Annotated in this window: 51 protein-coding genes, 1 tRNA gene and 1 pseudogene (2 of these 53 running past the window's edge); 25 read left to right on the top strand and 28 right to left on the bottom strand. The window is 63.0% G+C overall.

Annotated elements, in window-relative coordinates; translation table 11 throughout:
• Positions 1–781: the 5' portion of a LysR substrate-binding domain-containing protein gene (locus ACIP1G_RS17085; RefSeq protein ID WP_400739014.1), read on the bottom strand. The gene continues 95 nt to the left of window position 1, outside the view; the window shows 781 of its 876 coding nt (coding positions 1–781); the start codon lies at positions 779–781; the stop codon falls past the left edge of the window.
• 114 nt (positions 782–895) lie between these two features.
• Here ACIP1G_RS17085 and ACIP1G_RS17080 point away from each other — a divergent pair, with 114 nt between their 5' ends.
• The gene (locus ACIP1G_RS17080; RefSeq protein ID WP_400739011.1) at positions 896–2533 is read left to right on the top strand and encodes a 5-guanidino-2-oxopentanoate decarboxylase; all 1638 of its coding nucleotides are present in this window, start codon (positions 896–898) and stop codon (positions 2531–2533) included.
• Between the two features lie 150 nt (positions 2534–2683).
• Here the strand turns inward: ACIP1G_RS17080 and ACIP1G_RS17075 are convergent, their stop codons facing one another.
• Positions 2684–3604, bottom strand: coding sequence for an AraC family transcriptional regulator N-terminal domain-containing protein (locus ACIP1G_RS17075; protein WP_400739008.1), 921 nt, complete (start codon positions 3602–3604; stop codon positions 2684–2686).
• 202 nt (positions 3605–3806) lie between these two features.
• Here ACIP1G_RS17075 and ACIP1G_RS17070 point away from each other — a divergent pair, with 202 nt between their 5' ends.
• Positions 3807–4100: a putative quinol monooxygenase gene (locus ACIP1G_RS17070; RefSeq protein WP_400739005.1), complete on the top strand. Its 294-nt coding sequence runs from the start codon at positions 3807–3809 to the stop codon at positions 4098–4100.
• A 159-nt stretch (positions 4101–4259) separates the two neighbouring features.
• On the top strand, positions 4260–4493 hold the full coding sequence (locus ACIP1G_RS17065) for a hypothetical protein (protein ID WP_400739003.1): 234 nt from the start codon (positions 4260–4262) through the stop codon (positions 4491–4493).
• Here ACIP1G_RS17065 and ACIP1G_RS17060 read toward each other — a convergent pair whose 3' ends face one another.
• Positions 4494–5099 (bottom strand): flavin reductase family protein, encoded by a 606-nt coding sequence (locus ACIP1G_RS17060; RefSeq protein WP_400739000.1) that lies wholly within the window; start codon positions 5097–5099, stop codon positions 4494–4496.
• A gap of 119 nt (positions 5100–5218) precedes the next feature.
• The gene (locus tag ACIP1G_RS17055) at positions 5219–5545 is read right to left on the bottom strand and encodes a hypothetical protein (protein ID WP_400738998.1); all 327 of its coding nucleotides are present in this window, start codon (positions 5543–5545) and stop codon (positions 5219–5221) included.
• 338 nt (positions 5546–5883) lie between these two features.
• Here ACIP1G_RS17055 and ACIP1G_RS17050 point away from each other — a divergent pair, with 338 nt between their 5' ends.
• Positions 5884–6636: a hypothetical protein gene (locus ACIP1G_RS17050; RefSeq protein WP_400738995.1), complete on the top strand. Its 753-nt coding sequence runs from the start codon at positions 5884–5886 to the stop codon at positions 6634–6636.
• Positions 6637–7132: 496 nt separating this feature from the next.
• Here the strand turns inward: ACIP1G_RS17050 and ACIP1G_RS17045 are convergent, their stop codons facing one another.
• The 4 genes from ACIP1G_RS17045 to bglX all read right to left on the bottom strand — a co-directional run bounded on the left by ACIP1G_RS17045 (position 7133) and on the right by bglX (position 14257).
• Positions 7133–8452: an MFS transporter gene (locus ACIP1G_RS17045; RefSeq protein ID WP_400738992.1), complete on the bottom strand. Its 1320-nt coding sequence runs from the start codon at positions 8450–8452 to the stop codon at positions 7133–7135.
• Between the two features lie 279 nt (positions 8453–8731).
• Entirely contained in the window at positions 8732–10066 is a 1335-nt protein-coding gene (locus tag ACIP1G_RS17040; RefSeq protein ID WP_400738990.1) for a sigma-54-dependent transcriptional regulator, read from the bottom strand.
• A complete protein-coding gene (locus ACIP1G_RS17035) occupies positions 10060–11817 on the bottom strand; it encodes an ATP-binding protein (RefSeq protein WP_400738988.1) in 1758 nt (585 codons plus the stop codon). Before ACIP1G_RS17035 ends, ACIP1G_RS17040 begins: the two co-directional genes overlap by 7 nt.
• Before the next feature lie 148 nt (positions 11818–11965).
• On the bottom strand, positions 11966–14257 hold the full coding sequence (gene bglX / locus ACIP1G_RS17030; protein WP_400738986.1) for a beta-glucosidase BglX: 2292 nt from the start codon (positions 14255–14257) through the stop codon (positions 11966–11968).
• A gap of 184 nt (positions 14258–14441) precedes the next feature.
• Here bglX and ACIP1G_RS17025 point away from each other — a divergent pair, with 184 nt between their 5' ends.
• The 3 genes and pseudogenes from ACIP1G_RS17025 (at position 14442) to ACIP1G_RS17015 (ending at position 17329) form a co-directional block, all read left to right on the top strand.
• The gene (locus ACIP1G_RS17025) at positions 14442–15059 is read left to right on the top strand and encodes a TPM domain-containing protein (RefSeq protein ID WP_400738983.1); all 618 of its coding nucleotides are present in this window, start codon (positions 14442–14444) and stop codon (positions 15057–15059) included.
• Between the two features lie 245 nt (positions 15060–15304).
• A complete protein-coding gene (locus ACIP1G_RS17020) occupies positions 15305–16519 on the top strand; it encodes a class I SAM-dependent methyltransferase (RefSeq protein ID WP_400738980.1) in 1215 nt (404 codons plus the stop codon).
• Between the two features lie 310 nt (positions 16520–16829).
• A pseudogene (locus tag ACIP1G_RS17015) lies at positions 16830–17329 on the top strand (helix-turn-helix transcriptional regulator).
• Between the two features lie 20 nt (positions 17330–17349).
• On the opposite strand, the gene ACIP1G_RS17010 reads toward ACIP1G_RS17015, so the two are convergent.
• On the bottom strand, positions 17350–18360 hold the full coding sequence (locus ACIP1G_RS17010) for a DUF4917 family protein (protein ID WP_400738977.1): 1011 nt from the start codon (positions 18358–18360) through the stop codon (positions 17350–17352).
• Positions 18361–18612: 252 nt separating this feature from the next.
• Between ACIP1G_RS17010 and ACIP1G_RS17005 the strand changes: the two genes are divergently transcribed.
• Positions 18613–19680, top strand: coding sequence for a glycerophosphodiester phosphodiesterase family protein (locus tag ACIP1G_RS17005; protein WP_400738974.1), 1068 nt, complete (start codon positions 18613–18615; stop codon positions 19678–19680).
• A 424-nt stretch (positions 19681–20104) separates the two neighbouring features.
• On the opposite strand, the gene ACIP1G_RS17000 is transcribed toward ACIP1G_RS17005, so the two are convergent.
• From ACIP1G_RS17000 to ACIP1G_RS16975, 6 genes are all read right to left on the bottom strand, one after another.
• Positions 20105–21811, bottom strand: a complete 1707-nt coding sequence (locus ACIP1G_RS17000) for a SulP family inorganic anion transporter (protein ID WP_400738971.1) — start codon at positions 21809–21811, stop codon at positions 20105–20107.
• A gap of 212 nt (positions 21812–22023) precedes the next feature.
• Positions 22024–22097: transfer RNA gene (locus tag ACIP1G_RS16995), tRNA-Gly, on the bottom strand.
• A gap of 111 nt (positions 22098–22208) precedes the next feature.
• Entirely contained in the window at positions 22209–23096 is an 888-nt protein-coding gene (phaG, locus tag ACIP1G_RS16990) for a (R)-3-hydroxydecanoyl-ACP:CoA transacylase (protein WP_400738968.1), read from the bottom strand.
• A gap of 480 nt (positions 23097–23576) precedes the next feature.
• Positions 23577–24269, bottom strand: a complete 693-nt coding sequence (locus ACIP1G_RS16985) for a pseudouridine synthase (protein WP_400738965.1) — start codon at positions 24267–24269, stop codon at positions 23577–23579.
• Positions 24270–24278: 9 nt separating this feature from the next.
• Positions 24279–24491: a cysteine-rich CWC family protein gene (locus tag ACIP1G_RS16980; protein ID WP_400738962.1), complete on the bottom strand. Its 213-nt coding sequence runs from the start codon at positions 24489–24491 to the stop codon at positions 24279–24281.
• Positions 24484–25965, bottom strand: a complete 1482-nt coding sequence (locus tag ACIP1G_RS16975) for a diguanylate cyclase (protein WP_400738960.1) — start codon at positions 25963–25965, stop codon at positions 24484–24486. The genes ACIP1G_RS16980 and ACIP1G_RS16975 overlap by 8 nt, the downstream gene beginning before the upstream one ends.
• Before the next feature lie 212 nt (positions 25966–26177).
• Between ACIP1G_RS16975 and ACIP1G_RS16970 the strand changes: the two genes are divergently transcribed.
• Positions 26178–26627 carry a hypothetical protein gene (locus tag ACIP1G_RS16970; protein WP_400738958.1) on the top strand — a complete coding sequence of 150 codons (450 nt, stop codon included), beginning with the start codon at positions 26178–26180 and terminating at the stop codon, positions 26625–26627.
• A gap of 126 nt (positions 26628–26753) precedes the next feature.
• Here the strand turns inward: ACIP1G_RS16970 and ACIP1G_RS16965 are convergent, their stop codons facing one another.
• A complete protein-coding gene (locus ACIP1G_RS16965; protein ID WP_400738957.1) occupies positions 26754–27860 on the bottom strand; it encodes an enoyl-CoA hydratase/isomerase family protein in 1107 nt (368 codons plus the stop codon).
• A gap of 127 nt (positions 27861–27987) precedes the next feature.
• On the opposite strand from ACIP1G_RS16965, the gene ung reads away from it, so the two are divergent.
• Positions 27988–28680, top strand: a complete 693-nt coding sequence (gene ung / locus ACIP1G_RS16960; RefSeq protein ID WP_400738955.1) for a uracil-DNA glycosylase — start codon at positions 27988–27990, stop codon at positions 28678–28680.
• A 119-nt stretch (positions 28681–28799) separates the two neighbouring features.
• Here the strand turns inward: ung and ACIP1G_RS16955 are convergent, their stop codons facing one another.
• The 5 genes from ACIP1G_RS16955 to ACIP1G_RS16935 all read right to left on the bottom strand — a co-directional run bounded on the left by ACIP1G_RS16955 (position 28800) and on the right by ACIP1G_RS16935 (position 34297).
• Complete coding sequence (locus tag ACIP1G_RS16955) at positions 28800–29834, bottom strand: AbrB family transcriptional regulator (protein ID WP_400738953.1); 1035 nt, start codon at positions 29832–29834, stop codon at positions 28800–28802.
• Positions 29827–31341 carry a tripartite tricarboxylate transporter permease gene (locus tag ACIP1G_RS16950; RefSeq protein WP_400738951.1) on the bottom strand — a complete coding sequence of 505 codons (1515 nt, stop codon included), beginning with the start codon at positions 31339–31341 and terminating at the stop codon, positions 29827–29829. The genes ACIP1G_RS16955 and ACIP1G_RS16950 overlap by 8 nt, the downstream gene beginning before the upstream one ends.
• Positions 31342–31344: 3 nt before the next feature.
• Positions 31345–31803 (bottom strand): tripartite tricarboxylate transporter TctB family protein, encoded by a 459-nt coding sequence (locus ACIP1G_RS16945; RefSeq protein ID WP_400738949.1) that lies wholly within the window; start codon positions 31801–31803, stop codon positions 31345–31347.
• Between the two features lie 177 nt (positions 31804–31980).
• A complete protein-coding gene (locus tag ACIP1G_RS16940; protein WP_003252023.1) occupies positions 31981–32961 on the bottom strand; it encodes a tripartite tricarboxylate transporter substrate binding protein in 981 nt (326 codons plus the stop codon).
• 46 nt (positions 32962–33007) lie between these two features.
• Entirely contained in the window at positions 33008–34297 is a 1290-nt protein-coding gene (locus ACIP1G_RS16935) for an OprD family porin (protein WP_400738946.1), read from the bottom strand.
• Between the two features lie 199 nt (positions 34298–34496).
• Here ACIP1G_RS16935 and ACIP1G_RS16930 point away from each other — a divergent pair, with 199 nt between their 5' ends.
• Both ACIP1G_RS16930 and ACIP1G_RS16925 read left to right on the top strand, forming a co-directional pair.
• The gene (locus ACIP1G_RS16930) at positions 34497–35168 is read left to right on the top strand and encodes a response regulator (RefSeq protein ID WP_400614770.1); all 672 of its coding nucleotides are present in this window, start codon (positions 34497–34499) and stop codon (positions 35166–35168) included.
• The gene (locus tag ACIP1G_RS16925) at positions 35161–36540 is read left to right on the top strand and encodes a sensor histidine kinase (RefSeq protein WP_400738943.1); all 1380 of its coding nucleotides are present in this window, start codon (positions 35161–35163) and stop codon (positions 36538–36540) included. Before ACIP1G_RS16930 ends, ACIP1G_RS16925 begins: the two co-directional genes overlap by 8 nt.
• Positions 36541–36669: 129 nt before the next feature.
• On the opposite strand, the gene ACIP1G_RS16920 is transcribed toward ACIP1G_RS16925, so the two are convergent.
• Positions 36670–37476, bottom strand: coding sequence for an HDOD domain-containing protein (locus ACIP1G_RS16920; RefSeq protein ID WP_400738941.1), 807 nt, complete (start codon positions 37474–37476; stop codon positions 36670–36672).
• 55 nt (positions 37477–37531) lie between these two features.
• Positions 37532–38473 carry a YgfZ/GcvT domain-containing protein gene (locus ACIP1G_RS16915; RefSeq protein ID WP_400738938.1) on the bottom strand — a complete coding sequence of 314 codons (942 nt, stop codon included), beginning with the start codon at positions 38471–38473 and terminating at the stop codon, positions 37532–37534.
• A 133-nt stretch (positions 38474–38606) separates the two neighbouring features.
• Between ACIP1G_RS16915 and ACIP1G_RS16910 the strand changes: the two genes are divergently transcribed.
• Both ACIP1G_RS16910 and ACIP1G_RS16905 read left to right on the top strand, forming a co-directional pair.
• Entirely contained in the window at positions 38607–38861 is a 255-nt protein-coding gene (locus ACIP1G_RS16910; RefSeq protein ID WP_016498168.1) for a succinate dehydrogenase assembly factor 2, read from the top strand.
• Positions 38845–39309, top strand: a complete 465-nt coding sequence (locus ACIP1G_RS16905) for a protein YgfX (protein ID WP_400738935.1) — start codon at positions 38845–38847, stop codon at positions 39307–39309. Before ACIP1G_RS16910 ends, ACIP1G_RS16905 begins: the two co-directional genes overlap by 17 nt.
• A 273-nt stretch (positions 39310–39582) precedes the next feature.
• Here ACIP1G_RS16905 and nadB read toward each other — a convergent pair whose 3' ends face one another.
• On the bottom strand, positions 39583–41187 hold the full coding sequence (gene nadB / locus ACIP1G_RS16900) for an L-aspartate oxidase (protein ID WP_400738932.1): 1605 nt from the start codon (positions 41185–41187) through the stop codon (positions 39583–39585).
• 434 nt (positions 41188–41621) lie between these two features.
• Between nadB and rpoE the strand changes: the two genes are divergently transcribed.
• The 10 genes from rpoE to pdxJ all read left to right on the top strand — a co-directional run bounded on the left by rpoE (position 41622) and on the right by pdxJ (position 51598).
• On the top strand, positions 41622–42203 hold the full coding sequence (gene rpoE / locus ACIP1G_RS16895) for an RNA polymerase sigma factor RpoE (RefSeq protein WP_010220971.1): 582 nt from the start codon (positions 41622–41624) through the stop codon (positions 42201–42203).
• A gap of 31 nt (positions 42204–42234) precedes the next feature.
• Positions 42235–42825 carry an RseA family anti-sigma factor gene (locus tag ACIP1G_RS16890; protein WP_391132092.1) on the top strand — a complete coding sequence of 197 codons (591 nt, stop codon included), beginning with the start codon at positions 42235–42237 and terminating at the stop codon, positions 42823–42825.
• A 12-nt stretch (positions 42826–42837) separates the two neighbouring features.
• The gene (locus tag ACIP1G_RS16885; protein ID WP_400738928.1) at positions 42838–43803 is read left to right on the top strand and encodes a MucB/RseB C-terminal domain-containing protein; all 966 of its coding nucleotides are present in this window, start codon (positions 42838–42840) and stop codon (positions 43801–43803) included.
• 227 nt (positions 43804–44030) lie between these two features.
• Positions 44031–45419, top strand: coding sequence for a DegQ family serine endoprotease (locus tag ACIP1G_RS16880; RefSeq protein WP_400739036.1), 1389 nt, complete (start codon positions 44031–44033; stop codon positions 45417–45419).
• A 182-nt stretch (positions 45420–45601) separates the two neighbouring features.
• Entirely contained in the window at positions 45602–47401 is a 1800-nt protein-coding gene (gene lepA / locus ACIP1G_RS16875; RefSeq protein ID WP_400738925.1) for a translation elongation factor 4, read from the top strand.
• A gap of 5 nt (positions 47402–47406) precedes the next feature.
• Positions 47407–48261, top strand: coding sequence for a signal peptidase I (gene lepB, locus ACIP1G_RS16870; RefSeq protein WP_400738922.1), 855 nt, complete (start codon positions 47407–47409; stop codon positions 48259–48261).
• Between the two features lie 161 nt (positions 48262–48422).
• Positions 48423–49112 carry a ribonuclease III gene (rnc, locus tag ACIP1G_RS16865; protein ID WP_400738919.1) on the top strand — a complete coding sequence of 230 codons (690 nt, stop codon included), beginning with the start codon at positions 48423–48425 and terminating at the stop codon, positions 49110–49112.
• Positions 49105–50007: a GTPase Era gene (era, locus tag ACIP1G_RS16860; protein ID WP_016498176.1), complete on the top strand. Its 903-nt coding sequence runs from the start codon at positions 49105–49107 to the stop codon at positions 50005–50007. Before rnc ends, era begins: the two co-directional genes overlap by 8 nt.
• A gap of 123 nt (positions 50008–50130) precedes the next feature.
• Positions 50131–50814: a DNA repair protein RecO gene (recO, locus tag ACIP1G_RS16855; protein WP_400738916.1), complete on the top strand. Its 684-nt coding sequence runs from the start codon at positions 50131–50133 to the stop codon at positions 50812–50814.
• Positions 50815–50875: 61 nt separating this feature from the next.
• Complete coding sequence (pdxJ, locus tag ACIP1G_RS16850; RefSeq protein WP_261367851.1) at positions 50876–51598, top strand: pyridoxine 5'-phosphate synthase; 723 nt, start codon at positions 50876–50878, stop codon at positions 51596–51598.
• 122 nt (positions 51599–51720) lie between these two features.
• Here the strand turns inward: pdxJ and ACIP1G_RS16845 are convergent, their stop codons facing one another.
• A complete protein-coding gene (locus tag ACIP1G_RS16845; RefSeq protein WP_400738914.1) occupies positions 51721–53103 on the bottom strand; it encodes a heavy metal sensor histidine kinase in 1383 nt (460 codons plus the stop codon).
• Positions 53100–53774: a heavy metal response regulator transcription factor gene (locus ACIP1G_RS16840; RefSeq protein WP_400738911.1), complete on the bottom strand. Its 675-nt coding sequence runs from the start codon at positions 53772–53774 to the stop codon at positions 53100–53102. The genes ACIP1G_RS16845 and ACIP1G_RS16840 overlap by 4 nt, the downstream gene beginning before the upstream one ends.
• A 348-nt stretch (positions 53775–54122) precedes the next feature.
• Between ACIP1G_RS16840 and ACIP1G_RS16835 the strand changes: the two genes are divergently transcribed.
• Positions 54123–54329 carry a hypothetical protein gene (locus ACIP1G_RS16835; RefSeq protein ID WP_400738908.1) on the top strand — a complete coding sequence of 69 codons (207 nt, stop codon included), beginning with the start codon at positions 54123–54125 and terminating at the stop codon, positions 54327–54329.
• Positions 54330–54398: 69 nt separating this feature from the next.
• On the opposite strand, the gene cmoB is transcribed toward ACIP1G_RS16835, so the two are convergent.
• Both cmoB and cmoA read right to left on the bottom strand, forming a co-directional pair.
• Entirely contained in the window at positions 54399–55355 is a 957-nt protein-coding gene (gene cmoB, locus ACIP1G_RS16830; protein ID WP_400738905.1) for a tRNA 5-methoxyuridine(34)/uridine 5-oxyacetic acid(34) synthase CmoB, read from the bottom strand.
• Positions 55352–56031, bottom strand: partial view of a carboxy-S-adenosyl-L-methionine synthase CmoA gene (gene cmoA / locus ACIP1G_RS16825; RefSeq protein WP_400738902.1) — the 3' portion only. The gene runs 64 nt beyond the window's last position; only the last 680 of its 744 coding nucleotides appear in the window; its start codon lies off the right edge, out of view — the gene reads right to left on this strand; the stop codon is at positions 55352–55354. The genes cmoB and cmoA overlap by 4 nt, the downstream gene beginning before the upstream one ends.

Genomic DNA, 56031 nt, shown 5'->3' with positions numbered 1-56031 from the left:
TCATTACCTTCAGCGCAAACGGCATGCACAGCCGACCCCCGCGCAAGTCATCGCCAATCAGCGACCAGTCGCCAATGGCCACCCCCGTCCCCTGCGAAGCCATGGCCATCGCCATGTCCAGCGTCTCGAAATGCTGCTTCGGCCCTTGAGAGGCCAGCGTCACGCCAGCCGCCTGCAACCACAAACGCCAGTCATGCTCATCCCGCGACGGGTGCAGCAACATGTGCCGTGCCAGGTCCTCCACCTGCTGCAACGGTATCGGCCCCTCGCGCAGTGATGGCGCACATACCGGCGTCAGTTGCTCATCGAACAATTTGCGCACGTGCAGCCCGTGGTTCGGCGCATCGCCATAGACCACCGCCGCGTCGAAGCCCTCACGGCGAAAATCCACACCATGCTGCACCGTGGTGGTCAGCTCCACCGGCACATCCGGGCGTAGCGCCTGCCATTCCATCAGGCGTGGCAGCAGCCAGCGCATCACGCAGGTTGGCGCCTTGAGCTGCAGGGTAGCGCTGTGCTCACCCACCTCGCGTACCCCTTGTTCGATCAGTGCGAACACTTGCTGCACGCGGGGCAGCCAGTCCTGGCCTTCACGGGTCAGGCTCAGGCCGCGCGCCTGGCGCTGGAACAGGGCATAACCCAGGTGTTCTTCAAGGGCTGCAATCTGCCGGCTGACGGCGCCTTGGGTTATGTGCAACTGCTGCCCGGCGCGGGTGAAATTGCAGCACTGGGCAGTGACCAGAAAGGTGTGCAGGGCGGGTAGCGGCGGGAGGCGTTTCATTGCAGTAAGCCATGATCACAGGACATGGCTAGTATGTGTTTTTTTGCATTGTGGCGATAGCCGTGGCTTGGGTCCAATAAGGGCATAACCCAACAAGATTCATGGTGAAACCTGATGGCAACCTGCGGCGAAGTACTGGTCAAACTCCTTGAAGGCTATGGCGTGGACCATGTCTTCGGCATTCCTGGTGTACATACGGTGGAGCTTTACCGTGGCCTGGCGGGCTCGTCCATTCGCCACATCACCCCGCGCCATGAGCAAGGTGCCGGGTTCATGGCTGATGGCTATGCGCGCACCCGTGGCAAACCCGGGGTGTGCTTCATCATCACCGGCCCAGGCATGACCAACATCACCACTGCCATGGGCCAGGCCTACGCTGACTCGATCCCGATGCTGGTGATTTCCAGCGTACAGTCTCGCGACCAACTGGGGGGCGGCCGCGGCAAGCTGCATGAGCTGCCCAACCAGGCGGCGCTGGTGGCAGGGGTGGCGGCGTTTTCCCACACCTTGATGAGTGCTGCCGACCTGCCACAGGTGCTGGCCCGGGCTTTCGCCGTGTTCGACAGCGCCCGGCCGCGCCCGGTGCATATCGAAATCCCGCTCGACGTGCTGGTCGAACCGGCCGACCAACTGCTGCCGGGGCGCCCGGTACGTGGCAACCGGGCAGGGGCTGCACCGCAAGCCGTGGCGCAGATGGCCGAGCGCCTGGCCGGTGCACGGCGGCCACTGATCCTGGCAGGGGGCGGTGCCCTGGCTGCTGGGGCTTCGTTGGCACGCCTGGCGGAGCACCTTCAGGCCCCGGTAGCGCTGACCATCAATGCCAAGGGTTTGCTGCCATCCAGCCACCCGCTGCAGATTGGCTCGACCCAGTCTCTGCCGGCCACGCGGGCGCTGGTAGCTGAGGCTGACGTGGTGCTGGCGATCGGTACCGAGCTGGCCGAGACCGACTATGACGTGACCTTCAAGGGTGGTTTCGAGATCCCGGGCAGCCTGTTGCGCATCGACATCGACCCGGACCAGACCGTGCGTAATTACTTGCCGGAGCTGGCGCTGGTGGCCGATGCCGAGCAGGCCGTCGATGCATTGCTCGACGCCTTGCAGGCCCAGCCGCAGCCAGTGCGCGAAAGCACCTGGGGTGTGGCCCGCGTAGCCTGCCTGCGCCAGGCACTGGCGCAGGGCTGGGACCAGCCGACCCTTAGCCAGACGCGTTTGCTGAGCGCGATCCTTGAACGCCTGCCCAATGCCATCCTGGTGGGTGATTCGACCCAGCCGGTGTACACCGGCAACCTGACCCTGGACATGGACCAGCCACGGCGCTGGTTCAATGCCTCGACCGGTTACGGCACCCTGGGTTATGCGCTGCCGGCAGCCATGGGTGCCTGGTTGGGTAGTGCCGAGCAGGTTGGCCAGCGTGCGCCTGCGGTGTGCCTGATTGGTGATGGCGGCTTGCAGTTCACATTGCCGGAGCTGGCCAGCGCGGTGGAGGCGCAGGTGCCGCTGATCGTGCTGCTGTGGAATAACCAAGGCTACGAGGAGATCAAGAAGTACATGGTCAACCGGGCCATCGAGCCAGTCGGGGTGGATATTCATACCCCGGACTTTATCGGCGTGGCGCGGGCGTTGGGGGCGGCGGCGGAGCATGTGGTGGATGTGGCGCAGTTGCAGACGGCGCTGGGGCAGGCTGTGGAGCGCAAGGGGCCGACCCTGATTCAGGTGGACCAGAATCAGTGGCAGGAGACTGTGCTGGGCTGAGGTATTGCCGTTGCCTGGGCCGGCCTCTTCGCGGCGGTTCGACGCCTCGATGAACCCGCTCCCACAAGTACCGTGCAATCTTCAGGATTGTCGCTATCCCTGTGGGAGCGGGTTTACCCGCGAAAGGGCCGGCACAGGCGAATGCTGACCTCAGCCAGCATTGGCCCGCAACCTGGCCACATCCCGAATCGGCGGCGCACCATACAACCGGCTGTATTCACGGCTGAACTGCGAAGGGCTTTCGTACCCCACCCGATAGGCCGCAACGGCCGCCTCGAGCCCGTCGTTCAGCATCAACCGCCGCGCCTCCTGCAGGCGCAATTGCTTCTGGTACTGCAATGGGCTCATCGATGTCACGGCCTTGAAACGGTGGTGCAAGGTCGAGGTGCTGAGGTTGACCTCCCGGGCCAGGTCCTCGATACGCAGCGGTTGCTGATAGTTGTTGTTGAGCCAGGTAATAGCCTGGCAAACCCGGTGGGTCTGGCTGTTGGCCAAGGCGATTTCATATAACCGGTAACCCTGCGGCCCGCGCAACAGGCGGTAGAGAATCTCGCGGCGGAACAGCGGTGCCAGCATCGCGATGTCGCGTGGGGTATCCAGCAGGCGGATCAGCCGCAGCAGGGCGTCGAGCAACGCGGCATCGGTTCTTTCCACATACAGGCCACGGCCGGACGGCCGGTTGGGCACCAGCATCGGCCCGCTTTCGGCAATCAGCTGGCTGATCTCGGCCGGGTCAAGGTCCATGCGCAGGCCCAGGCTAGGGTTCTGCGGGCTGGCATCGAGTTTCACGGCGCTCAGCGGCAAGGTCACCGAGACCACCATGTAATGCAATGGGTCGTAGGCGTACTGCTCGTCACCGAGGAACAGGCTTTTGCTGCCCTGGGCCAGGATGCACAGGGCGGGTTGTGCCAGGGTTGGTACCGAGCGCACGTTCTCGGTGTAGCGCACCAGGTACAGGTTATCGATGGCCGAGGCCGGTCCGTGAGGCTCGCCGGCGTGGCGGGTGATCAGCTCGGCCAGTTCCAGGCGCTGCAGTTCCAGGGTCGGGTCGGTGGTCGTGGCGGTGGTCATGATGGCTTTCCTCTACTGACCGACGCAGCATAAGTTTGGGCAATGGCGGGCGCTAGTCGAAAGCTGCATGTCGATTGCCTGATCCTGCCGCGCTGCAGGATCAGGCAATCGGCGAGCAGTAATGGCCTAACGTGTCGCGCGGGTGGGGGCCTAACCTTGGCAGCCTGGTTTTTCCGTCCGCCTGCTTCAAGGAGATTGTGCAATGACCCTAAAACAACCGGTCACCCACCTTGCTTTCATCCGTGCCAGCAGCGGGCGCTCGGCAGAGCTGGGCGCGCGCCTGCGCGACCTGCTCGAGCCTTCGCTGCGTGCACCGGGTTGCCTGAGTTTCACCGTACAGCGGTCTCAAGCTGATGCCGACTTGTGGTTGCTCAGTGGTAGCTGGCGAGACCAGCAGGCGATGAGTGGTTACTTTGCTTCGCCTACGCTGGAGGTGTTTGGTGAGTTGGTGCAGGCACGAGTGGTCAGCAGCCTGGACTTGCATACCTTTGATTGATTGTCTGTACCGGCCCTATCGCCGGCAAGCCAGCTCCCACAGGTACTGCACCGCTCTCAGGCCTGTGGTGAACCTTTGGGAGCTGGCTTGCCGGCGATAGGGCCGGTACAGGCGAATAGGGTAAGATGCCGCCCCTTGATCAACCAGGCGGATAGTGAAATGGCACGTAGAGAATTCCCGCAGTTCGAAGCGGTTTCGGCGATGGTGCCGGTGGAAGGTGGCGGCTACAACGCGGCCATTGCGGTCAAGGCCCTGGGCATGGGTGGCGCACCGCGCTTTCACAAGGTCCTCGACGGGCAGGTGTTCAAGGGCGCCGTGGCCGCCGACGAAGCGGCCACGGCTGAGCTGCAACGCCTGCAGGGCGTCAGCGAAGACGGTGAGCTGATCTGGTGATCAGGCCGGCGGCCTGGCCATCTTGAACAGGTTGCCCAGCTCGAAATAGTCCGCCGGGCCACCGCCACGCAGGATCGGTTCGGCGGCAGCGGTATCGTAGATGCCGTTTTTCAGCAGGTGCTCGGCAATGTGCACCGCCACCACTTCACCGAGGATCAGCCAGCTGGGCACCAGTTCCTGGTCGGCCCGCTTGAGCTGGACGATCTGGCTGACCTTGCACTCGAAGGCTACCGGGGTTTCGCCCACGCGCGGCACGCTGACGATGCTCGACGGCGTGGCAGTGAGGCCGCTCAATTCGAATTCGCTTACCTCGGCAGGCACTGGCGCGCAGCTCTGGTTCATCTGCTCGGCCAGCGGGCGGGTGGCCAGGTTCCAGACAAACTCGCCGGTCTGCTCAATGTTGTTCAGGCTGTCTTTGCGCCCGACACTGCAGAAACCGATGATTGGCGGGATGTAGTTGAAGGCGTTGAAGAAGCTGTAGGGCGCCAGGTTCAGGCGGCCTTCGCGGTCCTGCGAAGAGATCCAGCCGATAGGGCGGGGGCCGACGATGGCGTTGAACGGGTCGTGGGGCAGACCGTGGCCTTTGGCGGGTTCGTAGTAATACATCTGTGTTGGGCTTGCTGGCCCTACCTCCTGGTGGACAAGGTGCCTAGTGTGCCAAGCCTGTGCGCGCCTGAAAATGATCAAGCCCGGCCGAAGCCGGGCTGGGGTGCTCGCATCAGGGATCAGCTGATGCGGTGGGCGTTGGTGCGGTCGAAGCCATCTTCGGCGAAGCGTTGGCCACCGGTACGGTCGAAGCCATCTTCGGCGAAGCGTTGGCCCCCAGTACGGTCGAAGCCGTCTTCGGTGAAGCGTTGGCCACCGGTGCGGTCGAAGCCGTCTTCGGTGAAGCGTTGGCCACCGGTGCGGTCAAAGCCGTCTTCAGCGTAGCTAGCGGATTGGGTCTGGCCTGCTGCGAAGGTGTGGGCGCTGGTACGGTCAAAGCCATCTTCGGCAAAGGCGCCAGCTGCGAAAACCGAGAGGGCCAGGGTGAGGATCAGTTTATTTTTCATGGTCGTTGCTCCGGGGTTCGTGAGTTGTTTGTTTCTATGGGTTTAATCCTACGCCGATTAATCTGATTAAAAAGCGCAAAAAATGGCACTTAAAGATCGTGTTAATCGATGTGTTTGGGTGCGCACGCCGTGATTCAGGCAGCGGCTCAGCTTATGGGCGTTCGCCCTGCACTGCTGTTTTCCCAGCCATTGCAGCTTGATGGAGTGGAATTAATGGGACATTAAGAATGAAAAAACACAAGCTGATGGCCGATGAACGTATTTTTCATATATCACCAACCGATTTTTCAGGCCCTGCTTAGCACCATCGCCGCACCTCAAACTGGAGCGGCACCACAATGAACAAACTCCCGCAAATCACCTTGGCCTTCTGGGTCATGAAGATCTGCGCTACCACCCTTGGCGAAACGGCGGGTGATTTGCTGTCGATGACTCTCAACATCGGCTATGCGCTCAGCTCGCTACTGCTGATCAGCGTGTTCCTGCTGACCTTGCTCGGCCAGTTGTACTCGCGCCGCTACCACCCGATGCTGTACTGGCTGGTGATCCTCTCCACCAGCACTGCTGGCACCACCATGTCCGACTTCATGGACCGCACGCTGGGCCTGGGTTATGCCACGGGTTCAGCCCTGCTCATCGGCATCCTGCTGCTGACCTTCCTGGTTTGGCGCCTGAGCGGCAACCCGCTGGATGTCACCCGCATCAAGAACCGTACAGGCGAGCTGTTCTACTGGGTGGCGATCCTGTTTTCCAACACCCTCGGCACCGCGCTGGGCGACTACCTGGCCGATGACTCGGGGCTGGGCTTTGCCGGCGGCGCGTTGTTTATTGGCAGCGCCATTGCGCTGGTGGTGCTGGCCCGCTACTGGACGCGCATCCCTGGCGTGGTGCTGTTCTGGGTGGCGTTCGTGCTGACTCGCCCGTTTGGCGCGACGTTGGGCGACTTCCTCACCAAGCCTCATGAAAAGGGTGGCTTGGACTTCGGCACGATCGGTTCTTCGGCGGTGCTGGGTGGGGTGCTGTTGGTGCTGGTGCTGATGGCGACTTGGTACCAGCGCCGTGAGCCGCGTCAGGCGTTGGAGATGTCCTGAGCCTGCGTTCAGGCGCAGGTGAGCCGATTAATTGGGCTATTCGGCTCACAATGTGAGCCGAATAGCGTTTCTAATCGGCTCATCAGGGGCTTTGGAAGTATGGCTTGATGTTTGCGGTGTTGCTGAAATCGAGCGCCGCCCGCGCGGCGCTTCGCAGCACAAGGCTGCTCCTACATCTTTTTCGGGCCAGTTATTCCTGTGCCAGGTGGGTTGCAGCCTTGGCGAATCGCTGAAGATCGATGAAGAGCAACGGCGTCCCCTTTGATATCGAAGGGAACAAACAAGGCGAACAGCGGTGACCTCACAGGCGTGACTGGCCCGAAACAAACGTAGGAGCGGCTTTAGCCGCGATGCGCCGCGCGGGCGGCGCTCGATCTCAAAGGCGATAAACATGTTGTGCCAAGCACCTGGCAGCCGAGATGCCTTATCAGTTCAGGCATAAAAAAGGGGCGCCCCATACGCTGGAGCCCCCCTTTTCAGCATTTCCTTACCTGTATTACTCAGTAGTAATCCGCGAGTGCTGCTTGGTGTCCTTCATGGTCGCGTAAACCAGCAGCGAGCAGGCGATGCAAGCGGTGACGTACCAGTAGAAGCCGCTTTCCATGCCGGCGCTCTTGAACCACAGGGCCACGTACTCGGCGGTGCCGCCGAAGATCGACACGGTGAGCGCGTACGGCAGGCCTACGCCCAGGGCGCGGATTTCGGTGGGGAACAGCTCGGCTTTGACCACAGCGTTGATCGAGGTGTAGCCGCTGACGATGATCAGCGCCGCCATGATCAGGAAGAACGCGCCCCACCAGGTCTGGATGGTGTGCAGGGTGCTGAGGATCGGTACGGTGAACAGGGTGCCGAGTACACCGAAGGCGATCAGGATCGGGCGCCGGCCGATCTTGTCGGACAGGCCGCCGATCACCGGCTGCAGGCACATGAACAGGAACAGCGTGGCGGCCGAGATGGTGGTCGAGTCGCTGATGCTCATGCCCACGGTGTTGACCAGGTACTTCTGCATGTAGGTGGTGTAGGTATAGAAGGCCAGGGTACCGCCCATGGTCAGGCCGACCACGGTCATCAGTTCCTTGGGGTGGCGCAGCAGGGTGCGCATCAGGCTTTCCTTGGCCTTTTCCTTCTTGGTGAACGAGGCGGTTTCTTCCATGCCGCGACGCAGGTACAGGGCCACCACGGCGCACAGCGCACCGATCACGAACGGTACACGCCAGCCCCAGGCATACAGCTGCTCGGTGGTCAGGGTCTGTTGCAAGACGATCAGGACTGCCAGGGCGATGAGCTGCCCGGAGATCAGGGTCACATACTGGAAGCTGGAGAAGAAGCCACGGCGCTCCTTGCTGGCCATCTCGCTCAGGTAGGTGGCCGAGGTGCCGTATTCGCCACCCACCGAAAGGCCCTGCAGCAGGCGCGCAACCACGAGCAGGATAGGCGCGGCGACGCCGATGGTTTCATAACCTGGGGTCAGGGCGATGACCAGCGAGCCTGCGCACATCAGCAGCACCGAGGCCATCAGCGCAGCCTTGCGGCCTTTGCGGTCGGCGTACAGGCCCATCAGCCAGCCACCGATCGGGCGCATGAGGAAGCCCACGGCAAAGATCGCGGCAGTATTGAGCAATTGTGCGGTGGAGTCGCCGGCCGGGAAGAAGGCCTTGGCGAAGTACAGCGAGAATGCGGCGTAGACGTACCAGTCGTACCATTCGACCATGTTGCCGATCGACCCGCTGAAGATCGACTTCAGGCGGCTGGCGGTGGTTTTTTCTGCGGCAGGCGCGGTGGCCGCCCCGGCGGGCAGGGAGGTGGCGTTATCCATCAGGGATACCTTCTCGTTGTTTTTGTGGAGCGCGCCGTGGCGCAGCTTGCACAGGTGATTGCAGAAGGTGTGCCAAATGGGTGCGTGATGATCCAAACGGGGGCGCTGTCCGCCCTTCGCGGGCACGCCCGCTCCCACAGGGACCGCGTCACGCCTGATGTTTCACATTCCGTTGCAGGAGCGGGCTTGCCCCGCGAAGGGCTGCAACGCAGCCCCCTTGAAACCCCATCCATGAGCGGATTTTCGCTTGCTTACTAAGCACGATAAGCGGAAATCCGCTCATTCCCGCGCAATAAAGTCCTCGCGCACCAACCCATGACGCTGCATCTTTTCGTTAAGCGTGCGCCGAGGCAGCTGCAACGCCTCCATCACTGCGTTAATTGCCCCCCCATGCTGGCGCAACGCCGCACGCAGGCACTGTGCTTCAAACGCTTCCATCTGCTCGCCCAGTGACTGCCCGGCAGGCGCCACCTCGATGTTCGGCGAACCCAGCCCCAGCGCATGCCGCTCCGCCGCGTTGGCCAGTTCACGCACGTTGCCCGGCCAGTCATGCGACAGCAGCTGCGCCAGTTGCGCACCCGACAGCGGCGGGGCAACACGACCCAGCTTTTCGCCAGCGGCGCGGGCAAAGTGTTCGAACAGCAGTGGAATGTCCTCACGCCGCTCGCGCAACGGCGCCAGGCGCAATTCGGCGACATTCAGGCGGTAGGCCAAGTCTTCGCGAAAGCGCCCGGCGCGCGCTTCTTCGAGCAGGTCTGGCTTGGTGGCGGCAATAATGCGCAAGTCGACGCTGATGCTCTGGTTGGCCCCCAGGCGCTCCAGCTTCTGTTCCTGGATTACCCGCAGCAGCTTGGCCTGCTGGGCCAGCGGCATACTCTCGATTTCGTCGAGGAACACCGTACCACCGTTGGCGTACTCCAGCTTGCCGATGCGCTTGCCTTGGGCACCGGTGAAAGCGCCGCTTTCATGGCCAAACAGCTCGGCCTCGAACAGCGCTTCGGGGATGGCCGCACAGTTGAGGGCGACGAAGGGTTTGCCGGCGCGTGGACCAAAATCGTGCAGGCAGCGGGCCACCCGTTCCTTGCCACTGCCGGTTTCGCCACGGATCAGCACGTTGACCGGCAGGCTGGCCAGGTCCAGCACTTGTCGGCGCAACTGTTGCAGGCCCTGGGACATGCCCAGCAGCGTGCCTTCCAGGCGTGACTTGAGGTCGGCCTGCTCGTGCAAACGGCGGTTTTCCAGCACCAGCTGGCGCTTTTCCAGGGCCCGGCGCAGGCTGCCCAGCAGATGCTGCGGGGTAAAGGGCTTTTCCAGGAAGTCATAGGCCCCACTGCGCATGGCTTCAACCGCCATCGGTACATCGCCATGGCCAGTCAGCAGTATTACCGGCAAATCAGGGTCGTCAGCCTGCAGGCGTTCGAGCAATTGCAGGCCATCCATGCCCGGCATGCGCACGTCGCTGATGATGACCCCGGGAAAGTGCCGCGGCAGGTGCGCCAGGCATTCTTCGGCGCGGGCGAACAGCTGTACGCTGAAGCCAGACAGGCTCAGCCATTGCTCGACCGCAGTGCGGATACTGGCTTCATCATCGACGACGATCACTGAATTCAACATACAGGCTCCAGGTCGCGGGGCAGGGTAAGGCTCAGGCGCGCGCCGCCCGGCAGGTTTTCGGCCTGCAGCTGGCCGCCGGCCTCGTGGACGATGCCGTAGGAAATGGCCAGGCCCAGCCCGAGGCCTTCGCCCACCGGCTTGGTGGTGAAGAACGGGTCGAAGACCTTGGCCAGGTCGTCCTCGGCAATACCGCCGCCCGAATCAAGCACACTCAAGCGCCACAACTCGCCGTCGGGCTCGATACGGATCTCCAGGCGTTTGTAGCGTTTGTCGGCCATGGCGTCGAGGGCATTGCGCAACAGGTTGATCAGTACCTGCTCCAGGCGAATGGCATCGCCACGCACCCAGGCCGGGCGTGCCAGGTACAGGGCCACTTCTACCTCGTCGCTGCGCATGCGCGCGTCCAGCAGGTGCAAGGCCTGGTCGACCACGGTGGCCAGGTCGAGGCGCTCACGCAGGCCTACCGGGCTATTGCGGGCAAAGGTTTTCAGGTGGCTGGTCAGCGCGGCCATGCGGGTGAGCATCTGTTCCAGCGGCTCCAGCGCCTGGCGCGCTTCGTCATGACGGCCATGGTCCAGCAGCAGGCGCAGGGTTTCCAGTTGCATGCGCTGGGTGGTAAGCGGCTGGTTGATTTCGTGGGCCATGGCAGCTGACATCTGCCCGAGCGCGGCCAATTTGGCCGATTGCACCAGGCCCTCCTGGGCGGTGCGCAATTCGCGGGTGCGTTCTTCGACCTGGCGCTTGAGCTCTTGCCGGCTACGCTGGCGCAGGCGAGCCAGGCGCAGGCGCTGGCTGACGAACAGCGCGGCGAACACCAGGCTCAGCCACACGGCGGCGGCGCCGAGGGCGGCATTGCGCCCGTCCGCAGCCACCTGGGTTTTGCGCAGCAGGTGCAAGGTCCAGTTCTCGCCTTCCAGCGGCAAGCTTTCCCACAAGTACTCGGCGCTGCCCTCCGGGCCTTGCACGCGGCTAAGCGTGCTGTTTTCGGCAAAGCGGGTGAGTACCTGATGCTGCAGCGGCACCAACGGCTGCTTGTCGTACTGGCGGGTTTCGGCCAGCTCGGCACGATCGGCGCCGCTGAGTGGCTTCAACTCGCGGTAGCGCCAGCCGTCCTGGTTGGCGATGAAGGTGATGCCGCGGGCGTCGCTGACCAGCAGGATGTCACTGCCCTGGCGCCACTCGCGCTCCAGCTCGGGGAACTCCAGCTTCACCACCATGGCACCGAGGAAGCGGCCGTGCTCGTCGTTTACCGCGCTGGCGAGGAAGTAACCTGGCACGCCACTGGTCACACCCACGGCGTAGAAGCGGCCGCTGCCCTGGCTGCGGGTTTGCTTGAAGTAGGGCCGAAAGCCGTAGTTGGAGCCCACGTAGCTGCTGGGTTGCCGCCAGTTGCTGGCGGCAATGGCCAGGCCAGTGCGGTCGAGCAATTCGAGGGTGGAGGAGTTGGCGGCGCCGTTGATGCGTTCGAGCTTGAGGTTCAGGGCACCCTGCACCTGTTCAGTGACGGGGCCGCGCAGGGCGGCGATCAGCTCCGGGTCCAGCGCCAGCACCGCGGGCAGGGCGCGGTAGCGGTCGATCAGCGTGTGCAAGGCATTGGCGTACAGGCCCAGCTGCTGGTTGGCACGTTGGGCGTCGTCTTCCATGGCCTGGCGTTTGGCCTGGTGCATGGCCCAGCCAGCGCTGAGGGCTGTGCCCAGCACGATCAGCAGGGTGATCAGCCCCAGACGCAGGGCGCGAAAGGAAAAGGGCATTGGGGCGGATCCGGATGAATGGGATATCAGGGCCGGCCTATTCGCGGGCTTGCCCGCTCCCACAGGTACTGCACAGGCCCATCGGGCTGCGAATATCCTGTGGGAGCGGGCAAGCCCGCGAAGAGGCCGGTACAGGCGACCTATTCAGTTACAGCAGCTCAAAGCTCTGCTGCTGCACCGCCTGGGAATCCAGCCCGACCTGGACATTGAACTCCCCTGGCTCGGCAACCCGCTGCAGCTGGCCATTGTAGAACTTCAGGTCTTCCTCGCTGATGCGGAAGGTCAACGTACGCGACTCGCCAGGCTTGAGCATCAGCTTCTGGAAGTTCTTCAGCTCTTTCACCGGGCGGCTCATCGACGCCGATACATCCTGCAGGTACAGCTGCACCACGGTTTCGCCTGCCACCTTGCCGGTGTTCTTCACCGCTACCTTGGCCTCCAGCGTGCCGCCACGCTTGAGGTCCTTGTTCGACAACGTCAGGCCCGACAGCTCGAAGCTGCTGTAGCTCAGGCCATAGCCGAACGGGTACAGCGGGCCGTTGGGCTCTTCGAAGTACTGCGAGGTGTAGTTGCCCGGCTTACCCGGCGTGAACGGCCGGCCAATACGGGTGTGGTTGTAGTACATCGGTATTTGCCCGACCGAACGCGGGAAGGTGATGGCCAGCTTGCCGGACGGGTTGTAGTCGCCAAACAGCACGTCGGCAATGGCGTTGCCGCCTTCGGTGCCGGCGAACCAGGTTTCGAGGATGGCGTCAGCCTGCTCGCGCTCCCACGCGATCGACAGCGGCCGGCCGTTCATCAGCACCAGCACCAGCGGTTTGCCGGTGGCTTTCAGGGCCTTGATCAGCTCACGCTGGCTGGCCGGGATTTCCAGGGTGGTACGGCTCGACGATTCGTGGGACATGCCACGGGACTCGCCAATCACCGCCACCACCACGTCAGACTGCTTTGCCGCCTTGACCGCTTCATCGATCAGCACTGCAGGCGGGCGTGGGTCATCGACGATTTCCGGGGCATCGAAGTTGAGGAAGTTCAGGTAGTCGAACATCGCCTTGTCGCCGGTGACGTTGGAGCCTTTGGCGTAGACCAGCTTGGCCTTGCCTTCCACGGCGCGACGCAGGCCCTCGCGCACGGTTACCGAATGCATCGGTTTGCCGTCAGCGGCCCAGCTGCCCATCATGTCGATCGGGGCATCAGCCAGCGGGCCGACCAGGGCGATGGTGCCAGCCTTTTTCAGCGGCAGGGTCTGGTTGCGGTTTTCCAGCAGCACCAGGCTGCGGCGCGCCACGTCACGCGCGGCTTCGCGGTGCAGGCGGTCGTCGCCGTAGTAGTCCTTGAGGTCGGTTTCGGCCTTGCCGATGCGCACGTACGGGTCCTTGAACAGGCCCATGTCGTACTTGGCGCCAAGCACTTCGCGCACCGCCTGGTCCAGCTCGCCCTGGGTCACTTCGCCGGACTTCAGCAGGCCTGGCAGCTCTTCGCCGTACAGGGTGTCGTTCATGCTCATGTCGATGCCGGCCTTGATCGCCAGCTTGGCGGCTTCGCGGCCGTCGCGGGCGACACCGTGGCGGATCAGTTCCTGAATGGCGCCGTGGTCGCTGATGGTCACGCCCTTGAAGCCCCACTCCTTGCGCAGCAGGTCGTTCATCAGCCAGGTGTTGGAGGTGGCCGGCACGCCATTGATCGAGTTCAGCGCCACCATCACCCCGCCAGCACCGGCGTCGAGCGCGGCGCGGTAGGGCGGCAGGTAGTCGTTGTACATTTTCGGCAGGCTCATATCGACCGTGTTGTAGTCGCGCCCGCCCTCCACCGCGCCATACAGGGCAAAGTGCTTGACGATGGCCATGATGCTGTCGGGGTTGGCCGGGCTGCTGCCCTGGAACGAGCGGACCATTACCTGGCCGATTTTCGAGGTCAGGTAGGTGTCTTCGCCGAAGCCTTCACTGGTGCGGCCCCAGCGTGGGTCGCGGGCGATGTCGACCATCGGTGCGAAGGTCATGTCCAAGGCATCGGCTGCTGCTTCGATGGCGGCGGTGCGGCCGACCTTGGCGACGGCGTCCATGTCCCAGGTCGCGGCCATGCCCAGGCCGATCGGGAAGATGGTACGTTCGCCGTGGACAGTGTCGTAGGCGAAGAACATCGGGATCTTCAGGCGGCTGCGCATGGCCGCGTCCTGCATCGGCCGGTTCTCCGGGGCGGTACGCGAGTTGAAGGTGCCACCGATGCGGCCTGCGGCAATCTCCTCGCGGATCTTGTCGTGGGGCATTTCCGGGCCGATGCTGATCAGGCGCAGCTGGCCGATCTTCTCGGCTTCGGTCATCTGGCTGATCAGATGGTCGATGAATGCCTGCTTGTCTTGCAGGGGCGGGGCGGAGGGGGCGGCGAGGGCCGCCTGACTGGCAAGGCCCATGGCCAGGCCCAGCAAAGACAGTTTCATCATGAATTCCGTTATGGGGCCTTTGCCGTATCCACGGTGATACGCACGGCCGAAGTTTTCAGGCGGCTATTGTTGTACGATTTGCAGGCAATTCTTCCAGCGGCGGATTATGCCTGAATATGTCGGCTGCGCACGAAGCCCCGAATGCCGGGACAACAACTATAAGAATGCTCAAGAGACCGACGGCATGACCCCCTTTGACGAATACCATCAGCGGCAGATTGCCGAAGCGATTGCCCGTGCCGAACGGCGCACCGATGCCGAACTGGTGACGGTGCTGGCCCGCCGTGCCGACGATTACGCCTATTGGCCGTTGTTCTGGGCCGCCGTGCTGGCGCTGGCCGTGCCGGGCCTGTTGCACTGGCTGCTGGGCTGGCCGGGCGTGCGCGGCTTGCTGGTAGCCAATGTGCTGCTGTTCATCGGCCTGTGCCTGCTGCTGCGCAATCCGCGCCTGGCCGGCTGGCTGATACCCCGGGCCCTGCGCCGCTGGCGCGCCTCGCGCCTGGCCCGGCAACAGTTTCGCGAGCAGAACTTGCAGCGCACGGCAGGCGCCACGGGCGTGCTGATTTTTGTCAGCGAGGCGGAGCGGCATGTGGAGATTCTGGTCGACCGCGGCATCGAGCACCATATGGATGCCACGGCCCGCGCGGCCATTGTCGCCCGCTTTGCCGAACAGGTGCGCCAGGGTAGGACCTTGCAGGGTTTTGTCGAATGCATCGAGGCCTGTGGTGAGCTGCTGAGTGAGCATGTGCCGCCTACCCACTCCCGTAATGAACTGCCCAACCGCCTGGTGACCCTCGACTGACTCGCAGTCCGATGGTTTGTGGGAGCGGGTTCACCCGCGAAGAATCCAACACGGTAAATGGCACCGGCTGTGCCGGTGTTCGCGGCGGTTCGACGCCTCGATGAACCCGCTCCCACAAGGGCCGTGTGGTGCTTGCGAAGTCAGATCCATGTGCGGGCGGAGCAATCTCCCACAGGATGTACCCCTCCCTGTAGAATGCATGCATTGCGCCAAGCGCTTCCCGCTATTCGAGGCACCGTTTCTCCATGTCCGCCAGTAATTCCGCTTCCGCCGCGCCGGATGCGCGCGCCCAGTTTCTCGACCTGCTGCACGCTGCCCTGCACGGCAACACCCTGGTCAAACTGGTGCTGGCGCGCCATGTCGGTGCCGACCAGACCCTGCAACGGATCATTGCCAAGCCGCTGCAGGTCAAGGGCCAACCGTGCCTGTCGCTGGTCTACCGCCACCAGACCCGCGACATCACCCGCAACCTGGCGCTGGACCAGGCCCAGGCGCTGGTCGCCGAGCTGCTGCCAGACAGCTTTCGCAACGCCCACCTGTTCGACGCTGACGGCGAAGTGCAGCTGACATTCAGCAAGAAAGGCAAGCCGATGCTCCAGCGCCACGGCGCACAGGCACCGCGCGAGGCAGCCACGACCAGCGGCCATGATCGCGAGAAAAAACGCTACCTGGAGCTGTCGCGGCCGTTCTTGCGCGACCTCGGCGTGACCGACGCACAAGGCGCGCTGATCCCGGCCATGTCGCGCAAGTGGAAGCAGATCAACAAATTCATCGAAGTCTTCGACCACGCCCTGGCCAGCGCCCCGGTGGCGGCGGAACAAGCGCTACGGGTGGCGGATTTCGGTTCGGGCAAGGGCTACCTGACCTTTGCCATGCACGACTACCTGCGCAACAGCCTTGGCCGCCAGGCCCAGGTGACCGGCGTGGAGTTGCGCCAGGACATGGTCGACCTGTGCAACGCAGCCGCCTCGCGCCTGGAGCACCCAGGCCTGGAGTTCCAGTGTGGTGACGTGCGCAGCGTGGTGCCTGCGGCCATCGAAGTGATGATTGCCCTGCATGCCTGCGACATCGCCACCGACTATGCCATCCATACCGGCATCCGTTGCGATGCCGCGATCATCATGTGCTCGCCATGCTGCCACAAGCAGATCCGCCCGCAACTGCACAGCCCAGGGTTGCTGCAACCTATGCTGCAGTACGGCCTGCACCTGGGCCAGCAGGCCGAAATGCTCACCGACAGCCTGCGCGCGCTGTACCTGGAAGCCTGCGGTTACGAGACCAAGGTGTTCGAGTTCATCTCGCTGGAGCACACCAACAAGAACAAGATGATTCTTGCGGTGAAACGGCGCCAGGCGGGGGACAACGGTGCGTTGCTGGAGAAGATTGCTCAGCTCAAGGCGTTCTATGGGGTGCAGGAGCATTGCCTGGAGACGTTGCTGCGGGCTGATGGGTTGCTTTGAGCGGCCCAACACCTGTCCTCCAGTCAACTCCGGCCATTCTTCAGATAGTGTTCCAGCATTCTTGTAGGGCGTTTCCTGATTGCGCGCTCCTGCGACTTCTCGCTTCAACCTTTCTGTAGTGTGACGTGCTTGCTTGTCGAAGATCAGGTTGTCATTTGACAACCTTTTGGTGGCAAGCCTGCATTACCAGCGTATGGAGCACTCCAAGGAGCGCCGACAATTTAGCGCGACAGCTAAGGCGTGTGGTCGATAACTGTGCGGCTGGCAGAATGGCAATGTGTGCACCCAATGCCGGGGAGGAGGAGTAACAATGGAGTATGAGTTCACCCTCAAGTATCAATTGGGCGAAAACGAAGATATCGATGCGCTGTTGGAACGCCTGTGTGAAAGCGGATGTGATGATGCGCTGGCCGGCGTCGGTCAGCCAGGGCGCCTGGCACTGGCATTCATTCGCGAATCCAGCTCTGCCAGGCAGGCTCTCGAAAGCGCGTTGAATGACGTTGGCAGAGAGGGGCTCGTCTCATCGAGGCGAGCCCTGACCTTGTAGGGCTAAGCGATGTGGCTGAAATCATCGGCGTGCCTCGACAGAACATGCGCAAATTGATGCTCGCGCATGCCAATAGCTTCCCTGTGCCTGTTCACGATGGCAGCACGTCTCTCTGGCACCTTGCCGATATTCTGGCCTGGTTGCAGGAACGAGGGAGCTATGCCATCGGCCAGAACACGTTGGAGCTTGCTCGCATAGCGATGGCTGTCAATGTGTCGAGGGCCTACGAGCGCGTTTTCGGCGACCCTGGTCTGGCACATTGAACATGTGCTTCAAGCTCACCTCATCGTCGGGTGGGCGGTGATTCAACAGCAAGCTCTGCGTGCCCCAATGGATGGGTACTGGCATCGAAGAAATGCAGAACCGTCCCCGGCATATCCCCGAACCGATCGACAAAATGCTGCTTCTGGTTGATCACCGACGCCTCACTCAGCGGCCGGACAGCAATTGACAGCTGCTTCGGCCGCGCCAGCCGAATAGCTTCAAGCAAGTGCTGGTCAGTGCTGTCCAGATGCTGCCCGAACAGGCATAGCCCCTGGCTTTCCTGCGCCAGTTGCGCCAGGCACCAGCTCAGGTAGTCCGAATGGCGGATGGCGCGCATTTTCTCGTCGCTGCGCTCTTCGTTGACGAACAGCGGCACTTCACCCGGGATGTTGACGGCAAACCCATCGAGCATTTCGGCACTGTCGGCGCTGCGTTGGCGGGTGGTACCGTCGGGCAGCTTGAGCAGGTGCAGGCCACCATGCAGGTGCAGCACACGAGTGCCTTTGCTGTTGGTGCGACGCACGTCGAAGAAACCTTGCTCATCGAACAGTTCGGCGAAGCCATGCGGGTTGTGTTGCACGGCCCATGGCAGCAGCAGGTCGTAGTTGCTGGTGTAGACGCTGCGGTAGCCGCGCAGGGCCTGGTTGAGAGTTGCCAGGCTGGCAGCCGGCATCAGCGGCCACGGCAGGTGCACCGTGCGCACGGCGTGGATCAGCGCTTCCTTGATCGAGTAGTAGCGGTTCAGTGGCGCGGTGGAGTTGATGGCCAGCGCAGCGTTGGTGCGCACGGTGGTGTTGAGGGCGCTGAGTACGGGCTCGAACAGTTCCGTGGTCAACGATTTGAACAGTGCCTGGTCGCTGACAGCCAGGCCTTTCTTGCGGCCGGCACGTTGTGCTTCCTCGAACAGCGAGAAGTAGCCGAACGGCTTCCACAATGCGCGGCTGGCGCCGTTGCCCAGCAGCAGAGCGTCGCAGGGGTGGCGGGCGGCAAGTTCTGGCCAAGGGGTGAGGGTGGCGTCAAGTGCGGGCATGCTGGGTCCGTTGGGTGGTGCGGGGAACGGGGCGACTTTAGCATGTCATGCAAGGTGTGCGAGGGTTGCTGTCCAGGCAGTAGTCTAGTGTTGCCCATGCTGGCCTCTTCGCGGGTAAACCCCCACAGGATCTGAAACCTGGCATCAGTCTTGAAACCTGTGCTGGACCTGGAGGAGCGGGTTTATCGAGGCGTCGAACCGCCGCGAAAGGGCCGGAGCAGGCAGAGCAAGGCTTACGATAAGGACTTTCTCATGCACAACCCCTGGTTCAGTTTTTTGGCTTTGACTGCTTTGTTCACTGCATCCGCAGTCTCCGCCAACAACAGCAAAGCCCTGGCCACCGCCCACGGCATCCCGCACCCGGCAGTGATCGCCCACCGTGGCGCCTCGTACGATGCCCCGGAATCCACGGCTCCAGCCTACCTGCTGGCCCGCGAGCAGGGCGCCGACTACCTGGAGCTGGACCTGCAACGCACCCGTGACGGCGTGCTGGTGGTGGTGCATGACGATGTGCTGTCACGCACCAGTGATGTCGCCGAGCGTTTCCCTGAGCGCAAAGCCAGCCCGGTCAGCGCCTTCACACTCGCCGAACTCAAGTCGCTGGACGCAGGCAGCTGGTTCAACCAGGCCTATCCGGAACGTGCCCGGCCCAGCTTCGGCAACCTGCCGATCCTTACCTTGGACGAGGTCATCGACATCGCCGAAGGCAACCCCAGGCGGCAACCCGGGTTGTATATCGAGACCAAGGTGCCCAATCAGTTTCCCGGTATCGAAAAGGACCTGAAGGCACGGCTGGAAGCCCGTGGCTGGCTCGACCGGCCGGGCCGTGTGGTGTTGCAGACCTTCGATCGCAACAGCCTGGCGCTGCTGCACCAGGCCATGCCGCAAGTACCGAAGATACTGTTGCTATGGGTCGGCACGAAAGCCATCAAGCCCGCCTCGGGGCAGGACTTCGCCGACTCGGGTGAAACCGACAAGGCTGCGTTCTACGCACGCCAGCAACCGCAAGACCGGGCAGAATTCCTGCGCTGGCTTGAGCATGCCAGGCAAGGCGGAGCGATTGGTACAGGGCCCTCTGCCAGGCGCACGAGCCTGGGTGAGCAGAGCTATGCCGACCTGATCCAGCCCTGGATGAACCAGGCCAGCCATGCACGCGATTTGCTGGTGCATGTGTATACACTCGACGAGCCGGTAGATTTCGACAAGGCCATGAAGGCGGGGGTAAACGGGATTTTCACCAACCGCACGGGGGCGTTGTTGCGGTTCTATCAGCGTGCTGCAGAACCTGAAGTGGCTACGCTGGAAAGGCTGGGCTACTGAGCGCTTACCGGCGTTTGTCAGAGGGCAAGGGCTAATGCCAGTCAGTCAAGCGGTAAGGGCTGACGGGTGCTTGCCTTGGGATTTTGGTTGCCTGTTAGATCGAGCGCCGCCCGCGCGGCGCTTCGCGGCACAAGGCCGCTCCCACATCTGTTTCGGGCCAATCACTCCTGTGAGATCACCTCTGGTCGCCCTGTTTGTTCCCTTCGACATCGGCATTGACGCTGCTCTTCATCAATCTCCAGCCATGCACCCAGGGAGCGAGTGCGCAGGTGGCAGGAGTAACTGGCCCGAAACAGATGTGGGAGCGGCCTTGTGCCGCGAAGCGCCGCGCGGGCGGCGCTCGATCGAATAGGCGATGCTAAAGGCATGGAGAACACCTTGCCTTTTCTTAACTGACCGGCATTAGGTAGCAACAGCGTTCCGGTCAGCTCTGCTCGGCCACCTGCACACTGCGGTTACGGTTACGCCACACCCGGTACGCACGAATCCCCGCCCGCACCGAGCCGAACAGCAGTTTGTCTTCCATCTCCCGCGCCATCCCCGAGCGCACCAGCATGCGCAAAAAGGTGCCGCGGGCGCGGGCGATGGCGAAGAAGATACCTTGGGCCGCAAGGGTGTCGCGCACTTCGCGCAGGGCAGCGATGCCGCTGACGTCGATGCTGGTGACCGCTTCGGCATCGAACAGCACGGCCTTGGGCTGGTCCTGGCTTTGTACTGCTTCAAGCAGGCGCATCTTGAAGTAGTCGGCGTTGAAGAACAGGATCGCGTCGTCGAAACGGTACACCACCAGGCCTGGCACGGTGCGCGCGTTCTTGAACTTGCGGATGTCGACCTGGCCCTCGGTGCCTGGCAGCCAACCCAGCACGGCGTCGGTGGGCTGGTAGATGCTGTAAAGCAGGCGCAGTATCGCCAGGGTCACGGCAAACACGATGCCGGGCAGCACGCCCAGGCCCAGCACGCCTACCGTGGTCAGCAGGCACAGCCAGAACTCGAAGCGGCTCAGGCGGCGGATGTGCCCCAGCGACTTGATGTCGATCAGCCCCCAGCCGGCCATCAGCAGCACGGCGCCCAGCGCAGCCTGCGGGATCCACGCCATTGGCGCGGTGAAGAACAGCAGGATCAGGGCGATTACCAGCGCGGCGATGATGCCTACCAGCTGGCTTTTGCCACCGACCATGTCGTTGACGGCCGTACGCGAGTCGGCGCCGCTGATGGCAAAGCCCTGGGAGGCCCCGGCCGCCAGGTTGCTTACGCCCAGGGCGACGAACTCGTGGTTGGCGTTGATCGCGTAGCCATGCCGGGCGGCAAAGCTGCGCGCAGTGAGCATGGCGCTGCAGAAGCTGACGGTGGCGATACCCAGCGCGTCGCGCAACAGGCTCTTCATTTCCGCCAGGTTGCTGTGTGGCCAGGCCAGCTGCGGGATGCCGGCAGGCACCGGGCCGAGGATGGCGACGCCAAAGCGGTCGAGGCCGAACAGGCCGACCAGCAGCATGAACAGTGCCACCACCATCAACGCTGCAGGTAGGCGCGGGTAGCGCCGTGGCAGCCAGATCAGCAGGCCCAGGGCGGCCAGGCCGATGAGCAGGGTCACCCAGTGGATTTCGCCCAGGCGCTGGAGGAAGTTGACCAGGCTGAGGATGAAACCATCGCCCTCGATCTTGAACCCCACTACTTTGGAAAGCTGCCCGGCGATCAGGCTCAGGCCGATGCCGTTGAGGTAGCCGATCAGGATCGGCCGCGAGAAGAAGCTGGCGATGAACCCGGCCCTGGCCAGGCCTGCGGCGATCAGCATCACCCCGACCAGCACGGTGACGATCACCGACAACTCGGCAATCCGGTGCGGGTCGCCCATGGCCAAGGGGGCCACGGCGCCAGCGATCATCGCGCAGGTGGCGGCGTCGGGGCCGACCATCAACTGGCGCGAGCTGCCGATCAGGGCGTAGACCATCATCGGCAGCACGCAGGCGTACAGGCCATATTGCGGCGGCAGGCCGACGATCTGCGCGTAGGCGATGGCAATGGGGATCTGGATCGCCGCCACCGAGAGGCCTGCTTGCAGGTCGGCGTGGAACCACTCGCGGCGGTAGTGCAGCAGGTTGGCAAGGCCCGGTAGCCAGCGGGAGAGAAACATGCGTCGTCCTTTCGAAATGTTTCACGGATCCATTGAGCATATCCGCCTCAAGCCGTTTCGCTTGCACGCGCGTACGCCCGCTGCGCATTGAAGCGGATCGGCAGGCAAATGGCCATGGGGTAGATCAAAGGGAAAGGACAGAAACGAAAAAAGGAGCCAAGGCTCCTTTTGACTGCGATGACGTCACTGGAACGCCATGCGGTAACGCGATTTGGAGCGGGTAGAGGGAATCGAACCCTCAACTAAAGCTTGGGAAGCTTTCGTTTTGCCACTAAACTATACCCGCGTCTGCGATGCACTTTTTACCAGAACCCTCCACGAATTAGAAGCCCAAGTTATAAATAAGCTTGTCGGCACCCCATAGCCTGCGGGTAACGGCTACAGGGCGCCGAGCTGCTCAGATGGCCAATGCATGCTGCCCCTGTTGTACCGGGTGGTAACGTTGACGGGCTTCACGCACGGTTGGTTTCAGGAAGCCCAGCATGACGCTACGGGTATCCTCGCAGGCGGCCTTGTTTTCCATATCCAGGAAGTGGCCCGCATCGCGGATCACGCTGAACTGGCTTCGGCCCACATGCTTGCCGAACTGCCGCGCATCTTCAACCGTGGTGTACTCATCGCGGTCGCCGTTGATGAACAGCACCGGGATGTCGATGTTACGCGCACCGTTCAGCGCCCGTTCCAGGTCGTGTTGCAACACTTCGTTGATGTGGAAGTGCATCTGCGCGTACTCGTGGCTGTCCAGGCTGCTGACATGCCGGTAGTTGAAGCGCTTGAACAGCGATGGCAGGTGCTTGCCGATGGTGTCGTTGACCAGGTTGCCGACCTGATAGCGATCGCAGGCGGCCAGGTACTGGCAGCCACGGTCCAGGTAGTCGCGCATGGGTTCGTTGATCACCGGCGAGAACGAACTCACCACTGCCTTCTTCACGCACCGCGGCTGGTGCGCCAGCGCCAGCAGCGTACTTGCACCACCCCACGAGAAAGACATCACGTGGTCTGCCTGGAAGTGCTCGATCAGCTCAAGGAGGATATGCGCCTCGGTCTCCTTGCTGATGAAGCGTTCGTGGCGGTTGTGTGGCTTGGATTTCCCAGCATAGGGCTGGTCGAACAGTACTACGTTGAACTGCGGGTGCAGGTTACGTACCGTTTGGGCAAACGAGGCGGTGGTGGCCAACGAGCCATTGATCAAAATGATCGTGTTCTCGGCCGCATCCGCGCGATAGAACTCCGTGTAAACCCGATACTGACCTTGGACATCAAGTACAGCGATTTCTGGCCTCATGTCATCGACTCCTGGCGCAAAAAGGGTATTCGCGTCACCTAGGGTGCACGTTCTTTATGACAGGTAGGCATTCGCCTGAAGAGTAACCGGGGGGCCCTGTGTCGATCCTTGGCACTTGCGTCGACGATATTGTTTTTGGCGGGCAATTTGCCGTGCCCCAAGGCATCAAGGCCCTAGGTAGCCGGCAAAAAGGTGTCTTCGACTGCGGGCGTGACTTGATAGTCACATGCAGACTGACGAGTTGGATTCAAGCAGTGAGTCCGGGATCCCGCAAGTGCGGTCAGGGAAAATTTGTGACTTTTGTCGCTGAGCGGTCGTATGACGACCCTGTGCGGTCTGTTCCGGCCTCTTCGCGGCGGTTCGGCGCCCCGATGAACCCGCTCCTACAAGGTTCGACGCAGCCTTCAAGTGCGGCAAGGCCCCTGTAGGAGCGGGTTCATCGGGGCGCCGAACCGCCGCGAAGAGGCCGGCACTGGCAACCTAGACAGTGGCTATTTCTTCAGCTGTAAGCTCACGAAACGCCCCGGGCGCCAACCCCGGGTCCAGCCGGATCGCCCCCATGCTCTCCCGATGCAGCCCCACCACCTTGTTGTCGAAATGCCCGAACATCCGCTTGACCTGGTGATAACGCCCTTCGACGATCACCAGACGCGCCTGGCGCGGGCCAAGGATATCCAGCTGTGCAGGCTGTGTGGTGAGGTTTTCGAAGGCGAAGTAGAAGCCCTCACGGAACTTGGCCACATAGTGCTCGCCAATCTCGTCCTCGGTATCTACCAGGTAATGCTTGGGCAGCTTGGTGGCCGGCTGAGTCAGGCGCCGCGACCACTGGCCATCGTTGGTCAGGATCATCAGGCCGGTGGTGTTGAAGTCCAGGCGCCCGGCAATGTGCAGGTCATCACGCAACGCAGTGGGCAGCAGGTCGAGCACGGTGCGGTGTTGCGGATCCTGGGTGGCGCTGACGCAGCCAGTTGGCTTGTGCAGCATCAGGTAGCGGGCCGGGCGGCCGGCTTGCAGCAGTTGCTCGTCCAGCTCTACGCGGCTGAATTCGCGCACCTCGGCCAGCGGGTCGCTGACCAGCTGGCCGTCCACCCGCACGCGGCGTTGCGCCAGCATCAGGCGGGCTTGTTGGCGGTTGTGGCTGGGCAGGTTGGCGAGGAAACGGTCGAGGCGCATGGAAAACAGTCAGTGGGAAGCGGGGGATTGGCGTTGTTGGTCCACGGCGGCGCAGCGCGGGCACAGGCAGGCTTTGTCGCGCAGCTCGGCAGGCAGCGCCTGGAGCACGGCCGGGTCGATGGTCACGCTGTAGCACCAGCAGGCCTGGGTGGCGCGGCGCGGGTCGGCCAGGCTGCATTGGTTCAGGGCACCGCAAGCGGGGCAGTGTTGGCTGTCATTCATGGTGGGTTTCACTGCAGACGCGGTTACGGCCGGCCTGCTTGGCACAATAAAGCGCACGGTCGGCGCGGGTCAGCAGGGCGTGCAAGGTGTCCCCCGATTGCAGGCTGCTCAGGCCAATGCTGGTGGTCAGGCGCAATGGCTGGTCGTCATAGTTGAAGGTCAGCTGTTCAGTACGCCGGCGGATCTTCTCCGCCACCTCGATGGCCTGCCGGCCTTCGGCTTCACGTAGCAGCACGATGAATTCTTCACCGCCCCAGCGGCACAGTATATCTGACTGGCGCAGGCTGCCCTGCAGCACATTGGCGAATTGGCGCAGCACTTCGTCGCCTGCCAGGTGGCCGTGGGTGTCATTCAGCGCCTTGAAGTGGTCCAGGTCGATCAGCAATGCCACCAGCGGGCCGCTGTCGCGCTGGGCTTCGTGCAGGGCCTGGGCGGCCAGCAAGTCGAAGCTGCGCCGGTTGGGCAGGCCGGTGAGGCTGTCGAGGGTGGCCAGGGCTTCGGTGCTGGCCTGGTGGCGGCGGACCATGGCATGCACCAGCCTCAGCACCACCAGGGTGATCATCGCGCAGATCGCCAGGTTCAGGTACAGGGAGTGGCGGATGCGGTCGAGGGCGCCCGTTTCGCGCTTGTCCACCAGCAGGTACCAGTCCAGCTCGGGCAGGTGGCGCACGTTAAGGAAGTGGCTGTGGTTATCACTGTCGCGGTACTCGTGGCTGCCTGCTCCGGGCACCAGTTGCTGGGCCAGCACGTCGCTCAGCTCAGGGGTGCCATTGAGCGGCTGACCGACCCGCAAGCCATGTGGGCCGCCTTCGGACCCGGTCAACAGCACCTTGCCCTTGGCATCGGTGAACAGTACCGAGCGCTGGTAGCGGCGCTGATACTGGTCGATCAGCTTGACCACCGACGACACGCTCAACCCAACCCCCGCTGCACCGATGAAGCGGTGCTGGAAATCATGCACCTGGTAATTGATGAATACGGTCAGGCTGTCCTGGTTGGCCATGTCCAGGTCGACGTTGATCTCGTAGGGCGCCTTGAGGTCGCGCAGGCGGAAGTACCAGGCGTCACGCCAGGTGCCTGGTTCGACATGCTTGAGCACGCCCTTGGCCTGGTAATAGGTGAGGGTGCGGTCGGACACGAAGAATGAGGTGAAGGTGTCCTGCTTGCCCATGATTTCGCCAAGGTAGCGGGTCATGCGCGCGGTATCCTGCTCACCGGACAACACCCAGTCGCGCAGGAAGGTGTCCTGGGCCATCATCGAGGCGATCAGTACGGGGCGGATCAGGTCTTTCTGGATTTCCGAGTAGACCGTGTCGGAGGTCAACGGCAGTTCGGTATTGATGATGCCGTCGCGGATGGCGCTGCGCGAGGCGAAGTAGCTGAGCAGTGAAGTGGCGAGGAAGCCGCAGGCCAGCAGCAACAACAGGGTAAAGATCAGCAAGCGCTGCGAGAACAGAGCGGAACGTAAGGGCATGATCTTCCCGTGATGTGTGCCGAGCCGCCCATTCTAGTGAGATGACCGGAAAATGACTGCAAGTTTTTCAGGGTTATCTTACCTGTATCAATTTGTTGCAGAAATGGCACTGCACCACGGCGCAGCGGTCTTATTCAGTGTCGATGAACGCATTACGCATCGACGCTCGCCAGCGCCGCTGCTCGGGCACTCCAGCGGTCCAGGAGGCCGCCATGTCCTATCGAATCCTGTTGATCGCCCTGCTAGGGCTGATGACGTCCGCCTGCGCTCCATACTACGGAAGCGGGGGCTATTACCGTTCGGATTACTACTCCACCGACCGCTATGTAGCGCCGGGCTATTACCGCTATGACCGTTACTACGTGACGCCGCAACCGCGCTATTACTATCAGCCGGCGCCGCGCTACTACCGTTCGGCTCCAGCGCCTTATTACCGCTCGCACCCGCAGCCGGGGATGAACCAGTGGCACGGTAACCCCCGCAATGACTACGGTAATCGCCAGCGCAATGACTATCGGGGTAACCGGGACCGGCATGACTATCGTGATGGCAGCCAGCGGTACCAGCACGGTGACTGGCATTCCAACGGGCAGCGCAATGGCGGCGGGCGCTGGGATGGCCGGCGTGGGCAGGGGCAAGGGGGGAACTGGCAGCGTAGGTGATTTGAAGCGGGTGGCGCTTTGCGCCCCGATCGCGACACAAGGCCGCTCCTACAGGGGAACGCGATCCCTTTGTAGGAGCGGCCTTGTGTCGCGATCGGGCTGCAAAGCAGCCCCAAATTCTCGAAGCTAACCCAGATCTGCCAGCGGATGCCGCCCCTCCCAAACCTTTGCAAAATGCGCCTCCACCACCGCCGCTGGCACCTGCGCCACATCTGGCCAGTGCCAGCGCGGCTGGTTGTCCTTGTCCAGCAAGCGGGCGCGTACACCTTCGCTGAACTCAGGATGACGGCAACAGTTCAGGCTCATGCTGTATTCCATCTGGAACACCTGCGCCAACGACAGGTGCCGCGCCCGGCGGATCTGCTCCCAAACCAGGTGCGCCGTCAGCGGGCAACCCTCATGCAACCGCTGGCCTGCTGCTGCCAGCAGCGGGTCGTCATGGTGCTTGAGCCCTTCCAGTGCACGCCACGCAGCCGCCGCATCGGCCACATCGAGCAACGGGTCGATTACCTGCCGGCGCGGCAACCACTGGGCCTCGGGCAGTTCGGCACAGGCACGATGCTGCTCGGCCTTTAGCAGGCTGTTCAGCTGCAGGGCGGTCTGTTCCTGCCAGTTCAGTTGCAGCAACTCTTCAATCAAGCCCTCTTGCTGGTGCTCGCCCAGGAAGCGGTCGGCCAGGCCCAGGTCGAGCGCGTCGCGGGCGTTGATCGGCGCGCCGGTCAGGCCGAGGAACAACCCCAGCTTGCCAGGCAGCCGAGCCAGGAACCAACTGGCGCCTACGTCCGGGTACAGGCCAATGCTGATTTCCGGCATGGCCAGCCGGCTGCTGGGTGTGACGATGCGTACATTGGCGCCCTGCAGCAGCCCCATGCCACCACCCAGTACATGGCCGTGGCCCCAGCACAGCAGCGGCTTGGGGTAGGTGTGCAGGGCAAAGTCCAGGCGGTACTCGGCGGCAAAGAAGGTGGCCGCCAGAGGTGGCACGCTGCCGGGGTGGTCGCGGCAGGCTTGCACCAGTGCACTCACATCACCCCCTGCGCAAAAGGCCTTGGCACCGTTGCCGCGCAGCATCACGCAGACAATCCCTGGGTCGCGGGCCCAGGTGTGCAGTTGTTCACCCAGCACTTCGATCATCGGCAGGTTGAGGGCATTGAGCGCCTTGGGTGCATCCAGGGTGGCGATGCCGATGCGGGCGCCATCGGCGCCGGTGAGTACCTCGCAATGAATGGCCATGGACTACCTCGCGAAAGTCATCGCACAAGTATGGCCTGCCTGGCCGATCATGCCGGTCGTCGGTCGGATCGTTTGACAAGCGGGAAGGGCTTACCTAGTGTCGCGCCCATTGTTTATGGAAGGCCCCATGACTGACGACGATCGCATAAAGCTTGAACCCAGCTGGAAGGCCGCGTTGCGCGGCGAATTCGACCAGCCCTACATGCATCAGCTGCGCGAGTTCCTGCGTGGCGAGTACGCTGCCGGCAAGGAGATCTACCCGCCAGGGCCGATGATTTTCAACGCGCTCAATTCGACACCGCTGGACCAGGTCAAGGTGGTCATCCTCGGCCAGGACCCTTACCACGGGCCGGGCCAGGCGCATGGCTTGTGCTTCTCGGTACAACCGGGCGTGGCTACGCCGCCGTCGCTGGTCAACATCTACAAGGAGCTGCATCGCGACCTGAACATTCCGATTGCCAGCCACGGCTACCTGCAGAGCTGGGCCGAGCAGGGGGTACTGCTGCTCAACACCACCATGACGGTGGAACGTGCGAATGCGGCGTCGCATGCCAAGAAGGGCTGGGAGTTCTTCACCGACCGGGTCATTCAGGTGGTCAGCGAGCAGTGCCCGAACGTGGTGTTCCTGTTGTGGGGCGCGCATGCGCAAAGCAAGCAGAAGCTGATTGATGGCACCAAGCACCTGGTGCTGAAGTCGGTGCACCCGTCGCCGTTGTCGGCTTACCGTGGGTTCCTCGGTTGTGGGCATTTCAGCCGCACCAACAGCTTCCTTGAGCAGCGCGGGATGGCGCCGATCAACTGGGCGTTGCCGCCGTTGTGATCACCTGACAGACCGCGTCGCCTTTTTCGCGGGTAAACCCGCTCCTACACTGCCCTCAGGCCTGGCGCGCCCCTTGTAGGAGCGGGTTCACCCGCGAAGAAGGCGACGCGGTTTATCAGTCATTCCTCAACACGCGCATTCCACACCCGGAACAACGGCTCCGCCAGAAACAACACAAACAGCAACCGCATCACCTGCAGCGCCGTCACCAGCGGCACCGACAATTGCAAGGTCTCCGCCGTCAGGCTCATCTCGGCAATCCCGCCCGGCATCATCCCCAGCGTCAACGAGCGCAAGTCCAGTGAGGTCATCACGCTCAGCACCCACGCAGCACTGGCGGCAATCGCCATGCACAACGCCGTGGCCACCAATGTACGCCCAAGAAACGACGGTGCGCGGCGGAAGAACGCGCGGTTGAAGTGACAAGCCAGGCCACTGCCGATCAGCCACTGGCCGATCTGGCTGGCACCATTGGGCAGGGCGATCTGCAGGTTACCGGCCAGGCTCACTGTCGCCGCCACCAGCAATGGCCCGAACAACCAAGGGTTGGGCTGGCGCAAGCGCTGCCAGAGCAACGCCATGGCAACGCCCAGCGGTGCAATCAGTGCCAGCCAGCCCCAGCTCACGCTGCCGGTGTGGTTCAGCGGTACCCCGTCACCCAGCAGAAACTTGAACAGCGCCGGCACGCACAGCACCACCGCCAGCACGCGCAGGCTCTGCGCCGCCGCCACCTGGCTCAGCACGGCGCCATTGCGTGCGCCGAGGTTGACCATCTCCCCCGAACCACCGGGCATGCTGGCGAAGAACGCCGTAGCGCGATCTTCACCGGTGCGCCGCAACAGCCACACGCTGATCACGCTGGATAGGGTAGTGAACAGTGCGCCGAAGAAGATCAACGCGAAATGGCTGGCCACCTGCTCGATGACCGCCGGGGTGAAGTGCAGGCCGATGCCGATGCCGATAATCCACTGCCCGCATTTGCGGCCATTGGGAATTTCCGACAACTGCCAGGGCGTCAGGCAGCGTACCAGGATGATCGCCAGCAACGAGCCAACCATCCACGGCAAAGGCCAGCCGACCTTGCTGGCGGCAAAACCGCCAGCAAGGCCGACCAGCCCGGTTGCGACAAACAACGGCAACGAGCGATCAGGCATCGGCCATGGCCCGGCGCTGCTGGCTGCGTTTACGCCAGATGCGCAGCAGCGGCAGGGTCAGCATGCAAATGGTCAGCACCCACACCGACATGCTGATCGGGCTCGACCAGAGGATGCCTAGCTCACCATTGGAGATCGACAGCGCCCGGCGCAGGTTCTGCTCCATCAGCCCACCGAGGATGAAGCCGAGCAGGATCGGCGACAGCGGGAAGTCGAGCTTGCGCAGGATGTAGCCCATGATGCCGATGCCGACCATCAGGAACAGGTCGAAGGTGGTGGCATGCACGGCGTACACGCCGATCGCGGTGATGATGGCGATTACCGGCACCAGCGCCCAGTTCGGCACGGCGAGGATGCGGGTGAAGATGCGGATCATCGGGATGTTGAGGATCACCAGCATGATGTTGGCGATGAACAGCGAGGCAATCAGGCCCCAGACGATGTCCGGCTGCTGTTCGAACAGCAGAGGGCCTGGGGTGATGTTGTACAGGGTCAGCGCACCGATCATGACCGCAGTGGTGCCGGAACCTGGTACGCCCAGGGTCAGCATCGGTACCAGGGCGCCACAGCAGGACGCGCCAATGGCGGTTTCCGGCGCGGCCAGGCCACGGGCATCGCCCTTGCCGAACTTGCCACCGGCACCGGCAATGCGCTTCTCGGTCATGTAGGCTACGGCACTGGCCAGCGTCGCACCGGCACCCGGCAGCACGCCCATGATGAAGCCCAGCAGGCCGCAACGGATGTTGACCACGAACACCGAGGCCGCTTCCTTGAAGTTGAACAGCATGCGCCCGGTGGCCTTGACCGCCTGGTGGCCATGGTGGGTCTTTTCCAGCAGCAGGAGGATTTCGCTGATCGAGAACAGGCCCAGCACCAGCACCACGAACTGGATGCCGTCGGCCAGGTGCACGCTGTCACCGGTGAAGCGGTACACGCCACTGTTGGCGTCGATACCGACCGCCGACAGGAACAGGCCGATCAGTGCGGCAATGAAGGTTTTCAGTGGTTTGTCACCGGCCATGCCGCCCAGGCAGACAATGGCGAACACCATCAGCACGAAGTACTCCGCCGGGCCGAAGGCGATGGCCCATTTCGCCAGCAGCGGGGCGAACAGCACCATGCCGCAAGTGGCGATGAAGGCGCCGATGAACGAACTCCAGGCCGACAGCGACAGCGCCACGCCGGCCAGGCCCTGGCGGGCCATCGGGTAGCCGTCGAGGGTGGTCATGACGGTAGAGGCTTCGCCTGGGATGTTCAGCAGGATCGAGCTGATGCGCCCGCCATACTCGCAGCCCAGGTACACCGCCGCCAGCAGGATCAGTGCGGATTCCGGCGGCAGGCCGAGGGCGAAGGCGATGGGGATCAGCAGCGCCACGCCGTTGATCGGGCCCAGGCCCGGCAGCAGGCCGACCACGGTGCCGATCAGGGTGCCGGAGAGGGCGGTGACCAGGTTGTAGGGGGACAGGGCGACGCCGAAGCCCTGGCCCAGGTAGCTCAAGGTATCCATGTGTCAGTTCTCCAGTACGCTCAGCAGGCCAAGGGGCAGGGGCACGTCCATCACGCGGTCGAACAGCCAGTAGAGGAAGACGCTCATGCCCACCACCACGATGGCGCTGTGCAGCCAGCGGCCGCCGTACAGGCGGGCCATGGGCAGGCCGACGAGGATGGCACTGAGAATGAAGCCCAGGGGTTCGAAGGTAGCGGCGAAGACGAGCAGCAGGCCGACACAGGCGGCGATCTTGATCAGGGTTTCGCGGTCCAGCTCTGGTTCATCGTCCTTGCGCACGATGGGCGTGGGGCGGAACACCAGGTACAGCAGGCCCAGGCCCATCAGGCCGAGCATCAGCAGCGGGTAGGCGCGGGGGCCCACCGGTTCATAGGAAAACGCCGCCTGGTAGGGCCAGGCCATCACGGCCAGGGCGGCGCACACCGCCAGCAGGGCCAGGGCGAAGATGCGTTGCAGGATCATGAAGGAATCCTCTTGTTGTTCGGCAAGACGCAGATCCTTTGTAGGAGCGGCCTTGTGTCGCGAAAGGGCCGCACAGCGGCCCCAGGATTTCAGCAGCGCTGCACAAATCGCTGGGGCTGCTGTGCAGCCCTTTCGCGACACAAGGCCGCTCCTACAAAGAGCGAGCGGCGTGGCGTTTTACTGGATCAAGCCAAATTCCTTGGCCAGTGCCTTGTAGTCAGCCACTTGCTTCTTCACATAGCCGTCCAGCTCTTCACCGGTCATGGCGAACGGGAACAGCTCGCGCTGGTCACGCAGCTTGGCGAAGTCTTCCGAAGCCAGCATCTTGTCGAACGAGGCTTTCCACCAGGCGTAGTCTTCGTCGCTCACCTTTGGCCCCAGGTAGAAGCCGCGCACTACTGGCCAGACGATGTCGTAGCCCTGTTCCTTGGCGGTAGGGATGTCTTTCATCTCCGGCTCGTCCAGGCGGTTTTCCGAGAACACCGCGAGGATGCGCATGTTGCCGCTCTGGATGTGCGGCATGGAGTCGGAAATATCGGTCGAGCCGACCTGGATGTGCCCGCCCAGCAGCGCCGTGGCAATTTCGCCACCGCCTTCCAGGGCCACGTAGCGCAGGTCGCGCGGGTTGATGCCGGCGGCCTTGGCGATCAATGCAGTCTGCATCCAGTCCTGGCTACCGACGGTGCCGCCAGAGCCAATCACCACCTTGCTCGGGTCTTTCTTCAGTGCCGCGACCAGGTCGTCGAGGGTCTTGTAGGGCGAGTCGCTTTTCACCGCGATGGCGCCGTAGCTGGTGCCAACGGCAGCCAGCCATTTCACTGCGTTTTCGTCGAAGCGGCCGAACTTGCCCTGGGCCAGGTTCAGCAGCGAGCCGCTGGACCAGGCAACCAGGGTGCCAGCATCGGCCGGGCGCTGGGCGACCACGGCGTTGTAGGCCACTGCGCCGACACCGCCGGGCATGTAGGTGACGCGCATCGGCTTGCTGAGGATCTTTTCCTGCACCAGGGCGCTTTGCACCAGCTTGCAGGTCAGGTCGAAGCCACCGCCGGGCGAGGCGGGGGCGATGCATTCGGGGCGTTTCGGTTCGGCAGCGAGGGCGTTGCCGGCCAACAGCAGGCAGCCGGTAGCGAGGACGAGGCGGCGCAGTGAAAAGGTCATCGTCTATCTCCGTGAGTGTTGTTGTTATCGGATTACCGCTATCGGGTTACCACAGCGCCACGCTGTAGCTCACCAGCAACCGCACTTCATCGGCGTCGCGGGCAAAGTTGGAGCGGAAGGTGGCGTTGCGCAGGCGCACGGCGACGTTCTTCAACGGGCCGCTTTGTACCACGTACTTCAGTTCGGTGTTGCGCTCCCATTCCTTGCCCTCGCCACCGGCAGCGCGGCTGACGTTGTCGCCGTTGATGTAGCGGGTCATGAAGGTAAGGCCGGGCACGCCAAGGGCGGCGAAGTTGTAGTCGTAGCGCGCCTGCCAGGAGCGTTCGTCTTTGCCGGCGAAGTCGTTGATCTGGACAAAGTTGACCAGGTACGGGTCGGCACCATCGACATACGGGAAGGCGCTGTCGCCAGACAGTTGCTGCCAGGCGGCGCTGACCTTGTGCCCGCCCAGGGCGTAGCTGAGCATGCCGTTGACCGTGGTGTTGTCGATGTTGCCGGCCTTGGCCGCGCCAGCGTCGTCACTGACCGCCAGGCGCAGGTCGGCGCCGAAGGTGCCCGGGCCCCACGGCTGGGTGGCGACCATGCCGATGAAGTGCTGGCGGTAGATATCGTCGAGCTGTGCGAAGTGGTAGCTGCCGGTGATGCGGTCGGTGAACTGGTAGTCAAGGCCACCCAGCGCCAGGTTGTCGGCGCTGAACGTGCCACCGAAGCGGCCGTTCTTGTTGTTCAGGGCCAGGTCTTCCCAGTTGGTGTCGTTGCGGTCCTTGGCCTTGTCCAGGCGCCCGCCAGTGAAGGTCAGGCCCTTGATCTCCTTCGAGGTGAGCAGGCCGCCTTCGAAGGTTTGCGGCAGGATGCGCCCGTCGTTGGGCTGCAGGGTCGGCAGCTCGGGGATCAGGGTGCCGATCTTGAGTTCGGTCTGGGAGATCTTGACCTTGCCGGTCAGGCCGAGCTTGGAGTATTCGTCGGCCGCCTTGCCATCATCGTGGGTCGGCAGCAGGCCGGTGTCGGTGCGGTCGGGGCTGGAGTCGAGCTTGATGCCGAGCATGCCCAGCGCATCCAGGCCAAAGCCGACGGTGCCATCGGTGTAGCCGGACTCGAAGTTGAGCATGAAGCCCTGGGCCCATTCGTCACGCTTGGATTGCTGCGCGCTGGTGCCGTCGCGGAAGTCGCGGTTGAAGTACATGTTGCGGGTTTCGAAGGTGGCCGTGCTGTCTTCGAAGAAGGCGGCCTGGCTCATCGGGGCGACACCGGCAAGCGCAAGGGCGCTGGCGATGGCAGAGGGGCGTGCGGCAAAGGAACGGGTAGGCGCGAACGCCTGCGGCTGCGATGACAGCATCGTCGATGACTCCGTTTATTGTTCTTATTCGTTGCACCTTGCTGGTGCTTTTTTCGGCGCGAAGGGCGACCGTGGTGCGATGCTAGGCAACGAACCTTTCGCTAACCTTTCAGCGTGAAAGGTTTGTTGGCAGGGCTTCACAGTCCTGCCGACAGCGGTACACTCCGCGCCACCGCCCCACCCGAGCAGGGAGAATCCGATGCGTGTGCTGCTGGTCGAAGACCACCTGCAACTGGCCGAAAGCGTGGCCCAGGCCTTGAAAAGCCACGGCTTGACCGTGGATGTGCTGCATGACGGCGTGGCTGCCGACCTGGCCTTGGCCAGCGAGGAATACGCCGTGGCCGTGCTGGATGTCGGCTTGCCGCGCATGGACGGCTTCGAGGTGCTGGCGCGCCTGCGCGGCCGTGGCAAGACCTTGCCAGTGCTGATGCTGACCGCGCGCAGCGACGTCAAGGACCGGGTCCACGGCCTTAACCTGGGCGCCGACGACTACCTGGCCAAGCCGTTCGAGCTGACCGAGCTGGAAGCCCGGGTCAAGGCCCTGCTGCGCCGCAGCGTGCTCGGTGGCGAGCGCCAGCAGCGCTGCGGGCCGTTGGTGTACGACCTGGACACCCGGCGCTTTTCCTTGGGCGACGACAACCTGACCCTGACCTCGCGCGAGCAAAGCGTGCTGGAAGCGCTGATCGCCCGCCCAGGCCGGGTGATGAGCAAGGAGCAACTGGCTGCCCAGGTGTTCGGCCTGGACGAAGAGGCCAGCCCTGACGCCATCGAAATCTACATCCACCGCTTGCGCAAGAAGCTTGACGGCCACCCGGTGGCCATCGTCACCTTCCGCGGCCTGGGTTACCTGCTCGAGCACCGCGATGCGTGACAACGGCAGCCTGCGCGGGCGCTTGCTGGGCAATCTGGCCCTGCTGCTTGTGGTGCTGATGCTGGCCAGCGGCCTTAGCGCCTACTGGAACGGCCGCGAGGCTGCCGACACTGCCTACGACCGCACCCTGCTGGCCTCGGCGCGGACAATCGCCGCGGGCCTGTCGCAGCGCGATGGCTCACTGAGCGCGGACGTGCCCTACGTGGCCCTGGACACGTTTGCCTACGACAGTGCCGGGCGTATCTACTACACGGTGCTGGACATCAAGCAGCGGTTGATTTCCGGCTACGAGAACCTGCCGCCACCGCCGCCGGGCACGCCGCGTACCGACGATTACCCGGCACTGGCGCGGTTCTATAACGCTACCTACCTGGGCCAGGACGTGCGCGTGGTCAGCCTGCTGAAGCCGGTAAGTGAGCCGAACATGAACGGCATGGCGGAAATCCGTGTAGCCGAGACCGAGGAAGCGCGGGTGCGCATGGCCCGTGGGCTGATGGCCGACACCTTGCTGCGCTTGGGCATGCTGGCATTGGGCGCGCTGGTGATGGTGTGGTTTGCCGTGAGTGCCGCGTTGCGGCCGCTGGAGCGCCTGCGCACGGCGGTTGAAGAACGTCAGCCGGACGACCTGCGGGCCTTGCCAGTGGTGCAGGTGCAGCGCGAACTAAGCCCCTTGGTGCGGGCCTTGAACCATTTCACCGAGCGTTTGCGTGGCCAGTTCGAGCGCCAGGCGCAGTTCATCGCCGATGCGGCTCACGAACTGCGTACGCCATTGGCGGCGCTGAAAGCACGGGTCGAGTTGGGCTTGCGTTCACCCGAACCGCAGGAGTGGCGGCAGACCTTGGAATCTGCGGTCCAGGGCACCGACCGCCTGACGCACCTGGCCAACCAGCTGCTGTCGCTGGCGCGGGTCGAGAACGGTGCATGGGCCATCGCCGAAGGCGGTGCGCAGCGCCTGGACCTGAGCCAACTGGCCCGTGAGCTGGGCATGGCCATGGCACCGCTGGCGTACAAGCGGGGGGTGGCGCTGGCCCTGGAGGCCGAGGCGCCGGTATGGCTGAAGGGTGAGCCAACGTTGCTCAACGAGCTGTTGAGCAACCTGGTGGACAATGCCCTGGCGCATACGCCGGCGGGCGGCAATGTGATTTTGCGGGTGCTGGCGCCGGCGGTGCTGGAGGTGGAAGACGACGGGCCTGGGATTCCCGAGGACGAGCGTGAGCGGGTGTTCGAGCGCTTCTATCGGCGTAGCGCGCAGGGCAGCGGGTTAGGGTTGGCGATTGTTGGCGAGATCTGCCGGGCGCACCTGGCGCAAGTGAGCCTGCATGATGGTGCGAAGGGTGGGTTGCGGGTGCGGGTGAGTTTTATTGCTGATTGATGAGTTTTCTGTGCGGGCCTCTTCGCGGGTAAACCCGCTCCTACAACGGACTGCGCAGCATTTGAAGACTGCGCAGCCCGTTGTAGGAGCGGGTTTACCCGCGAAGAGGCCCGCACAGGCCGACACCGGTCAGCGCAACATGCTCCGCGCCTCAAGCAGCTCATCCACCTCCAGCTCGGTACCGAACGGCAACCCCAGGTGGCGGTACGCCGGCAGCGCCGCCAACGGCCGTTGGCGCCCGCGCTGGCTGATGCAGCGGGCGATCTGCACGATGTCGATGTAATCGACCTTGTCGGTCAGTCGGTCCAGGTCCTGCACCTGGCTCGGCAGGTTGACCAACTGCTCCGGAAACTCCCAGGCCTTGAGGATCTTGTCCCCCAGTACCGGCTGGATCTGCTCGATCACGTAGTGCAGGCAAACCGGGTCGGACAGCAGTTCGTTGTGCTCTTCGGCATAGATCAGCACCGGCAGCGCGCCAATCTGGTTGACCAACCCACCCAAGGTGGCCTGGTCAGGCTTGAGCTGTGTGAATCGGCGGCATATTTCGTAGCTGATACCCGCCACTTCCAGACTGTTGGCCCAGATATCGCGCAGTTTCTGCTCAACCGCTGACGAGCGTGCATGGAAGATCTGTTCGATCACCAGGCCGATGGCCAGGTTGCAGCTGTAGTTGATGCCCAACCGCGTGACTGCGGTGTGCAGGTCGGTGACCTCGACCGCCGCGCGCAGCAGCGGGCTGTTGACGACCTTGATCAGGCGCGCTGAAAGGGCCGCATCGCGACCAATTACCTTGCTCAGGGCCGCTACGCTGATCTCGCTGTCTTCCGCCGCCTCGCGGATGCTCAAGGCAACCTCGGGCAGGGTTGGCAGGACCAGGTCATCCTTTTCGATGGCGTCGAGCAACTGTGCTTGAACCATCTCGGCCAGCTTGTTCATGGGCGTGTCTACCGCAGTGGTGGTGCGGCCCCGCCACAGGGGCGGGGCAGGCTGGTCAGCGCTGGATTTCCCGGTCGCGGTCCAGTTCGTAAGGCAGGGTCAGCACTTGCAGGCGCGGGCCTTCCAGGCTGCCCAGGTGCAGGTTGTCGTCTTCCACCGCCTCGGCACTGAGCACCGCGAGCAGTTCGCAGCCTGCACCGTTGCCGGCAGCAATCACCACTTCACCGACCGAGGAACCATGGGTGGGCGAGAAGATCTCGGCACCCGGGGCCGGGGTGTCCTGCTGGTCGAGTGCCAGGCGGTACTGGCGGCGTTTGAGCTTGCCCAGGTACTGCATGCGGGCGACGATTTCCTGGCCGGTGTAGCAGCCTTTCTTGAAGCTGACGCCGTCGACGGCCTGCAGGTTGATCATCTGCGGGATGAACAGCTCACGGGTCGGCCCCAGGACCTGGCCGATACCGGCGCGGATCTGCCCCAGCAGCCAGTCGTTGAGGCTGCCTTCGGGCATTGCGGCAGCAAGGGCCTGGCGCACGGTGTCGGCGTTATCCGCCGGCACCCACAGCTCTACACGGCCAGCGGACACGGCAATGGCGATCAGCCCTTCATGGCGCACTGTGCTGCCAGCGGCGGCGGGTACGTCGAGCCCCAGTGCCTGCAGCGCAGCTTCGCCATCTTGCAGGCCGAAGCGCAGCCAGGCGGCGCTTTCATCGGTCAGCGTGGCCTTGGAGAACACGGCGTACTTCTTCAGGTCGGCCAGTTGCGCGTCGAGCAGTTCGCTGGCCATTGCCAGCAGGTAGCCGTTGCCTTCGGGCAGGATGCGGAAGCTCGACTGCATGCGCCCCTTGACCATGCAGCGGGCGCCGAGGCTGGCGTGTTCCTGGCTGAGGTAGTTGATGTTGCAGGTCAGCTGGCCTTGCAGGAACTTGCCTGCATCGGAGCCGCGGACGGCGAGGATGCCCTCGTGGGACAGGGGGCAGAAGAAAGCGGAATCGGCCATGGGTCATCGCGGTGGCTAAAGACTGGCGGCCATCATAGAACGCCGGTAACAAAATAGGTAGGTGACTAGACCAACGCCCGGTGTCGCTTCGCGCGCCTGGCTGTATACTGGCGGGCCATTCGAGGAGGGCCCCATGGTCGAACAAACTGAACTCAACCGGCTTTTCTGGCACAGCCGCCGCGGCATGCTGGAACTGGACGTACTGCTGGTGCCTTTCACCCAGGAAGTCTACTCCACCCTCAACGAGACCGACCGTGAACTGTACGTGCGGCTGTTGAGCTGTGAGGATCAGGACATGTTCGGCTGGTTCATGGAGCGCACCGAGTCCGAAGACCCGGAGCTGCAGCGCATGGTCCGCATCATTCTGGACCGTGTCCAGCCCAAGTGAGTGCTTCGAGTGCCGCTGGCAAGGCTCGCGCCTGCTGCTAGCGGCCTTCCTGGGTTGCCAGGTGCTGGCGTGGCTTGCCGTATGGGCGAGCTCGCTGCCCTGGTGGTTGGCCCTTCCTGTTGTTGCTGCATGTATTGCCCACGCTGGCTGGGTTATCCCCCGACGTATTCTGTTGACGCATGAGCATGCCGTTGTCGGCCTGCGCCGTGATGTGCGCGGCTGGCAGGTGTTCAGCCGTGCCCGTGGTTGGCAGCCGGTGCGTTTGTGCCGGGATAGCGTGGCGTTGCCGGGGCTGGTGGTGTTGCGCTTTGTTCGGGCGGGGCGATGGGTGGGGCAAAGCCAGTGCATACCGCGGGATGCGCTGGGGGCGGATGAGCATCGGCGTTTGCGGGTGCGGCTCAAATTCAGCCGTCGGCGCTGGGTTGGGGTGGGAGCGAGTCGGGGCTGACAGGTGTTCGCCGTGGCAGGTTTGGCGCCTGTGAGATCGAGCGCCGCCCGCGCGGCGCTTCGCAGCACAAGGCTGCTCCTACATCTGTTTCGGGCCAGTCACGCCTGTGCCAATGCACGCGACCGCCTTGTTTGTCCGGCAAGATATTGAGGTGAACGCCAAGGGGCCGCGCGCCTTCGCCTCAGGAACAACTGGCCCGAAACAGATGTAGGAGCAGCCTTGTGCTGCGAAGCGCCGCGCGGGCGGCGCTCGATCTCACAGGCGCCACAGCTTTCAGGCAGGACTAAGAATCGTGTCCTTGGCCTCGTCCAGCATCCCCGGATAATCCAGGGTGTAGTGCAGTCCACGGCTTTCCTTGCGCTGCATCGCCGACATAATCATCAGCTCGGCCACCTGGGCCAGGTTACGCAGTTCGATCAGGTCGCGGCTGACCTTGTAGTTGCTGTAGAACTCGTCGATTTCATCCAGTAGCAGGCGAATGCGGTGCTGGGCCCGCTGCAGGCGCTTGCTGGTGCGCACGATGCCGACGTAGTCCCACATGAAACGCCGCAATTCGTCCCAGTTGTGCGCAATGATCACGTCCTCGTCCGAGTCTGTGACCTGGCTGGCATCCCAGCCGGGCAGGGCCTTGGGCATGGCCACTTGATCCAGGTTTGCCTGGATGTCGGCGGCGGCGGCGCGGCCATAAACGAAACATTCCAGCAGCGAATTGCTGGCCATGCGGTTCGCGCCGTGCAGGCCGGTGCAACTGGTCTCGCCAATGGCGTACAAGCCTGGTACGTCGGTGTGGCCGCGGTCATCGACCATCACCCCGCCGCAGGTGTAATGCGCCGCCGGTACCACCGGGATCGGCTGGCGGGTGATGTCGATGCCAAAGGCCAGGCAGCGCTCGTACACGGTGGGGAAGTGGCTCTTGATGAAATCGGCCGGCTTGTGGGTGATGTCCAGGTACACGCAATCCACGCCCAGGCGTTTCATTTCGTGGTCGATGGCACGGGCCACGATGTCGCGCGGGGCCAGTTCTTCGCGCGGGTCGAAGCGTGGCATGAAGCGCTCGCCATTGGGCAGGCGCAGCAGGGCGCCTTCACCGCGCAGGGCCTCGGTAACCAGGAAGCTCTTGGCCTGCGGGTGGTACAGGCAGGTCGGGTGGAACTGGTTGAACTCCAGGTTCGCTACCCGGCAGCCCGCCCGCCAGGCCATGGCAATGCCGTCGCCGCAGGCACCATCGGGGTTGCTGGTGTACAGGTAGACCTTGGCCGCGCCGCCGGTGGCCAGCACTGTGAAGCGCGCACCGAACGTGTCCACCTCGCCCGTGTTGCGGTTGAGCACGTAGGCCCCCAGGCAGCGCTCGCCGGGCAGGCCCAGGCGACGTTCAGTGATCAGGTCGACCGCTACACGCTGCTCCAGCAACTGGATGTTCGGGCGCAGGCGGGCCTGTTCCAGCAGTGTGGTGAAGATCGCCGCACCGGTGGCGTCGGCGGCGTGGATGATGCGCCGGTGGCTATGGCCGCCCTCGCGGGTCAGGTGGAACTCAAAGCCGCCGTCGTCGACGCTGTAGTGCTCGTCGCGGGTAAAGGGCACGCCTTGCTCGATCAGCCACTGAATGGCTTCGCGGCTGTGTTCGACGGTAAAGCGTACCGCCTCTTCATTGCACAGGCCGCCGCCGGCATTGAGGGTGTCCTCGACATGCGACTGCACGGTATCGGTGTTGTCCAGCACCGCCGCGACGCCGCCTTGGGCCCAAAAGGTCGAGCCGTTGGCCAGGTCGCCTTTGCTGAGCACGGCGACGCGCAGGTGGCTGGGGAGGTTCAGTGCCAGGCTGAGACCGGCGGCACCGCTGCCGATCACCAGGACATCATGTTGGAATTGTTGGCTCATGTCGGGACACTAGTAATCTTCGGAAGGGGCGCGGCACAATAGTCACGCGCGGATGGCAATGTGAAACTATGGTTAAACTTGGCCGGGTTGCCTTTATAGCAGCCCCGAGTGGCCAATTTCCATGCCACTTGCCAGGTTGCGACAACCTTTGTGGGAACTTTCCGACATGGCCGGAAATCTCATGAAGGCTGCCCGCACGCCACAATTTGCCGCGGCGACGCAGGGCGGCAGGCCTGTCCGGGCTGTCCCTGTGTACTCGAAACCTGATTATCGACGTAGCCGGCCATGACCGCGGCGCGTCTTCCGTGCAAGCCGACCAAGGGCTGCAGGAAACTTGCTTGGAGGGGAGAACTTTTGCTCAAAGCCCGAGTCTATGGTTGCAAGCCTGAACGATGGCTGTTGCAACGCTCCTTCGAGCTAACTGAGGAGTGTTCATGCTAACCCAGGAAGAGGATCAGCAGCTTGTCGAGCGCGTTCAGCGCGGCGACAGGCGAGCGTTCGATCTGTTGGTGCTGAAGTATCAGCACAAGATTCTCGGGTTGATCGTGCGGTTCGTTCACGATACCCACGAGGCCCAGGATGTAGCACAGGAAGCCTTTATCAAGGCCTACCGTGCGCTAGGCAATTTCCGCGGTGACAGTGCGTTTTATACCTGGCTGTACCGCATCGCCATCAACACGGCGAAGAATTACCTGGTGTCCCGTGGAAGACGGCCGCCAGACAGTGATGTGAGCTCCGAGGATGCGGAGTTTTACGACGGCGATCATGGCCTCAAGGATCTCGAGTCACCAGAGCGCGCGTTGTTGCGGGATGAAATCGAAGGCACTGTCCATCGCACCATCCAGCAACTCCCCGAAGACCTGCGTACGGCTTTGACCCTGCGCGAGTTCGACGGGCTGAGTTACGAAGACATTGCCAGCGTCATGCAGTGTCCGGTGGGTACCGTGCGCTCTCGAATTTTTCGCGCTCGGGAGGCCATAGATAAAGCCCTGCAGCCGTTGTTGCAGGAAACCTGAGACAGCGGCGACAGCCAAGAGAGGAACCGCCATGAGTCGTGAAGCTTTGCAGGAATCGCTGTCCGCGGTGATGGATAACGAAGCGGACGAACTGGAACTGCGTCGGGTGTTGAGCGCCGTCGACGATGCCGAAACCCGTGCTACCTGGTCGCGTTACCAGGTTGCCCGTGCAGCCATGCACAAGGAGCTGCTGCTGCCTAACCTGGATATCGCCTCGGCGGTGTCTGCGGCGCTGGCTGACGAAGCTGTGCCGGCCAAGGTCAAGAAGGGCCCATGGCGCAGCATTGGCCGCCTGGCGGTAGCCGCCTCGGTCACCGTTGCGGTGCTGGCCGGCGTGCGCATGTACAACCAGGACGAGATCACTGGCGCCGAGCTGGCTGCCCAGCAGCCAGCCCAGCAAGGCCTGAGCGTGCCACAAGCCCAGGGCCCGGCCGTTTTGGCAGGCTATAGTGAGAGCAGTGAGCAACCCACCGGGCCGATGGCCAACGGCGTGCTGCAGAACCAGGCTGGCTGGGACCAACGTCTGCCAGGCTACCTGCGTCAGCATGCCCAGGAGTCTGCGCTCAAGGGCACTGAAACGGCTTTGCCGTATGCCCGCGCCGCCAGCCTGGAAAACCGTTAAGTAAGGAGGATCATGCGCGCGCTACCTCTCCTGTCGCTGCTGATGGGCAGCTGCATGATGGTGCCAGCATTGGCGGCCAATTCCTCGCCCGAGGCGAGTGAGTGGCTGAACAAGCTGGCACAGGCCGAGCAAAAGCAGAGCTACCAAGGCTCTTTTGTCTACGAACGCAACGGCAGCTTCTCTTCCCACGATATCTGGCACAGGGTTGATGGCGGCAAGGTCAGCGAGCGGCTGTTGCAGCTCGATGGCGCCGCCCAGGAAATCGTGCGCGTTGATGGCAGGGTGGAGTGCGTCAGCGGCGCCTTGGCCAGCGGCGTGACGTCGCCTCCTGACTCCGCGCAGCGTGTACTTGATCCGTTGAAACTGATGGGCTGGTACGATTTGAGTGTGGCAGGCAAATCACGGGTCGCCGGGCGCGACGCCGTGATCGTTACGCTCACCCCGCGCGATCAGCACCGCTATGCCTTCGAATTGCACCTGGACCGCAACACCGGCTTGCCGCTGCGCTCGTTGATGCTCAACGACAAGGGGCAGTTGCTGGAGCGCTTCCAGATGACCCGTCTCGACACCGATGAGCCGCCCAGCGACGATGACCTGCGCCCCAGTGCTGCCTGCAAGCCGGTACCGCATGTTGCAGCCACAAGCAATGACACCGTTGCCGGCTGGCGTTCGGACTGGCTGCCCCCTGGCTTTGAACTGGTCAACAGCTCGGTGCGCCGTGACCCCAAGCGTGACAGTTCGGTCAGCAGCCTGATGTATGACGATGGCCTGGCGCGCTTCTCGGTGTTTCTCGAACCGGTGAACGATGATGGCAGCACCGACATGCGCACCCAGCTTGGCCCGACCTCGGCAGTTTCACGCCGCCTGAACACGCCGAAGGGCAAGGTGATGGTCACCGTGGTCGGCGAAATTCCGCTGGGTACGGCAGAACGCGTCGCACTGTCGATGCGCCCTCAGGATGCCCAGGCGCGCCAGTGATGGCGCGCTTTTTCGGCTCATGCCAAGGCGCACGGACATGCGGCTGAAATGAAATTAAAGCATTGTCATTTGCAATCCACCGGCAAATTTTCTATAGGTCAGGCTTCTAGGAGCCTGGCCTTTCCTGCTTTGTGCGGGGGCCTTTCTAAACTACCGCTCGTTGTGACGGGAGCCGTATGTCAATACCACGCTTGAAATCCTACCTATCGGTGTTCGCCGCCGTGCTGATGCTCGGCCAGGTGCTCACCGCCCAGGCCGAGGAAGCCCTGCCGGACTTCACCACGCTGGTCGAGCAGGCCTCGCCGGCGGTGGTCAACATCAGTACCAAGCAGAAACTGCCAGACCGCCGCATCGCCGCCGGGCAAATGCCCGACCTGGAAGGCCTGCCGCCAATGTTCCGCGAGTTTTTCGAGCGCAACATGCCGCAGCAGCCGCGCTCGCCGCGCGGTGACCGCCAGCGTGAGGCGACGTCGCTGGGGTCGGGCTTCATCATTTCTGCTGATGGCTACGTGCTGACCAACAACCACGTGGTGGCTGATGCCGACGAGATCATCGTCCGCCTGTCGGACCGCAGCGAACTGCAAGCCAAGCTGGTTGGCACCGACCCGCGCACCGACGTGGCCCTGCTCAAGGTCGAGGGCAAGAACCTGCCGACCGTGAAGTTGGGTGATTCCGAGAAGCTCAAGGTGGGCGAGTGGGTACTGGCCATCGGTTCGCCGTTCGGCTTCGATCATTCGGTGACCAAAGGTATCGTCAGTGCCAAGGGGCGTACCCTGCCTAACGACACCTATGTGCCGTTCATCCAGACTGACGTGGCCATCAACCCGGGTAACTCCGGCGGCCCGTTGTTCAACATGAAGGGTGAAGTGGTGGGTATCAACTCGCAGATCTTCACCCGCTCCGGCGGTTTCATGGGCCTGTCGTTCGCCATCCCGATCGACGTGGCGATCGATGTTTCCAACCAGCTGAAAAAAGACGGCAAGGTCAGCCGTGGCTGGCTGGGCGTGGTGATCCAGGAGGTCAACAAGGACCTGGCTGAATCCTTCGGCCTGGACAAGCCGGCCGGTGCCCTGGTGGCCCAGGTGCTGGAAAACGGCCCGGCCGCCAAGGGTGGCCTGCAGGTGGGTGACGTGATCCTTAGCATGAACGGCCAGCCGATTGTCATGTCGGCCGACCTGCCGCACCTGGTCGGCAGCCTCAAGGATGGCGAAAAGGCCAAGCTGGAAATCATCCGCAACGGCAAGCGCCAGAACCTGGACATCAGTGTCGGCGCCCTGCCGGACGAGGAAGCCGACATCGGTACCGGTACCGGCCCGGACGGCAGCGCCGAGCGCAGCAGCAACCGCTTGGGCGTATCGGTAGCAGACCTGACCGCCGAGCAGAAAAAGTCCCTGGAACTGAAGGGTGGCGTGGTCATCAAGGAAGTACAAGATGGCCCGGCGGCAATGATCGGCCTGCGTCCGGGTGATGTCATCAGCCACCTGAACAACCAGGCCATCGGCTCGGCCAAGGAATTCACCGAAATTGCCAAGGATCTGCCGAAGAACCGTTCGGTGTCGATGCGCGTGCTGCGTCAGGGCCGTGCCAGCTTCATCACCTTCAAGCTCGCGGAATAAGCGGCTTTGCAAGGCGAAAAGGGGCAGCTTCGGCTGCCCTTTTTCATGAATCTTCACAATTGAGTGGATGATTGCTGTGTACAGTCGGATAGAGGAACCTCCCATATCCCGGCAGCTTAAGGTACAATTCCCGGCTATTTTTCGGCGGGCGTCCGGCTCGCAGCCTTTTCGAGTGTTGACCCGTGAGTGATTTGAGTCATATCCGCAATTTCTCCATCATCGCCCACATCGACCATGGCAAGTCGACGCTGGCCGACCGTTTCATCCAGATGTGCGGTGGCCTGTCGGCACGCGAGATGGAAGCCCAGGTGCTCGATTCCATGGACCTGGAGCGTGAGCGCGGTATTACCATCAAGGCCCACAGCGTCACGCTTCACTACAAGGCGCAGGATGGCAAGACCTACCAGCTGAACTTCATCGACACCCCGGGGCACGTCGACTTCACCTACGAAGTCTCGCGCTCGCTGGCGGCCTGTGAGGGTGCGCTGCTGGTGGTCGACGCCGGCCAGGGCGTGGAAGCCCAGTCCGTAGCCAACTGCTACACCGCCATCGAGCAAGGCCTTGAGGTCATGCCGGTGCTGAACAAGATGGACCTGCCACAGGCCGACCCGGACCGCGTCAAGGACGAGATCGAGAAGATCATCGGCATCGATGCCACCGACGCCGTGGCCTGCAGCGCCAAGAGCGGCATGGGCGTGGACGAGGTGCTCGAGCGCCTGGTGCAGAGCATTCCCGCGCCGGAAGGCGAGATCGACGCACCGCTGCAAGCGCTGATCATCGACTCCTGGTTCGACAACTACCTGGGCGTGGTCTCGCTGGTGCGCGTGCGCCAGGGCCGCGTCAAGAAAGGCGACAAGATCCTGGTCAAGTCCACCGGCAAGGTGCACCTGGTCGACAGCGTCGGTGTATTCACCCCGAAACACACCCAGACCGCTGATCTGAAAGCCGGTGAAGTGGGTTTTATCATTGCCAGCATCAAGGACATCCATGGTGCACCGGTCGGTGACACCCTGACCCTGTCCTCCACCCCGGAAGTGGAAGTGCTGGCAGGCTTCAAGAAGATCCAGCCACAGGTTTACGCCGGCCTGTTCCCGGTCAGCTCCGACGACTTCGAAGACTTCCGTGACGCGCTGCAGAAGCTGACGCTGAACGACTCGTCGCTGCAGTACATGCCGGAGAGCTCTGACGCCCTGGGCTTCGGCTTCCGTTGCGGCTTCCTCGGCATGCTGCACATGGAGATCATCCAGGAACGCCTGGAGCGCGAGTACGACCTCGACCTGATCACCACGGCGCCTAGCGTAATCTATGAGCTTGAGCTCAAGACTGGCGAAACCATCATCGTCGACAACCCGTCGAAGCTGCCGGATGTGTCCTCGGTCACCGACTTCCGCGAGCCAATCGTTACCGCGACCATCCTGGTACCCCAGGAGCACTTGGGTAACGTGATCACCCTGTGCATCGAGAAGCGTGGCGTGCAGCGCGACATGCAGTTCCTCGGCAGCCAGGTGCAGGTGCGTTACGACATGCCGATGAACGAAGTGGTCCTGGACTTCTTCGACCGCCTCAAGTCCACCAGCCGCGGCTATGCTTCGCTGGACTATCATTTTGATCGCTACCAGTCGGCCAACCTGGTCAAACTGGATGTACTGATCAACGGCGACAAGGTTGATGCCCTGGCATTGATCGTGCACCGCGACAACGCGGCCTACAAAGGCCGTGCGTTGACCGAGAAGATGAAGGAACTGATCCCTCGGCAGATGTTCGACGTGGCGATCCAGGCAGCCATTGGCGGCCAGATCATCGCGCGTACAACCGTCAAGGCGCTCAGAAAGAACGTACTGGCCAAGTGCTACGGTGGTGACGTCAGCCGTAAGAAGAAACTGCTGGAGAAGCAGAAGGCCGGTAAGAAACGCATGAAACAGGTGGGCAACGTGGAAATTCCACAGGAAGCCTTCCTCGCCGTGCTCAGGTTGGATAGCTAGGTCCTATGTCGCTAAATTTCCCGCTGTTGCTGGTCATCGCCGTATTCGTCTGCGGTCTGCTGGGCTTGATCGACTTGCTGTTCCTGGCCCCGCGCCGGCGTGCGGCAATTGCCAATTACCAGGGCAGCGTAAGCCAGCCCGAGTTGGCCGTGGTCGAGCGCCTGAACAAGGAGCCGTTGCTGGTCGAGTACGGCAAGTCGTTCTTCCCGGTGCTGTTCATCGTACTGGTGTTGCGTTCGTTCCTGGTCGAGCCGTTCCAGATCCCTTCGGGGTCGATGAAACCGACCCTGGAAGTGGGCGACTTCATCCTGGTGAACAAGTTCTCGTACGGCATTCGCCTGCCGGTGATCGACAAGAAGGTCATCGAGGTAGGTGACCCGCAACGCGGTGATGTGATGGTGTTCCGCTACCCGAGCGACCCGAACGTCAACTACATCAAGCGCGTGGTCGGCCTGCCGGGCGACCAGGTACGCTACACCAACGACAAGCGGCTGTTCGTCAACGGCCAGCCGATTGCCGAACAACTGGTGGGCGCCGAGCCGGGCACCCTGGGCAGCGCCGAGCTGTACAAGGAAAAGCTTGGCGAGGCCGAACACCTGATCCGCAAGGAAATGAGCCGTTATCGCATGCCGCCAGACCAGCAATGGACCGTGCCGGCAGGCCATTACTTCATGATGGGCGACAACCGCGACAACTCCAACGACAGCCGTTACTGGGATGACCCGAATATTCCCAAGGAACTGCACGGCATGGTTCCGGACCGGAACATCGTCGGCAAGGCTTTTGCGGTGTGGATGAGCTGGCCAGAGCCCAAGCTCAGCCACCTGCCCAACCTGTCGCGGGTTGGTCTGATCCATTGATACCCATCGGCGCTGTCCAGCAGACAGCGCCGAATGCATTTCTGACATAGGCTGTGTTCTCAGGGATCGGGAGAATCGCCGCACATTGCGGCGGGCCACAGCCAAACAGTCTTTCAGGATGTTGATTTGAACAACGCGTTGAACAACGAACGGGTGGCCGCATGAGTGCTTCCCTTGACCGTCTGGAGCGTAAGCTCGGTTACACCTTCAAGAACCAGGACCAGATGCTCCTGGCGCTGACCCATCGCAGCTATGCCGGTCGCAACAATGAGCGCCTGGAGTTTCTCGGTGACGCCATTCTCAACTTTGTCGCCGGCGAAGCGCTGTTCGAGCGCTTTCCGCAGGCCCGCGAAGGCCAGTTGTCGCGACTGCGTGCGCGTCTGGTCAAGGGTGAGACCCTGGCTCGCCTGGCGCGTGGTTTCGACCTGGGTGAGTACCTGCGTCTGGGTTCGGGTGAACTCAAGAGCGGCGGTTTTCGCCGCGAGTCGATCCTGGCCGATGCCCTGGAGGCGCTGATTGGCGCCATCTACCTGGACGCGGACATGGATACGGCCCGGGAGCGCGTGCTGGCCTGGCTGGCCGACGAGTTCGAAGGCCTGACCCTGGTCGACACCAACAAGGATCCGAAAACCCGCCTGCAAGAATTCCTGCAGTCGCGCAGCTGTGAGCTGCCGCGTTACGAAGTAGTGGATATCCAGGGTGAACCGCACTGCCGCACCTTCTTCGTCGAATGCGAAGTGGTGCTGCTGAACAACAAAAGCCGTGGTCAGGGCGTTAGCCGGCGTATTGCCGAGCAAGTCGCCGCCGCGTCTGCACTGATCGCCCTGGGCGTGGAGAATGGCAATGACTGATAACAACCCGACCCGCTGCGGCTACGTAGCCATTGTCGGCCGCCCCAACGTCGGCAAGTCGACCCTGCTCAACCACATCCTCGGCCAGAAGCTGGCGATTACCTCGCGCAAGCCGCAGACCACCCGCCACAACATGCTCGGTATCAAGACCGAAGGTGACGTGCAGGCGATCTACGTCGATACCCCGGGTATGCACAAAGCCAACGACAAGGCCCTGAACCGCTACATGAACCGCAACGCCTCGGCGGCCCTGAAGGACGTCGACGTGGTGATCTTCGTGGTCGACCGTACCAAGTGGACCGACGAGGACCAACTGGTGCTGGAGCGTGTGCAGTACGTGACTGGCCCGCTGATCATCGCGGTCAACAAGACCGACCGCATGGAAGAGAAGGCCGAGTTGATTCCGCACCTGCAGTGGCTGCAGGAGCAACTGCCGAACGCCGAGGTCATGCCTATCTCTGCGCAGCAGGGGCACAACCTCGAAGCGCTGGAAGCCCAGATCGCCAAGCACCTGCCCGAAAACGATCACTTCTTCCCGGAAGACCAGATCACTGACCGCAGCAGCCGCTTCCTGGCTGCCGAACTGGTGCGCGAGAAGATCATGCGCCAGCTGGGTGCGGAGTTGCCGTACCAGATCACCGTGGAAATTGAAGAATTCAAGCAGCAGGGCCATGTGCTGCACATCCACGCGCTGATCCTGGTTGAACGCGACGGCCAGAAGAAAATCATCATTGGCGACAAGGGCGAGCGCATCAAGCGTATCGGCTCCGAGGCGCGCAAGGACATGGAAGTGCTGTTCGACTCCAAGGTCATGCTCAACCTGTGGGTCAAGGTAAAAGGCGGCTGGTCCGACGACGAGCGCGCCCTGCGTTCGCTGGGCTACGGCGACCTGTAACCCTACCTGACGGCCAGGTTTATCTGTGGGAGCGGGTTCACCCGCGAATGCTATGGTGGGTTCACTGACGCATTCGCGGGTAAACCCGCTCCCACAGTTGCATCTGGTGTCTAGAGATCACTTATGGAACAACCAGTCGGCCAGCCAGCCTATGTGCTGCACAGCCGTGCCTACAAGGAAACCAGCGCGCTGGTGGACTTCTTCACCCCGCAGGGCCGCATGCGCGCCGTGCTACGTCGTGCACGCGGCAAGGGTGGCAGCCTGGTGCGGCCATTCGTGCCGCTGGAAGTGGAGCTGCGCGGGCGTGGCGAGCTGAAGAATGTCGGGCGCATGGACAGCGCCGGCATCGCCACCTGGTTGCACGGTGATGCGTTGTTCAGCGGTTTGTACCTCAACGAACTGCTCATGCGCCTGCTGCCCGCTGAAGCGCCGTTCCCGGCACTTTTCGAACACTACACCCTGACCTTGCAGGCCTTGGCCGCAGGGCGGCCGCTGGAGCCGCTGCTGCGCTCGTTCGAATGGCGGCTGCTGGATGAGCTTGGTTATGCGTTTTCCCTGAGCCATGACGTCAACGACCAGCCGATCGCCGCCGACGGCCTGTACCGCTTGCGCGTGGATGCCGGCCTGGAGCGGGTCGAGTTGGTGCAACCCGGCCTGTTCCGCGGCACCGAGTTATTGGCCTTGGCCGAAGCCGACTGGGATGCCCCAGGCGCTTTGCTGGCCGCCAAGCGCCTGATGCGCCAGGCATTGGCCGTTCACCTGGGCTCAAAGCCGCTGGTCAGCCGGGAACTGTTTCGCAAGCGCTGATCACGACGTATGCTGTGGGGCTCAACCTTCAGGAGAGCCTTTCGTGACTCACAGCAACCGCATGCTTCTCGGCGTAAACATCGACCACGTGGCGACCCTGCGCCAAGCCCGGGGCACGCGTTACCCTGATCCGGTCAAGGCTGCCCTGGACGCCGAGGAAGCAGGCGCCGATGGCATCACCGTGCACCTGCGCGAAGACCGTCGGCATATCCAGGAGCGTGATGTGGTGCTGCTCAAGGATGTGCTGCAGACCCGCATGAACTTCGAAATGGGCGTCACCGAAGAGATGATGGCCTTTGCCGAGAAGATTCGCCCGGCGCACATCTGCCTGGTGCCCGAAACCCGTCAGGAGCTAACCACCGAAGGTGGCCTGGATGTGGCAGGGCAGGAAGCGCGAATCAAGGCGGCGGTAGAGCGCCTGGCGCGTACCGGTGCTGAAGTTTCGCTGTTCATCGATGCTGACGAGCGGCAGATCGAGGCTTCGCGTCGGGTTGGCGCGCCGGCAATTGAATTGCACACCGGGCGTTATGCCGATGCCGAGACCCCGACCGAAGTGGCAGAGGAACTCAAGCGCATCGTCGATGGTGTGGCCTTTGGTGTGGGGCAGGGGCTGATCGTCAATGCCGGCCATGGCCTGCATTACCACAACGTCGAGGCGGTGGCGGCGATCAAGGGCATCAATGAGCTGAACATTGGGCATGCGCTGGTGGCGCATGCCTTGTTCGTTGGTTTCAAGGCTGCTGTGGCTGAGATGAAGGCGTTGATCGTGGCGGCTTCGCGCTGATTTGTTGGTCGCCTGTACTGGCCCTTTCGCGGGTAAACCCGCTCCACAGGCACCACAATCTGTGTAGGAGCGGGTTTATCGAGGCGTCGAACCGCCGCGAAGAGGCCGGCACAGGCAGCCGATTATTCGGCTGCAAACACCAGGGTGAAGCAGGTAGGCCCCAAGGGGCTGCTGCTCACCTCGACTCGCCCCCCATGCAACTGCATGATCGACTTCACGATCGCCAGCCCCAACCCCGTCCCGCCTTCCAGCCGCGAGCGCCCCGAGCCCACCCGGTAAAACCGCTCGAACAAACGCGGTTGATGCTCCACAGCAATGCCAGGCCCCTGGTTTTCCACTGATAGCCAAACTTCACTGCCTTGGCGCTGTATGCGCAGTTGCACAGGCTTGCCGTCGGGGCTATGCCGAATAGCGTTACTCAACAGGTTCGACAGCGCCCGCTGAAACATCAGGCGGTCTGCCAATGCCGTCCCCCAGCCCTGAACAGCCAATTCAACCTCTTTCACCTCGGCGCTGAAGGCGAACAGTTCGACAACCCTCGCTGTTTCGTCGGCCAATGCCATGGGCTTGAGACTGATCTGTGTCTGCGGCTGGCTGACCTGGGCGAGAAACAGCATGTCGTTGATGATACGGTTGAGCCGGGTCAATTCTTCGATGCTGTCTTCCAGCACTTCCCGGTAGTTCGCGCTGTCCCGCTCACGGGCCAGGGTTACCTGCGCCTTACCCATCAGGTTGCTCAACGGCGTGCGCAATTCATGGGCCAGATCGTCGGAAAACTGCGACAGTTGGCTGACGCCCTGGTCGAGGCGGTCGAGCATCACGTTGATGCTGCTGGCCAGTTCTGCCAGTTCCAGTGGCAGGCCAGTGGTGGGCAGGCGGTGTTGCAGGTCCTGGGTCGAGACCTGTCCGGCAATGCGCCGGAAGTGCCGCAGCGGTTTCAGGCCGCGTTGCATCAGCCACCAGGCTCCCGCACCAATCAGCACCAGCAGCAGGGGCAATGCAAGCAGGGTGGAGTGCAGGTAAGCCTGCAGCAGAGCGTTATCGTCGGCGCGGTTGAGCGACATCATCACCTTGACCGGCGTGTTGTCGCGCAAGCGCATCAGGCGGGTTACGGTGAGGATCTGGCTGCCACTGTCGTCGCGCCATTCGTGAAAGGCCAAACGGGCATCAGTGTGCAGCTCGCCCACGCGCGATTCCAGGGCTGGCCCAAGGCTGAGCAGGTGCGGGTGGCGGCCGTCGAGGGCCAGCACGCTGAGGCTGAGGTTGTCATGGCCCATCACCAGGTCGAGCAGTGGATGGGCACGGCTGCCCAGGTCTTCGCTGCGCAGGTCGACGCGCAGGTTGTGCTCGACCTGCAGCATCTTGCGCGCCAAATCCTTGCGCGCACGGCTGTCCAGTTCGTGATCCAGGGCAAATACGGCCAGGCAGGCCAGCAGCAGCACCAGGGCTGCGCCCATCAGGGTCACGCCCAGGCCCAAGCGTAGCGACAGGCTGGCGTTTATCAAAAGCGTGCCTCAAGCACGTAGCCAACGCCGCGCAGGGTATGGATCAATTTGTTGTCGAACGGGTCGTCGATCTTCGCCCGCAGGCGGCGGATCGAGACCTCCACCACATTGGTGTCGCAGTCGAAGTTCATGTCCCACACCAACGAGATGATCTGTGTGCGCGACAGCACCTCGCCGCTTTGGCGCATCAGCAAGTGCAGCAGGGCAAATTCCTTGGCGGTCAGGTCGATACGCTGCCCGGCGCGGTAGGCGCGGTGGCGGCCGGGGTCCAGTTCAAGGTCGGCAACGCGCAAGGTGCTGGGCAGCAGTTGCTGATCGTTACGGCGCAACAGGCTGCGGATGCGTGCCAGCAGCTCGGGGAATTCGAAGGGCTTGAGCAGGTAGTCGTCGGCGCCCAGGTCCAGGCCCTTGACCCGGTCGGCCAGGCGGCCGTGGGCGGTGAGCATCATGATGCGCGTGGCCGATTCGGCGCGCAGCCGCTGCAGTACGGCCCAGCCATCAAGCTCAGGCAGGTTGACGTCGAGGATGACCAGGTCGTAGGGCTGCTGGCGGGCCAGGTGCAGGCCGTCGGTGCCGGTGTGGGCGCAGTCGACCACGTAACCGTTCTCGCGCAGGCCCTGTTGCAGGTAGTCGGCGGTACGCAGTTCGTCCTCGATGATCAGTAGGCGCATGGGGGGCTCGGTGTGATGAAAAGGGGCGATTCTCGAGCCTGAAGTGACATCAGGGTCAAGGGGCAGGATGTTACGGCATGAGTAGGCGACGGCGGCGTAGATAACGGATTTGTAATCCTGGTGTTATCTGGGTGTCTGTTCCGGCCTCTTCGCGGGTGAACCCGCTCCCACAGGTACAGCACAGATGCTGAATTTTGTGGTTTACCCGTAGGAGCGGGTTTACCCGCGAAGAGGCCGGAACTGGCGAAACAAGCCCACATTGCAGGACTGTAATCCCCGCCTCACCTTGCCGTTAGCTAGCCCTCGCTACGATGGCCCTGTCTGATCGGTTACCACGAGGCAAACACGATGAACCTGACCAAATACCTGCTGTTGGCCACCCTTGCCCTGGGTAGCGCCAGTGTTTACGCCGAGGGCGGTGCGGAGCGCTCCAGGCAGTTCTGGCAAGCCTTCCGCGAAGACCAGCAGCGCTTGTACGGTGACAAGCAACAGGAGGCCGTTGCCGAGCGCGAGCGCAAAGCGCAGGAGAAGGCCCGCGAGGTGGCCAAGGATTGAGCTAGCAGCACCTGCGCCGCGACAGCTCCTCGCCGCAGGTGTATTCAGGCGCCCGACCGGGCGCCTTTTTTATTTGCGCGCTACCAGCGTGGCGCGGCGAGGGGCCGGCAGGCCTTCGATGGTTTTGCTGTGGTCGTTCGGGTCGAGGAAGTCGCCCAGCGACTGGTAACGCATCCATTCGGTGCTGCGCTGCTCCTCTACGCTGGTGACGCTCACATCGACACAACGCACATCGCTGAAACCGGCACGGCGCAACCAGCGTTCCAGGGCGGGTACCGACGGCAGGTACCAGACGTTGCGCATCTGCGCGTAGCGGTCCTCGGGTACCAGCACCTGATTTTCGTCACCCTCGATCACCAAGGTTTCCAGCACCAGTTCACCGCCTTTGACCAGGCAGTCCTTGAGCGCCAGGAGGTGTTCGATGGGCGAGCGGCGGTGGTAGAACACGCCCATGGAAAACACCGTGTCAAACCCTTCCAGGTTGGCGGGCAGGTCTTCCAGGGCGAAGGGCAGGTGCCAGGCTGGCAGCTCGGGCAGGTACTGTTGCACGGCCTGGAACTGGCAGAAGAACAGCCAGTTGGGGTCGACACCAACGACCATGTCGGCGCCGGCACCGAGCATGCGCCACTGGTAATAGCCGTTGCCGCAGCCCACGTCGAGCACGCGCTTGCCCTTGAGGTCCAGGTGCGGGCCGACCCGTGACCATTTCCAGTCCGAACGCCACTCGGTGTCCACATGCACGCCGAACAGGTCGAACGGCCCTTTGCGCCAGGGCGACAGGCCCATCAGCGCCTGACGCATCTGCGCACGGGTGACGTCATCGCAAGCGCAGTCCAGGCGCAACCCGTTGACCAGGTCGATTTCGCTCGGTTGCAGGGCGGGCAGGGCATCGAGTGCGCCGCGCCAGCGGTCGAGGTCGCCGTGGCCTTTCTCCAGCTTGGCTTCCAGTTGCGCTTGCAGGCCCTGCGACCAGGAAGCCAGGGGCGTGCCCGCCAAGCGGCGGACGAGGGGGGACAGATCGATCATGGCAGGGCTATCAACGAGGCAAAGTTAAGGCATTGGAACCAAGGCACCACCTTCGAGAACCCGGCGGCGCGCAGGCGCTCCTGGTGGGCTTCAAGGGTGTCGGGCCGCATCACGTTTTCGATGGCGCTGCGCTTCTGGGCAATTTCCAGTTCGCTGTAGCCATTGGCACGCTTGAAGTCGAGATGCAGTTCATTGAGCAGATCCTGCTGTTCGGCATCGGCGAAGCGCAGCTTTTCCGAGAGGATCAACGCACCGCCGGGCAATAGCGCCTGGCGGATACGGCCGAGCAGCTCCAGGCGCTGGTCGGGGGCGATGAACTGCAAGGTGAAGTTCATAGCCACCACCGAGGCGGGCTCGAACGGCAGGGCCAGAATATCGGCTTCCAGTACTTGCACTGGCAGCAGTTCCTGGAACATCGAGTCCTGGGCGGTGAGGTACTGGCGGCAGCGTTCGACCATCGCTGCGGAGTTGTCCACGGCAATGACCCGGCAGCCATCACTGCGCACATGGCGGCGCAGCGACTGGGTGACGGCACCCAGCGACGCGCCCAGGTCGTAGAGTGCGGTGTGCGGCTGGGCGAAGCGGGCGGCCAGCACGCCGAGGTTTTCGACGATGGTCGGGTAGCCTGGCACCGAGCGCTTGATCATGTCCGGGAACACGCGCACCACGTCTTCGT

The organism is Pseudomonas sp. NPDC089392 (genome assembly GCF_044749595.1).
In the GTDB taxonomy this organism is placed as follows: Bacteria; Pseudomonadota; Gammaproteobacteria; order Pseudomonadales; family Pseudomonadaceae; genus Aquipseudomonas.
This window is presented reverse-complemented; position numbering and strand designations above follow the sequence as displayed.

Coding starts and splice junctions, on each gene's coding strand:
- ACIP1G_RS17080 (WP_400739011.1), top strand. CDS start 896: ATGGCAACCTGCGGCGAAGTACTGGTCAAACTCCTTGAAGGCTATGGC.
- ACIP1G_RS17075 (WP_400739008.1), bottom strand. CDS start 3,604: ATGACCACCGCCACGACCACCGACCCGACCCTGGAACTGCAGCGCCTG.
- ACIP1G_RS17070 (WP_400739005.1), top strand. CDS start 3,807: ATGACCCTAAAACAACCGGTCACCCACCTTGCTTTCATCCGTGCCAGC.
- ACIP1G_RS17065 (WP_400739003.1), top strand. CDS start 4,260: ATGGCACGTAGAGAATTCCCGCAGTTCGAAGCGGTTTCGGCGATGGTG.
- ACIP1G_RS17060 (WP_400739000.1), bottom strand. CDS start 5,099: ATGTATTACTACGAACCCGCCAAAGGCCACGGTCTGCCCCACGACCCG.
- ACIP1G_RS17055 (WP_400738998.1), bottom strand. CDS start 5,545: ATGAAAAATAAACTGATCCTCACCCTGGCCCTCTCGGTTTTCGCAGCT.
- ACIP1G_RS17050 (WP_400738995.1), top strand. CDS start 5,884: ATGAACAAACTCCCGCAAATCACCTTGGCCTTCTGGGTCATGAAGATC.
- ACIP1G_RS17045 (WP_400738992.1), bottom strand. CDS start 8,452: ATGGATAACGCCACCTCCCTGCCCGCCGGGGCGGCCACCGCGCCTGCC.
- ACIP1G_RS17040 (WP_400738990.1), bottom strand. CDS start 10,066: ATGTTGAATTCAGTGATCGTCGTCGATGATGAAGCCAGTATCCGCACT.
- ACIP1G_RS17035 (WP_400738988.1), bottom strand. CDS start 11,817: ATGCCCTTTTCCTTTCGCGCCCTGCGTCTGGGGCTGATCACCCTGCTG.
- bglX (WP_400738986.1), bottom strand. CDS start 14,257: ATGATGAAACTGTCTTTGCTGGGCCTGGCCATGGGCCTTGCCAGTCAG.
- ACIP1G_RS17025 (WP_400738983.1), top strand. CDS start 14,442: ATGACCCCCTTTGACGAATACCATCAGCGGCAGATTGCCGAAGCGATT.
- ACIP1G_RS17020 (WP_400738980.1), top strand. CDS start 15,305: ATGTCCGCCAGTAATTCCGCTTCCGCCGCGCCGGATGCGCGCGCCCAG.
- ACIP1G_RS17010 (WP_400738977.1), bottom strand. CDS start 18,360: ATGCCCGCACTTGACGCCACCCTCACCCCTTGGCCAGAACTTGCCGCC.
- ACIP1G_RS17005 (WP_400738974.1), top strand. CDS start 18,613: ATGCACAACCCCTGGTTCAGTTTTTTGGCTTTGACTGCTTTGTTCACT.
- ACIP1G_RS17000 (WP_400738971.1), bottom strand. CDS start 21,811: ATGTTTCTCTCCCGCTGGCTACCGGGCCTTGCCAACCTGCTGCACTAC.
- phaG (WP_400738968.1), bottom strand. CDS start 23,096: ATGAGGCCAGAAATCGCTGTACTTGATGTCCAAGGTCAGTATCGGGTT.
- ACIP1G_RS16985 (WP_400738965.1), bottom strand. CDS start 24,269: ATGCGCCTCGACCGTTTCCTCGCCAACCTGCCCAGCCACAACCGCCAA.
- ACIP1G_RS16980 (WP_400738962.1), bottom strand. CDS start 24,491: ATGAATGACAGCCAACACTGCCCCGCTTGCGGTGCCCTGAACCAATGC.
- ACIP1G_RS16975 (WP_400738960.1), bottom strand. CDS start 25,965: ATGCCCTTACGTTCCGCTCTGTTCTCGCAGCGCTTGCTGATCTTTACC.
- ACIP1G_RS16970 (WP_400738958.1), top strand. CDS start 26,178: ATGTCCTATCGAATCCTGTTGATCGCCCTGCTAGGGCTGATGACGTCC.
- ACIP1G_RS16965 (WP_400738957.1), bottom strand. CDS start 27,860: ATGGCCATTCATTGCGAGGTACTCACCGGCGCCGATGGCGCCCGCATC.
- ung (WP_400738955.1), top strand. CDS start 27,988: ATGACTGACGACGATCGCATAAAGCTTGAACCCAGCTGGAAGGCCGCG.
- ACIP1G_RS16955 (WP_400738953.1), bottom strand. CDS start 29,834: ATGCCTGATCGCTCGTTGCCGTTGTTTGTCGCAACCGGGCTGGTCGGC.
- ACIP1G_RS16950 (WP_400738951.1), bottom strand. CDS start 31,341: ATGGATACCTTGAGCTACCTGGGCCAGGGCTTCGGCGTCGCCCTGTCC.
- ACIP1G_RS16945 (WP_400738949.1), bottom strand. CDS start 31,803: ATGATCCTGCAACGCATCTTCGCCCTGGCCCTGCTGGCGGTGTGCGCC.
- ACIP1G_RS16940 (WP_003252023.1), bottom strand. CDS start 32,961: ATGACCTTTTCACTGCGCCGCCTCGTCCTCGCTACCGGCTGCCTGCTG.
- ACIP1G_RS16935 (WP_400738946.1), bottom strand. CDS start 34,297: ATGCTGTCATCGCAGCCGCAGGCGTTCGCGCCTACCCGTTCCTTTGCC.
- ACIP1G_RS16930 (WP_400614770.1), top strand. CDS start 34,497: ATGCGTGTGCTGCTGGTCGAAGACCACCTGCAACTGGCCGAAAGCGTG.
- ACIP1G_RS16925 (WP_400738943.1), top strand. CDS start 35,161: ATGCGTGACAACGGCAGCCTGCGCGGGCGCTTGCTGGGCAATCTGGCC.
- ACIP1G_RS16920 (WP_400738941.1), bottom strand. CDS start 37,476: ATGAACAAGCTGGCCGAGATGGTTCAAGCACAGTTGCTCGACGCCATC.
- ACIP1G_RS16915 (WP_400738938.1), bottom strand. CDS start 38,473: ATGGCCGATTCCGCTTTCTTCTGCCCCCTGTCCCACGAGGGCATCCTC.
- ACIP1G_RS16910 (WP_016498168.1), top strand. CDS start 38,607: ATGGTCGAACAAACTGAACTCAACCGGCTTTTCTGGCACAGCCGCCGC.
- nadB (WP_400738932.1), bottom strand. CDS start 41,187: ATGAGCCAACAATTCCAACATGATGTCCTGGTGATCGGCAGCGGTGCC.
- rpoE (WP_010220971.1), top strand. CDS start 41,622: ATGCTAACCCAGGAAGAGGATCAGCAGCTTGTCGAGCGCGTTCAGCGC.
- ACIP1G_RS16890 (WP_391132092.1), top strand. CDS start 42,235: ATGAGTCGTGAAGCTTTGCAGGAATCGCTGTCCGCGGTGATGGATAAC.
- ACIP1G_RS16885 (WP_400738928.1), top strand. CDS start 42,838: ATGCGCGCGCTACCTCTCCTGTCGCTGCTGATGGGCAGCTGCATGATG.
- ACIP1G_RS16880 (WP_400739036.1), top strand. CDS start 44,031: ATGCTCGGCCAGGTGCTCACCGCCCAGGCCGAGGAAGCCCTGCCGGAC.
- lepB (WP_400738922.1), top strand. CDS start 47,407: ATGTCGCTAAATTTCCCGCTGTTGCTGGTCATCGCCGTATTCGTCTGC.
- rnc (WP_400738919.1), top strand. CDS start 48,423: ATGAGTGCTTCCCTTGACCGTCTGGAGCGTAAGCTCGGTTACACCTTC.
- era (WP_016498176.1), top strand. CDS start 49,105: ATGACTGATAACAACCCGACCCGCTGCGGCTACGTAGCCATTGTCGGC.
- recO (WP_400738916.1), top strand. CDS start 50,131: ATGGAACAACCAGTCGGCCAGCCAGCCTATGTGCTGCACAGCCGTGCC.
- pdxJ (WP_261367851.1), top strand. CDS start 50,876: ATGCTTCTCGGCGTAAACATCGACCACGTGGCGACCCTGCGCCAAGCC.
- ACIP1G_RS16840 (WP_400738911.1), bottom strand. CDS start 53,774: ATGCGCCTACTGATCATCGAGGACGAACTGCGTACCGCCGACTACCTG.
- ACIP1G_RS16835 (WP_400738908.1), top strand. CDS start 54,123: ATGAACCTGACCAAATACCTGCTGTTGGCCACCCTTGCCCTGGGTAGC.
- cmoB (WP_400738905.1), bottom strand. CDS start 55,355: ATGATCGATCTGTCCCCCCTCGTCCGCCGCTTGGCGGGCACGCCCCTG.